Source organism: Actomonas aquatica, from assembly GCF_019679435.2.
Lineage (GTDB): Bacteria > Verrucomicrobiota > Verrucomicrobiia > Opitutales > Opitutaceae > Actomonas > Actomonas aquatica.
The window spans coordinates 3,458,837-3,516,507 of the sequence record NZ_CP139781.1; the positions used below are offsets into that span (position 1 = coordinate 3,458,837).

46 protein-coding genes (2 of these 46 running past the window's edge) are annotated in these 57,671 nt (G+C 64.6%); 22 read left to right on the plus strand and 24 right to left on the minus strand.

The features are described 5' to 3' along the window. From K1X11_RS13455 to K1X11_RS13480, 6 genes are all read right to left on the minus strand, one after another. Nucleotides 1-519: the 5' portion of an RNA polymerase sigma factor gene (locus K1X11_RS13455; protein WP_221032632.1), read on the minus strand. 72 nt of this gene lie to the left of the window's left edge; only the first 519 of its 591 coding nucleotides appear in the window; the start codon lies at nucleotides 517-519; its stop codon lies beyond the left edge, outside the window. Nucleotides 520-521: 2 nt separating this feature from the next. Further along, on the minus strand, nucleotides 522-1,964 hold the full coding sequence (locus K1X11_RS13460; RefSeq protein WP_221032633.1) for a hypothetical protein: 1,443 nt from the start codon (nucleotides 1,962-1,964) through the stop codon (nucleotides 522-524). Between the two features lie 76 nt (nucleotides 1,965-2,040). Continuing rightward, a complete protein-coding gene (locus K1X11_RS13465) occupies nucleotides 2,041-2,838 on the minus strand; it encodes a hypothetical protein (RefSeq protein ID WP_221032634.1) in 798 nt (265 codons plus the stop codon). Further along, the gene (locus tag K1X11_RS13470; protein ID WP_221032635.1) at nucleotides 2,835-3,842 is read right to left on the minus strand and encodes an ABC transporter ATP-binding protein; all 1,008 of its coding nucleotides are present in this window, start codon (nucleotides 3,840-3,842) and stop codon (nucleotides 2,835-2,837) included. Before K1X11_RS13470 ends, K1X11_RS13465 begins: the two co-directional genes overlap by 4 nt. Continuing rightward, on the minus strand, nucleotides 3,839-4,837 hold the full coding sequence (locus K1X11_RS13475) for an ABC transporter permease subunit (RefSeq protein WP_221032636.1): 999 nt from the start codon (nucleotides 4,835-4,837) through the stop codon (nucleotides 3,839-3,841). The genes K1X11_RS13470 and K1X11_RS13475 overlap by 4 nt, the downstream gene beginning before the upstream one ends. After that, a complete protein-coding gene (locus tag K1X11_RS13480; protein WP_221032637.1) occupies nucleotides 4,830-5,774 on the minus strand; it encodes an ABC transporter ATP-binding protein in 945 nt (314 codons plus the stop codon). The genes K1X11_RS13475 and K1X11_RS13480 overlap by 8 nt, the downstream gene beginning before the upstream one ends. 235 nt (nucleotides 5,775-6,009) lie before the next feature. Here K1X11_RS13480 and K1X11_RS13485 point away from each other — a divergent pair, with 235 nt between their 5' ends. The 4 genes from K1X11_RS13485 to K1X11_RS13500 all read left to right on the plus strand — a co-directional run bounded on the left by K1X11_RS13485 (nucleotide 6,010) and on the right by K1X11_RS13500 (nucleotide 10,769). Then, nucleotides 6,010-6,759, plus strand: coding sequence for an energy transducer TonB (locus K1X11_RS13485; RefSeq protein WP_221032638.1), 750 nt, complete (start codon nucleotides 6,010-6,012; stop codon nucleotides 6,757-6,759). A 91-nt stretch (nucleotides 6,760-6,850) separates the two neighbouring features. Then, a complete protein-coding gene (locus tag K1X11_RS13490; protein ID WP_221032639.1) occupies nucleotides 6,851-8,272 on the plus strand; it encodes a hypothetical protein in 1,422 nt (473 codons plus the stop codon). A gap of 128 nt (nucleotides 8,273-8,400) precedes the next feature. Next, a complete protein-coding gene (locus tag K1X11_RS13495) occupies nucleotides 8,401-9,789 on the plus strand; it encodes a hypothetical protein (protein ID WP_221032640.1) in 1,389 nt (462 codons plus the stop codon). A 203-nt stretch (nucleotides 9,790-9,992) separates the two neighbouring features. After that, nucleotides 9,993-10,769 (plus strand): ThuA domain-containing protein, encoded by a 777-nt coding sequence (locus K1X11_RS13500; protein WP_221032641.1) that lies wholly within the window; start codon nucleotides 9,993-9,995, stop codon nucleotides 10,767-10,769. 127 nt (nucleotides 10,770-10,896) lie between these two features. Here K1X11_RS13500 and K1X11_RS13505 read toward each other — a convergent pair whose 3' ends face one another. The 4 genes from K1X11_RS13505 to K1X11_RS13520 form a co-directional block, all read right to left on the minus strand. Continuing rightward, nucleotides 10,897-11,835 carry an aldo/keto reductase gene (locus tag K1X11_RS13505; protein WP_221032642.1) on the minus strand — a complete coding sequence of 313 codons (939 nt, stop codon included), beginning with the start codon at nucleotides 11,833-11,835 and terminating at the stop codon, nucleotides 10,897-10,899. Then, complete coding sequence (locus K1X11_RS13510) at nucleotides 11,835-13,430, minus strand: glycoside hydrolase family 43 protein (RefSeq protein WP_221032643.1); 1,596 nt, start codon at nucleotides 13,428-13,430, stop codon at nucleotides 11,835-11,837. The genes K1X11_RS13505 and K1X11_RS13510 overlap by 1 nt, the downstream gene beginning before the upstream one ends. Before the next feature lie 5 nt (nucleotides 13,431-13,435). Then, entirely contained in the window at nucleotides 13,436-14,782 is a 1,347-nt protein-coding gene (locus tag K1X11_RS13515) for an MFS transporter (RefSeq protein WP_324725980.1), read from the minus strand. Between the two features lie 135 nt (nucleotides 14,783-14,917). After that, nucleotides 14,918-17,917 carry a TonB-dependent siderophore receptor gene (locus K1X11_RS13520; RefSeq protein WP_221032645.1) on the minus strand — a complete coding sequence of 1,000 codons (3,000 nt, stop codon included), beginning with the start codon at nucleotides 17,915-17,917 and terminating at the stop codon, nucleotides 14,918-14,920. 308 nt (nucleotides 17,918-18,225) lie between these two features. On the opposite strand from K1X11_RS13520, the gene K1X11_RS13525 reads away from it, so the two are divergent. The 4 genes from K1X11_RS13525 to K1X11_RS13540 are packed head-to-tail and all read left to right on the plus strand — an operon-like array spanning nucleotide 18,226 to nucleotide 21,254. Beyond that, on the plus strand, nucleotides 18,226-19,332 hold the full coding sequence (locus K1X11_RS13525; RefSeq protein ID WP_221032646.1) for a LacI family DNA-binding transcriptional regulator: 1,107 nt from the start codon (nucleotides 18,226-18,228) through the stop codon (nucleotides 19,330-19,332). Further along, on the plus strand, nucleotides 19,329-20,117 hold the full coding sequence (locus tag K1X11_RS13530) for a glycoside hydrolase family 26 protein (protein WP_221032647.1): 789 nt from the start codon (nucleotides 19,329-19,331) through the stop codon (nucleotides 20,115-20,117). The genes K1X11_RS13525 and K1X11_RS13530 overlap by 4 nt, the downstream gene beginning before the upstream one ends. Continuing rightward, a complete protein-coding gene (locus tag K1X11_RS13535) occupies nucleotides 20,117-20,395 on the plus strand; it encodes a hypothetical protein (RefSeq protein WP_324725981.1) in 279 nt (92 codons plus the stop codon). Before K1X11_RS13530 ends, K1X11_RS13535 begins: the two co-directional genes overlap by 1 nt. A gap of 40 nt (nucleotides 20,396-20,435) precedes the next feature. Then, complete coding sequence (locus K1X11_RS13540; RefSeq protein WP_221032649.1) at nucleotides 20,436-21,254, plus strand: GNAT family N-acetyltransferase; 819 nt, start codon at nucleotides 20,436-20,438, stop codon at nucleotides 21,252-21,254. Nucleotides 21,255-21,509: 255 nt separating this feature from the next. On the opposite strand, the gene K1X11_RS13545 is transcribed toward K1X11_RS13540, so the two are convergent. The 8 genes from K1X11_RS13545 to K1X11_RS13580 form a co-directional block, all read right to left on the minus strand. Further along, a complete protein-coding gene (locus K1X11_RS13545; protein ID WP_221032650.1) occupies nucleotides 21,510-22,328 on the minus strand; it encodes a sugar phosphate isomerase/epimerase family protein in 819 nt (272 codons plus the stop codon). Nucleotides 22,329-22,752: 424 nt separating this feature from the next. Further along, nucleotides 22,753-23,130, minus strand: a complete 378-nt coding sequence (locus K1X11_RS13550; RefSeq protein WP_221032651.1) for a hypothetical protein — start codon at nucleotides 23,128-23,130, stop codon at nucleotides 22,753-22,755. Between the two features lie 789 nt (nucleotides 23,131-23,919). Further along, entirely contained in the window at nucleotides 23,920-24,318 is a 399-nt protein-coding gene (locus tag K1X11_RS13555; RefSeq protein ID WP_221032652.1) for a hypothetical protein, read from the minus strand. 249 nt (nucleotides 24,319-24,567) lie between these two features. Further along, nucleotides 24,568-27,954, minus strand: coding sequence for a matrixin family metalloprotease (locus K1X11_RS13560; protein ID WP_221032653.1), 3,387 nt, complete (start codon nucleotides 27,952-27,954; stop codon nucleotides 24,568-24,570). Between the two features lie 14 nt (nucleotides 27,955-27,968). Beyond that, nucleotides 27,969-28,598, minus strand: coding sequence for a hypothetical protein (locus K1X11_RS13565; RefSeq protein ID WP_221032654.1), 630 nt, complete (start codon nucleotides 28,596-28,598; stop codon nucleotides 27,969-27,971). Nucleotides 28,599-28,739: 141 nt separating this feature from the next. Continuing rightward, complete coding sequence (locus K1X11_RS13570) at nucleotides 28,740-29,429, minus strand: 3'-5' exonuclease (RefSeq protein WP_221032655.1); 690 nt, start codon at nucleotides 29,427-29,429, stop codon at nucleotides 28,740-28,742. Then, the gene (locus tag K1X11_RS13575; RefSeq protein ID WP_221032656.1) at nucleotides 29,422-31,368 is read right to left on the minus strand and encodes a DUF294 nucleotidyltransferase-like domain-containing protein; all 1,947 of its coding nucleotides are present in this window, start codon (nucleotides 31,366-31,368) and stop codon (nucleotides 29,422-29,424) included. Before K1X11_RS13575 ends, K1X11_RS13570 begins: the two co-directional genes overlap by 8 nt. Before the next feature lie 84 nt (nucleotides 31,369-31,452). Then, complete coding sequence (locus tag K1X11_RS13580) at nucleotides 31,453-32,091, minus strand: hypothetical protein (RefSeq protein ID WP_221032657.1); 639 nt, start codon at nucleotides 32,089-32,091, stop codon at nucleotides 31,453-31,455. A gap of 103 nt (nucleotides 32,092-32,194) precedes the next feature. Here K1X11_RS13580 and K1X11_RS13585 point away from each other — a divergent pair, with 103 nt between their 5' ends. After that, nucleotides 32,195-33,055: an MYG1 family protein gene (locus tag K1X11_RS13585; protein WP_221032658.1), complete on the plus strand. Its 861-nt coding sequence runs from the start codon at nucleotides 32,195-32,197 to the stop codon at nucleotides 33,053-33,055. Between the two features lie 108 nt (nucleotides 33,056-33,163). On the opposite strand, the gene K1X11_RS13590 is transcribed toward K1X11_RS13585, so the two are convergent. Continuing rightward, nucleotides 33,164-33,427 (minus strand): hypothetical protein, encoded by a 264-nt coding sequence (locus K1X11_RS13590; protein ID WP_221032659.1) that lies wholly within the window; start codon nucleotides 33,425-33,427, stop codon nucleotides 33,164-33,166. Nucleotides 33,428-33,573: 146 nt separating this feature from the next. Between K1X11_RS13590 and pyk the strand changes: the two genes are divergently transcribed. Continuing rightward, nucleotides 33,574-35,001: a pyruvate kinase gene (pyk, locus tag K1X11_RS13595; protein WP_221032660.1), complete on the plus strand. Its 1,428-nt coding sequence runs from the start codon at nucleotides 33,574-33,576 to the stop codon at nucleotides 34,999-35,001. 67 nt (nucleotides 35,002-35,068) lie between these two features. On the opposite strand, the gene K1X11_RS13600 is transcribed toward pyk, so the two are convergent. Both K1X11_RS13600 and K1X11_RS13605 read right to left on the minus strand, forming a co-directional pair. Continuing rightward, complete coding sequence (locus tag K1X11_RS13600; protein ID WP_221032661.1) at nucleotides 35,069-35,506, minus strand: PIN domain-containing protein; 438 nt, start codon at nucleotides 35,504-35,506, stop codon at nucleotides 35,069-35,071. Continuing rightward, entirely contained in the window at nucleotides 35,499-35,759 is a 261-nt protein-coding gene (locus K1X11_RS13605) for a type II toxin-antitoxin system Phd/YefM family antitoxin (RefSeq protein ID WP_221032662.1), read from the minus strand. Before K1X11_RS13605 ends, K1X11_RS13600 begins: the two co-directional genes overlap by 8 nt. A 318-nt stretch (nucleotides 35,760-36,077) precedes the next feature. Here K1X11_RS13605 and K1X11_RS13610 point away from each other — a divergent pair, with 318 nt between their 5' ends. The 3 genes from K1X11_RS13610 to K1X11_RS13620 are packed head-to-tail and all read left to right on the plus strand — an operon-like array spanning nucleotide 36,078 to nucleotide 38,079. Further along, nucleotides 36,078-37,070 carry a glycoside hydrolase family 5 protein gene (locus tag K1X11_RS13610; RefSeq protein WP_221032663.1) on the plus strand — a complete coding sequence of 331 codons (993 nt, stop codon included), beginning with the start codon at nucleotides 36,078-36,080 and terminating at the stop codon, nucleotides 37,068-37,070. Between the two features lie 49 nt (nucleotides 37,071-37,119). Then, nucleotides 37,120-37,479, plus strand: a complete 360-nt coding sequence (locus K1X11_RS13615; protein ID WP_221032664.1) for a putative quinol monooxygenase — start codon at nucleotides 37,120-37,122, stop codon at nucleotides 37,477-37,479. 54 nt (nucleotides 37,480-37,533) lie between these two features. After that, complete coding sequence (locus tag K1X11_RS13620; protein ID WP_221032665.1) at nucleotides 37,534-38,079, plus strand: HD domain-containing protein; 546 nt, start codon at nucleotides 37,534-37,536, stop codon at nucleotides 38,077-38,079. A 136-nt stretch (nucleotides 38,080-38,215) separates the two neighbouring features. Here K1X11_RS13620 and K1X11_RS13625 read toward each other — a convergent pair whose 3' ends face one another. Further along, nucleotides 38,216-39,751 carry an RtcB family protein gene (locus tag K1X11_RS13625; RefSeq protein WP_221032666.1) on the minus strand — a complete coding sequence of 512 codons (1,536 nt, stop codon included), beginning with the start codon at nucleotides 39,749-39,751 and terminating at the stop codon, nucleotides 38,216-38,218. Between the two features lie 295 nt (nucleotides 39,752-40,046). Between K1X11_RS13625 and K1X11_RS13630 the strand changes: the two genes are divergently transcribed. Both K1X11_RS13630 and K1X11_RS13635 read left to right on the plus strand, forming a co-directional pair. Further along, nucleotides 40,047-42,158 (plus strand): glycoside hydrolase family 3 N-terminal domain-containing protein, encoded by a 2,112-nt coding sequence (locus K1X11_RS13630; RefSeq protein WP_221032667.1) that lies wholly within the window; start codon nucleotides 40,047-40,049, stop codon nucleotides 42,156-42,158. A gap of 202 nt (nucleotides 42,159-42,360) precedes the next feature. After that, complete coding sequence (locus K1X11_RS13635) at nucleotides 42,361-45,243, plus strand: glycosyl hydrolase 115 family protein (protein ID WP_221032668.1); 2,883 nt, start codon at nucleotides 42,361-42,363, stop codon at nucleotides 45,241-45,243. A gap of 392 nt (nucleotides 45,244-45,635) precedes the next feature. Here K1X11_RS13635 and K1X11_RS13640 read toward each other — a convergent pair whose 3' ends face one another. Further along, nucleotides 45,636-47,186, minus strand: a complete 1,551-nt coding sequence (locus tag K1X11_RS13640) for a sulfatase family protein (protein ID WP_221032669.1) — start codon at nucleotides 47,184-47,186, stop codon at nucleotides 45,636-45,638. Between the two features lie 154 nt (nucleotides 47,187-47,340). Here K1X11_RS13640 and K1X11_RS13645 point away from each other — a divergent pair, with 154 nt between their 5' ends. The 6 genes from K1X11_RS13645 to K1X11_RS13670 all read left to right on the plus strand — a co-directional run bounded on the left by K1X11_RS13645 (nucleotide 47,341) and on the right by K1X11_RS13670 (nucleotide 55,815). Next, on the plus strand, nucleotides 47,341-48,372 hold the full coding sequence (locus K1X11_RS13645; protein WP_221032670.1) for a LacI family DNA-binding transcriptional regulator: 1,032 nt from the start codon (nucleotides 47,341-47,343) through the stop codon (nucleotides 48,370-48,372). A 194-nt stretch (nucleotides 48,373-48,566) separates the two neighbouring features. Next, the gene (locus K1X11_RS13650; protein WP_221032671.1) at nucleotides 48,567-50,693 is read left to right on the plus strand and encodes a glycoside hydrolase family 3 C-terminal domain-containing protein; all 2,127 of its coding nucleotides are present in this window, start codon (nucleotides 48,567-48,569) and stop codon (nucleotides 50,691-50,693) included. A 310-nt stretch (nucleotides 50,694-51,003) separates the two neighbouring features. Then, nucleotides 51,004-51,414, plus strand: coding sequence for a PadR family transcriptional regulator (locus tag K1X11_RS13655; RefSeq protein ID WP_221032672.1), 411 nt, complete (start codon nucleotides 51,004-51,006; stop codon nucleotides 51,412-51,414). Further along, entirely contained in the window at nucleotides 51,411-54,065 is a 2,655-nt protein-coding gene (locus K1X11_RS13660) for an ABC transporter permease (RefSeq protein ID WP_221032673.1), read from the plus strand. The genes K1X11_RS13655 and K1X11_RS13660 overlap by 4 nt, the downstream gene beginning before the upstream one ends. 56 nt (nucleotides 54,066-54,121) lie before the next feature. Then, nucleotides 54,122-54,871 (plus strand): SIMPL domain-containing protein, encoded by a 750-nt coding sequence (locus K1X11_RS13665; protein WP_221032674.1) that lies wholly within the window; start codon nucleotides 54,122-54,124, stop codon nucleotides 54,869-54,871. Nucleotides 54,872-55,044: 173 nt separating this feature from the next. Further along, nucleotides 55,045-55,815, plus strand: a complete 771-nt coding sequence (locus K1X11_RS13670; RefSeq protein ID WP_221032675.1) for a DUF3667 domain-containing protein — start codon at nucleotides 55,045-55,047, stop codon at nucleotides 55,813-55,815. On the opposite strand, the gene K1X11_RS13675 is transcribed toward K1X11_RS13670, so the two are convergent. Further along, nucleotides 55,812-57,203 carry a Gfo/Idh/MocA family protein gene (locus tag K1X11_RS13675; RefSeq protein WP_221032676.1) on the minus strand — a complete coding sequence of 464 codons (1,392 nt, stop codon included), beginning with the start codon at nucleotides 57,201-57,203 and terminating at the stop codon, nucleotides 55,812-55,814. The genes K1X11_RS13670 and K1X11_RS13675 overlap by 4 nt on opposite strands. A 139-nt stretch (nucleotides 57,204-57,342) precedes the next feature. Here K1X11_RS13675 and K1X11_RS13680 point away from each other — a divergent pair, with 139 nt between their 5' ends. Continuing rightward, on the plus strand, nucleotides 57,343-57,671 hold the start of the coding sequence (locus tag K1X11_RS13680) for an MASE1 domain-containing protein (RefSeq protein ID WP_221032677.1). 2,182 nt of this gene lie beyond the right edge of the window; only the first 329 of its 2,511 coding nucleotides appear in the window; the start codon lies at nucleotides 57,343-57,345; the stop codon falls past the right edge of the window.

Sequence of the window (57,671 nt, forward strand, 5' to 3'; positions counted from 1 at the left end):
CGTCTGGCCGGTGGCGGCCGCCGTTTCGGCGGTGGAGAGTTCTTCACCGAAGCGCAGCCAGAGCGCTTCGTATTCGCGGCCATTGAGGACGCGGCGGGCTTTCGCCCACAGGTTGTCGACCCGCTCGTGCAGATCGGCCTCGCGACGCGGTCCATCAGCGCCGTCGCCGAGGGTTTCCTCGGGCAACTCCACCCATTGTTTCTGACCGCGGAAGTGATTGAGCGCCGTGCGGCGCGCGATGGTAAAGAGCCAGTTGATCAGCGGGCGATCCGGATCAACTTTGTGCAGGGCGCGAAACGCTTTCACGAACGTGTCCTGGGTGATGTCCTCGGCGTCCTGGACCTGACCGGTCATGCGGACGACGTAGTTGTAAATCGGGCGGTTGAAGAGGCGCACCAGCTCACGCGCGGCCGACTCGCTGCCCGCTTGGGCTTCACGCACGAGTTCCGCTTCGGGAGGAGGGGCTGTATCGGTGTCTTGCATACCGCGGGCGGCCGGACTGGACGCGGCGGAGAACATGGTCAGGAGGTCGGCGCCACCACGCTGAGGGCGAAGGGCGAGATGCCGTCGATTTCGTCGATGTAGCAGACCCGCACGCGGTAGGAGCCGGCCGGACCGTGGAACATGAGCTGGGCGGTGCCGCGACCACCTTCGAGGCGAACGAGCTCGCCACCGGAGGCGCTGTCGCGCTCCTCGATGCGGTAGCGGCGCAGGCGCATGAACTCGGCCTCGTAGCGGATGGCGTCACCACCGTCGACCGGCAGGAGCTCGATGTAATCCACCCGGGCGAGCTCGCCCTCGTGCTGCTCACCGGTGACGATCAAGCGGGCGCCGGCAGCGAGGTCCACCGGATCGGAGGTGATGAAGGCGTATTCCGTTTCCGCTTCACCCTCGCTGTTGCGCAGACCAGAGCCGGTCCAGTGGAGCAGGGCTTCGCCTTCGACTTCGAGTTTCACTTCAGAGGGCGCGGGCTCGCCGGCGGCGACCTGCTCCTTATTTTCCTCGTAGACCTGCGGACGCATCACGGTCTCTTCGAACATCTGCACCAGGCGGGCCGTCGGGTAGGCCAGGCGGAGCGAGACGCGGGTATCATCACGCTGGATACGCACGGAGTTGAGGAAGGCAGTCAGGTCTGCATCGTCCGACTCGGCGAGGGACAACATGGCGGTGAGACCGTTGAGAATTTTGACCAGGCGCTCGGCCACGGAGTTGTCGGCCGCCTGCAGCGTCGCCTGGGCGACCAGGTCCTCGCCGCTTTCGCCGAGCGTGACCGCGGCGGATTTGGTCATCTGCAAGACGCGGGCCTGCGGGGTGTTCTCGCCGCCGCCGATGGCCTCGGACGGCACCAGAGACGCCGCATAGATGTAGAAGGGTTGGTTGCCCGGCAGCAGCTCGGTGAGGGCATGCTTGCCGCTGGCGATCGACTTGCCCTGGCCGCGATAGAGCGAAAGCGCTTCGGTGAGTTTATCGGGGGAACGCCCCACCAGGATGATGGGCTCTTCCGGGAAACCGACGACGATCTCGCCGTGCATCTGGTAAGCTTCGATCGGCAGGCCGGTGAGCTCCACCGCCTCGTCCGGATTGGAGAGTGTGGCGTGAGCCATCAGGCCTTCCGCGATCTTGCGCAGATCGGCGGTGCCTTCGATGACCAGCGCGCCGGTCATGTCGGCTTCCTGACCAGGGACAATTTGCAGGCTGCCGAAGCCCGTGATGGAGCCGATGGCGTCGATGATTTTGCCGATGTCCGGCCGCACCGGGCTCTCGGCGGCAAACTCTTCAGCCATGGGCACGCGGGCGATAAGTTGCTGGCCCAGCTCGGTTTCACGCAACGCGGCAAAGTCGGCATAGACGACCCATTTGGAGTCGGCCGGGACGCGGCTCGGATCGAACTCCGCCTTCGCCACGGGAGCCAGAGTGGCACCAACAGCGAGGGTGGCCAGGGTAAGGAGGTGACGGTGTTTCATGATCGTTTGGAAAGGGTTGATTGAGTGATCTACCCCTTATTCACCCTGATACGGGCGGGGGTTTCAAAAATGTGCGTCAGGCGTCTTTTTCTTTCGCCCCGAGGAATTCCATGCGGGCGTAAACCGCCATCGCCAGCCCCACCAGACCCATGGTCACGAGGGCCAACAGCCCCAGTGCGGCAAGGCTATCTGCATCCAGCGCAAAGGGTTCCAGACCGGAGCCATCCACCACCACGCGCAGATGGCGCAGGAGGGAGAGTTTGTTGATCTGAATCGGAATGCTGCCCAGTGCCGCCTCGATGAGGCCGGCGTAAACCAGCCCTAGAATCATGTAGCGGTTGGTCAGCGAACCCATGCCGAAACCGAGCGCGGTGAACGCGATCACCGCCGCTGGTCCCACGATCAATTGCCGCGGCAGCTCGGCCATCACGGTGGGGTTGCCGCCCGCCAGGCCGATGGCGGCGAGGAAGCCGATGAAGAACAGAACGCCGATAAGCCCGCAGGCAGTTTGCGCGAGGTAGCAGAACAGCACGTAGGCCGAGCGTGGCACCGGGCGGGTGCTCAGGTAGTCGACCGCGCCGGGTTTGAGTCCTTCGCGAATCGCGCCCGCGCCGCCGAGAAAGGCCAACACCGGCACCACCACAATGAGCAGGAATTGGTTCACCCACTCCACCCACGCCAGCGGATCCGCGTGGCTGGCAAAACGGTAGGTCACCAGGCCGATGAGCGCCAGCATGACGGCCGGTGTGATCGCCCGCCCCGGCGCAAAGACGCGCCGCCAGGTGAGACGCCACACGCCGCCCAGAGCGGGCGCGAGGCGCGGCGTCACGCGCGGTGCGAATGGATCGGAAGAGGAAGTCGTCGAGGCACTCATGGCAGGGGCGGCGGTTCGATGGCGCGTTCGAGGGCGGAGCCCTTCGCGTTGATTTCGTGCAGGGTCACGCCGCTCTCCAGCAGGATCCCGTGGAAGTTTTCATAAAAGGCCGCCGGATCGCGCCAACGCGCCACCAGTGTCTGGCCTTCGTCGTCGAGATCGCAGCCGCGCAGGAGGTCCTGCGCAAAGAGGAAGCGCGCCAGCTTCGGCGCATCGTCGCAACGGATCGTCGTCTCGCTCGGCCAACGGCGCGGCGGGGTCGCGGGCATCGGTGGCGGCGTGACGTCTGTCCCCGTCTCGACCGCGACGGGAGTCGCCGCCGCCGTGGCCTCCGTTCGCGCATTGGCGAGTTTGTTGCTCGAGCTCGGCATGCGACCCCAGCGCAACAGGATGAACGAGCGGCACAGCGCTTCGAGGTCCTGCAGGATGTGACTGGAAATCACCACGCTGGTGCCATCGGCCGCGAGTTCGCGCAGCACGTTGCCCAACTCTTCGCGGCCCATCGGATCGAGTCCGTTCATCGGCTCGTCGAGGATGATCAGGCGTGGCTCGTGCAGGAGACATTGCGCGAGTTTTACGCGCTGCTTCATGCCCTTCGAGTAGGCCGTGACGTTCTTGTTCCAGTGCACCGACGGGAGTCGCACGCGCTCCAGCGCCGCGGTCGCGCGGACCTTCGCTTCGCGGCTCGAGAGACCGGAGATCATGCCCAACGCGATGAGCCAATCGCGCGGTTTGATGTTGGGCGGCACGGCTTCGTCTTCCGGGCAGTAGGCGAGCTGCGCCCGCACCGCCGGATCGCGCCAGGGCAGGCCGCCCAGCACGCGCAGTTCGCCCGAGCTGGGTTTGATCTGTCCAGTGAGCAGGCGGAAGAGCGTCGTCTTGCCCGCGCCGTTGGGTCCCACCACGCCGGTGATGCCGGTGCCGATGGTGAAGGACACGTTGTTGAGTCCGAGCACGATGCCGTAGAACCGGCTCAGGTGAGTGGCTTCGACGATGAGGCTCATTCCGGTTTCACCCTCCGCATGAAGAATAACAGCGAGCCGCCCACCAACAGCGCGAGGCCGATCAAGGCACCGTGCAACTCGTCGCGGGCCAAGGCTTGCGAGACTTTGTTCATTTCCGTGGCGAGTTCCGCGCTGAGCATCGGCACGACACCCGCCGCGTCCCCCAGCACACCGCTGATGTTAAAAACCTCATCCCGCATGATGCCCAGGTCGTAGGTGAAACTCGCATGCCGCACCCACGCCGGCATGAACGGATTGCCCGCGACCGTGCCGAGCACGATCCACAATCCGATCCACCACAGCCGCGCAGCCGCCGCCGTTTTCGCGAAGGCCGAGACCGCAAAGGCCACGGCCGAAACCACCACGAGACCGATCAGGTTGAACAGGAGCGCGTTGCCCAGCGCCCCAAACGAATGCCGCGCAAACACCATGTCGGGCGCGAACAACACACTGAGCAACCAGCCCGCCACCAGCGGACCCGTCCACAGCATGAGCATCACGCCGATGATGATGACAAACTTGCCCAGCAAATAATCGCGCGAGGTGAGCGGTCGCGACAGGTAGATCGTGAGCGCCGAACTCGCCCGATCGCGCGTGATGAGGCTCGGCACCAGAATCGCCAGCGCGACCATGCACAACATCATGCCCACGTAGGAGTGCAGCCAGAAGATCCACTTAAACATGCCCGCCACCAGGATGTCGGGATAGATCAACAACAGCGCACTCACGGCCGACATGATGGCCTGCGGCCGCGGACCGCCCTTGGCCGCCAGCGTCGCCAGCCAGCCGGTCTCCGACAGCGTCTGGGTGAACACAAACCCCGCCAGCGCCACCGCCACGCCCGCCGTCCACGCGACGAAGAGCAGCAGTTTGAAGAAGCGCAGTTTCGTGAGCTGCCGCAGACCCGTTGACGTGATGACCCAACGCCGCGAGCCGACCCCGCGCCGCGGTCCGTCCCAGTGGTTGAAGTCCAGTTTCGGTTCGAGTTCAGACATCGGCAGCCTCCACCGGTTGATTCGATTTCGCCAGTGCCTGCAGGAACAGGCCGTGCAGGGAATCCGGGCTGGCAAAGATGTCCGCCGGGGGCAGGCCGTGCTGCGACATGATCTGCAACAGCCAGCCCACGTCCTCCTCCTGCGTTTCGACGCGCAGTCGGCCGTTGGAGAGATGCTCCACCGCATGACCACTCGCGCGCAGCGCCGCTTCGTAGCGGGTCACCTCGCCGGCGGGCGACAGCTCCACGACGCGCTTTCGGCGCTTCTGCAGCTCGGCCATCGAGGCGTGCTCGACGATGCGACCGTTGGCGATGATGAGCACCCGATCACAGATGCGCTCCACGTCGTGTAACAAGTGAGAGGATACGATCACCGAGATGCCGTGCTCCTTCCACAGCGAACCGATGAGCCGCAGGATGTGTTCGCGACCACTCGGATCGAGGCCGTTGGTCGGCTCGTCCAGGATGATGAGCTTCGGATCGTGCACCAGCGCCTGCGCGAGCTTCGCCCGTTGGCGCATGCCGGTGGAGTAGGTGTCGATGGAGCGATAACGCTCCTGCCCCATGCCCACCAGATCGAGCATCTCATGCGCCCGCTGGCGCGCGGCGTGGAAGGACATGCCGGAGAGTTGCCCGCAATAGGTCACGTATTCGCAACCGGCCATACCGGGGATGTGACAGTCACGCTCCGGCCCGTAGCCGACACGCTCGCGCGACTCGCGGTTCTGCGCCGTGATGCTCACGCCCAGCACCTGCGCGGTGCCGGTGGTGGGCATCTCCAGATTGAGCAGGCACTTCAGGAAGGTCGTTTTGCCCGCACCATTGGGCCCCAGCAAACCGATGGTGCCCGGCGGCACGCTCACCGTCACGTTGTCCAACGCGCGCTGCGTGCCGTAGGTTTTGCCGAGGCCCTGCGTTTGAATGATCGGCTCGCTCACGGATTAACCCATGGCTGCGCCCGCAGTGCGCGACAAGCACGCACCGGGACCGGTGAAGGAGGAAAAGAAGCTGGCATGCATCCTCCCTCACCCGCGGCGAACGACCGAGGTTTCAACTTTCCGCAAAATCTTTGAGCGCCCGCCTGCTCCCGGCGGCGCCCCAAATCGCGAAGGGATGCGCGCCAGCGCGGGGTCTTATCCTTCGTCTGCCCCCAACCCCAACCCCCTACTCCTCATGAAAACGCTCCGCCTCGGACTGTTCCTCGTTGCGCTGGGCACCGCGACATCGCTCATCGCCGCGCCCCAACCTTCCACTGATCTCCAGATCACCGCCACCCGTCAGATCTTCCCCCGCGAAGCCACCCAACGCGGCCTCACCGAAGGCTGGGCGCGCGTGGCCCTCGCCGTCGACGCCGAGGGTAAGCTCCTCGACTACCTCGTGATCGCCGCGTCCGACACCACCTTCGCCGACGAAGCCAAGTTCCTCATTCGCACCGCCAAGTTTTCGCCGCCCCGCGAGGACGGCAAACCCCTCGCCGTGCGCACCGAGGTTGCCATCCAGTTTCGCAACGAGGGCCTCTACGTCGTCTCCGACTTTCAAGCCATCGCCGACCTCTACCTGCACGGTCGCTTCGACCGCGCACGCCCGGTGCGCGCCCCGCTGCCCAGTGAACTCGATCGCCTCCCGCAGCCCCGCCAGGTGTTGAAACCCGCCTACGTCCCCGCACACGCCGCCGCCGGTTTGGCGGGCCGCGTCGTGGTCGATTTCTACATCGATGAAACCGGACGCGTCCGACTCCCCTCGGTCGTTTCGTCCGATCACGACGAACTGGCCACCCTCGCCCTACAGGCCCTCAGCCAGTGGTCCTTCGACCCACCCACCGTCGACGGCGCCCCCACCCACACCCGCGTTCGTCTGCCCTTCGAGTTCACCACCAACCAGTCCGGGGCGGGTGTGGTGCCGGCACCACGTTTCGATTCCTGAATCCCGTTCGCCCACCACCGCCCGCTGTTCCCACCGAGCAGCGGGCGATGCCATCTGCGCCCCCCTCCCCAAACCTGCGACTACCCTTCCGATGCGACTGCTCCTCTTGGCTCTCACGCTCACCTCCATGCCTTGGCAGGCCTTGGCGGCTGAACCCGACCCGACCAAACCCTACCGCCTCTTCGTCGGCGTCGACCTCAAGCTTAAGCCCGAGGACGACACGCAGGACTACCGTCCGATCGACAGCCTGAAAGCCCGCGAAGTCATCCTCGCCGAACCCGGCCGCCCCACCGTGCCGATGCGTGAGGTCAGCGCGTTCAGCTGGGAGCATAAACCCAAAGTCGGTCGCGCCGCCGTCACCATCGATGATTTCGAACAACACCGCGCTTTCTCCCTCCGCAACGACAAGAAACTCCAATACATGGCCACGCAGAACAACATGGCCATCTACCAACAGGAGAAGGCCGACGCCGCTCGCCTGCAGGCCAGCGACGCCCGATTCAGTCAGGAGATCGCCCGCGGTATCTACGTTTACGCCGAGAATGATGCGGCGTCACGAGCCGGTTTGGAACGCGGCCCGGAGCCGGGTTACACCCCCGGAGGGCGCGGGGGACTCAATTTCGACGATCCGCAAGGCATCTACGGCGACGGTCAAATCGGAGCCAACCTGCGCACGGCCAATGCCGAAGCCATCGAGGCCAACGACAACATGGCCGACCAGCTCTTCGACACTCTCCAACGCACCTCCGATCCCACCATGCTCGATCGCATGCAGGGCACCGACGGCGACGACGGCGCCGATGTCCTGGAGCTCACCTTTACCCTCTCCGCTCCCTACCCGATCGCCGAAGCTTATGTCGTGGTCCTCGGCGCGATCAAACAGGGCGACGACGCCGGCGTGATCACCTTCCACGAAATGGTCGGCAAGATCGGCCCGCAGCCCCGCAAAATCCGCATTCGTAAAACCGGCTTCAAACCCGGCTTCGTCATCGAAGACGTGAAGCTCCACCTCTACGCCCGCGGCAAAGAACTCGGCACCAACCTCTCCGAGCGCGCCGTCGACATGACCCGCGACCAAGCTCGCGAGTTCTTGCTGCTCGCGCATCTCGCCGATCACGCCATCGAATCGGTCCCCGCCACGCCCGTCTGGAACCTCGCTCCGCCTTCGCTGCTCGGCGCCGCCGACGCCTCCCGCTTCGACTACCCGGTGATTGTCACGCTCGATGCCGATGGTTCCGTCATGAGTATCCACGATAGCGAAACCGAAGCCCGCGCCTTTCTCGCCAGCATCCACGACGCCGCCGAGCTCCGCACCAAATCCAACCCTGGCCGATCCCTCGCCTCGTCGCTGCGCACCACCGATGCCGATGCTCGCCTCACCGTCGACCAGACTGGCCGTCTCCCCGCCCATGTCGTCGCCGCCATCAACGAATTGATCTTTCTCCCCGCGCTCGACGTGGGCTCTCCCACCCCCGGCACCGCCGCAGTCAACCTCGCTGAATTCTTCCGCTGAGCCCCCAATGTAGCAGCGACCGTCTAGGCCGCTACCCCCTGCCCCTCGCCCCGCCCCACCTGGCGTGGCCCCACCCCGACCGCATATAATCCTCGCCGCCTTCTCGCCCGGATTCCATCTCTGAACCCATGCCCCTTTACCCCGCGCGCCGCTTTTGGTCGACCGCCTGCGCCTGCCTCCTTTTTGCCCCATCCGCATGGAGCGCCTCACCGCCCGATTCTGACTCCACCAAACCCTACCGGCTCTACATCGGCGTGGATCTGCTGGTGCCCGATCCGGCCGACGACGATGGCAACAACCGCCTGCCCGTCGCCACCCTGCATCCCCGCGAGGTGGTGATCGATGACACCGCCGGCACGCGCCTGCCCCTGCGCGATGTGCCCGCCTTCAGCTGGGCCCGCAAACCCAAGGTCAGCCGCTCCCCCGTGACCATCAGCGACTTTGCCCAATACAAGGTCTTCTCCATCCAACGGGACAAGGCCATGCAGGCCCTCGCCACCCAGAACAACATGAACATCTACGCGCAGGAGCGCGCCGCCTACGAGCAGATGAAAGTAGGCGAAGCCCAACGCATGGTCGGCCACGCCGCCGCCAACCTCAACGGCGTCAGAGTCGCTCAGCGTAACGGTATGATCGTCGACGCCCGCAGCATCGAAGCCGCCGAAGCCTGGGTGGAACGGGCCCAGGATGACGCTGCCGAAGCCCTCGATACCTTTGCCGATCAAACCATCGACTCCGCCGGCATGATCAGCGACCCCACGTTCATCGATCAGGCGCAGGAGAGCTCCAACGACGAAGGCGGAGACGTGCTCGAACTCACCTTCAAACTCTCGTCACCCGAACCCATTGCCGACGCCTACGTGGTTGTCCTCGGCGCCGTCGTCATGGGCGAGCAAGAGGGCATCGTCACCTTCCATCAATCCGTCGGCGCGATCGGCCCGGAACCGCGCAAAATCAAGATTCGCAAACTGGGCTTCACCCCGGGCTTCGATATCACCGACGTGAAACTCCACGTTTACTCCCACGGTCGCGAACTCGCCACCAACCTTTCCGAGCGCGCCGTGCCCATGTCCCGCGACGAAGCCCGCGAGTTCCTGCTGCTCTCCCACATCGCCGACCACGCCATCGAAACCGTCACCCCGACCCCGGTCTGGAACCTGCCCCCCACCGCCCTGCTCGCCGCCGACCGCCCGGCCGACTTTGATTACCCGGTGGTGGTCAACATCGATGCCGACGGCAGCATCATCAGTATCCACAATTCCGAGACAGAAGCCCGTGCCTACCTCGCCGAGATTCACGATGCCAGCGAACTGCGCACCAAAACCACCCCGGGCAAATCCCTCTCCGCCTCGGTGCGTGTCACCAGCGAGGACGCTGGAGTCACCCTCGACCAAACCGGCCGCCTGCCCAGCCGTGTCGTCGCCGCCATGCGCGACATGTTTTTCCTCCCCGCCCTCGACCTCGGCAGCCCCGTCCCCGGCACCACCAAAGTCAACCTAGCCGACTTCTTCCGGTAAACCCCGAGCCTTGATGTAGCAGCGGCCGTCTCGGCCGCTCCTCCGCACCACCCCGTAGCTGCGTTTGAGCAAAGCGAAAACGTGGCCCGCCCTGCCTCTCAGCCCTGCCTCTCCGCCCTCCGCCCCACGCTTATCGAAGAGCACCGCCCTAACGCTTTTTATTCGGATTCCTCGGCCACCTCGCCGACCCTCCCCTCTCTCCCATGAAACTCCGCACGCTGCTTTCCACCCTTACCCTCTCCACTGCGTTGGCGGCCTCCGCCGGCGCCGCCCAGTTTAAGGCCCTGCTCATCACCAAGACCGACGGCTGGCATCACGACTCCATCGCCGCCGCCGTGCCCGCCATGCAGGACCTGGCCAAACTCCACGACTTCGAACTCGTGTGGCCCAACTCCCTCGGCATGGTCCTCAACGACAACTACCTCGCCGACGTCGACGTCATCATCTTCGCCCTCACCACCGGCGACATCCTCGATGACGCCCAACAGGCCGCCGTGGAAAAGTTCGTCCAAAACGGCGGTGGCCTCGTCGGCGTGCATGCCGGCGGCGCCGACACCGAATACGACTGGGACTGGTGGACGAAGGCCTTCGGTCACATGTTCCACATCCACCCCGCCGTGCAGACCGCCACCGTTGAAGTGCTCGAGCCCAACTTCCCCGGCATGGACCGCTTTGCCCCGCGCTTCCTCTTCACCGAAGAGTGGTATGAGTTCGACGCTCCGCGCACCGATGGCCTGAACTACCTGCTCGCGGTCGACGAAGACACCTACGACATCCGCGCCAACTGGGGCTCCAAACAATCCCAAGGCATGGGCGATCTGCACCCGCTGTCATGGTTCCATGAATACGACGGCGGCCGCGTCTTCTACAGCGCCTTCGGCCACCTGCCCGCCACCTGGAACGAGGACCGCTTCCTCCACCACGTTTACGGCGGCATCTACTGGGCCGCCACCGGCAAAGGCTTCCGTGCCGCCAAGTAAAGGACCACTGTCTCGCCCCCATCTCCCCACGCCAGCCCTCCCCGGGCTGGCGTTTTTCATTCCCCCGTAGCTGCGCTTGAGCAAAGCGAAAGCGTGGCCCGCCCTGCCCCCCGGTCTCCAGCGCCCCCTACCAAGGCCCGTCGCCCCAGACAGCGGCGGGGACGAGGCGGGCCGCGAGCAACGCCTCCAGCTGGTCCGGATGTCGCGCACCGATGATCGCCGCGGTTACGGCTGGCTGACGTAACACCCACGCCACCGCCAAGGACGCCGGCGATAGCCCTCGCGACGCTCCCGCCGACCGCAGGCGGTCCACCAGTTCAAGGTGACGACTGAACGCCGGCTCCTGGAAAAAGGGATGCGTTCGACGCCAGTCATCCCAGGGCATTCGCATCAGCCGCTCGCGGGTCATCGCGCCGGTTAGGAGGCCACTTTCCAACGGGGAATACACCAGCGTGCCAATGTTGTGCAGCGCGCAATACGGCAGAATCTCGGCCTCAATCCCTCGCCGCACCAACGAATAGGGCGGCTGCAGCGACACCACCGGCATGATCCGCTGCAAGCGCTCCAACAACGGCACTTCAAAATTAGAAACCCCCGCCCAGCGGATTTTGCCCGCCTCGCGCAAACGCGCCAGCTCTCCCCACGCCGCCTCCGCCTCTGTCGGGTCCTCGGTCGGCCAGTGGATCTGATAAAGATCGATGCAATCAACCCGCAACCGCCGCAGACTCGCCTCACATTCGACCCGCAGGCGGGCCGGGGACAGATCGCGCCCGAGCTCGCGCCGCTCGTTCCAGGTCAAACCACACTTCGTAAACAGCAACGGACGCTCGCCGCTCCACGATCGGACCGCCTGCCCCACCACCTCCTCGCTGTGACCGGTGCCATACGCGGGAGCCGTATCAATCCAGTTGATACCGCGATCCCAGGCGGCATGCAGCATGCCGACGGAATCGCCGTCATCCTGCGCCCCCCACGCATACTGCCAACCGCCGCCGCCGATCGCCCACGTGCCGCAACCCAGCCGCGAAATCTGTAGATCCGACTCACCCAACTTGCGCCGTTCCATCACCCGGATGTCTCCGTGCGGCGAAAGTTCGTGAACGCCGCCCACGGACCCGCCGCCGTGGCGTCCTGAGCACAAAGGCCCACAAAACAACCGGTGAATCCCCACGAGCCAGTTTCGATCACCCGATCATCCGATAACACGGTGGCATCCAAAACCGGCCCCACCGTGCTGACCTCCCGACCGGGTTCGGCTCGGGACCATCCAAATTGCAACTGCCCATCCGCCAGGCTCGCCTCCAGCCGAAGCGGCCCGTCCACCGGCCGCACCGCGCCCAGCGGCACGACCTCGCGCACCTCCATCGCATCTGCACTCAACACGCGCAGCACCCGTCCGACGCCCGGCAGCCAACCCAGCAACAACGCATGGTAGGCGCGGCTGTTGTAATAAAAAACCAAGCCGGCGGTCTGCTGGAAATCCGTCGGAGCGAAGTCGAGCGTGACCCCCACCGTGCAACGCAGCGCTGTCAATCGCACCGCGATCAACGAGTTCTCAAAGGTGCTCTGCAACGAGAACCGCCCGCGCATCCGCACCCAACCGGGACGGCTATCCAGATCCAGCCAGGAACCATCCGGCGGCTCCCGCAGCGTGTTCCACTCGACCCCCAATCCGCCGGTCGGAAGAGCCACCGCCGCGTCCGACGCCGCTTCGCCCACCGCCTCAACGCCGGGCAGCTCCACCGTATCCGCCGGGACCGAATCACCGCTCGCCAGACGGGGCCACTCGCCCTCGGGCCAGACCACTGCCTGCAGCGCGGTCTCACGTCCAAGAATGCAACGCCGCTGCACGCCCACTGGACGACTGCACAAATGGGCCAGAAACCAGCGACCATCCGGAGCCTCCACCAGCGAACCATGACCCGCCTTTTGCAAGCGGCACTCCGGCCGTGCGTTCGCCGTGAGCAGCGGATGATACGGACTCACTTCATATGGACCGGCAATATCCCGCGCCCGCGCTACGGTCACCGCATGCTCCCAGCCGGTGCCGCCTTCCGCCGTCACAAGATAGTGGTATCCATCACGGAAATACAGATGTGGCCCCTCCGTGCAGCCGAGGCTCGAACCACGGAAAATCAACCGCGGCTCGCCGACCAGACACTGCCCCCCTGGGTCGTATTCCTGCAGCACGATACCGGCAAAACAGTTGCCGTCGGGACGCACTTCCCAGCGTTGGTTAAGCCACCATTTGCGTCCGTCCGGGGCGTGGAACAGCGATGGATCAAAACCGGATTGATTTAGTCGCACCGGCTCCGACCACGGCCCCTCGATGGAGGGCGCGGTGACGAGATGGTTGCACACATCCTTGTAGGGCCCGGTCAACGACTTCACTTCCGAATAACACAGCCAGAACCGACCGTCGGCATGCGTGATCGCCGGGGCCCACACGCCACCCGAATCGGGGGTGCCACGCAGGTCGAGCTGACTCCGCCGCGTGAGCGCATAACCGATCGGTTGCCAGTTTGCGAGATCACGCGAGTGAAAGAGCCGCACCCCCGGCCACCATTCAAAGGTCGAGGTCGCGAGGTAATAGTCCTCGCCGACCCGGCAAATGCACGGATCCGGATGAAAACCCGGGAGCAATGGATTGGGCACGAGCATGGCGGTCAGGCGGTGCGACGGGCGGCGAGATCGGATTCGATCTCCCGCATCCGGTCCTCGGTGAGGGGATAGAACAAGAGAGCCACCGCCGTGAGCAGCGCGAAGGCCGCCGGCAGCAGGGAAAACAACAAAGTGATGCCATGGCGTGCGCTGGCCGTCTGCTCGACGTTGGCCACAAAACCACAGGCATCGAGGAACCAACCCGCCAGCCCACCTCCGACCGCAATGCCCATCTTGGTGGCGAACAGTGAAGCCGCAAAGATCAGCCCGGTGGTGCGCCGCCCGAACTTCCACTCACCGTAGTCCGCCGTGTCAGCATAGAAGGAAAAAAGCAGCACGGGCGTCGCGCCGCCCAGAAAGGCCGCCATCAGGTTAAGCCCGTGCAACATCAAGCGCGCGTCACTCCAATCCAAATACATCGCCGCCAACGCCAGCGCATTGCCCACGGTCAGGCCGATCATGAGTCGACGACGATCGAAACGACGGGCCAGCCCATGGCAACTCGCCGCACCGAGAATCATGCCAACCGACCCCAGACTGAGAAACAGGGTCGCGGCCGATTCCGCGCCCAGACAATACTTGAAGTAGTAAACCACCGCACCATTGCGCATCGCCACGTTGGTGAGGGTGAAAAGAGCGACCAGAAACAGCACCAGCCAAGGCCGGTTGCGCCACAATAGCCCCAGATCGCGTCGCCACGACACCTCCTCAGCCGCCGCCGGCGCGACCCGCTCGCGGGTGCCGGCAAAGGTCCACCAAAACAACGCGACCGAAGCGACCGCAAACAACGCCATGGTCGCACGGAAGCCCGCCGCCTCATCTCCGGCTCCGAGCCAGTCCTTCAGCGGCAGCGTGAGACTGGCGATGAGAAACCCGCCGCCAAATGCGCACACAAAGCGCACCGAAGAGAGCGCGGTCCGCACTTTGGTCGAGGGCGACATCACCCCCATGAGCGCGGAGTAGGGAATGTTAATCGCCGTATAGGCCAACATCGTCAGCGAATAGGTGATGTAAGCGTAAACCAACTTTCCAGTGTCGCTGGCCTGTGGCCCCAAAAACATTAGATAACCCAAGAGACCATAAGGTAGTGCAACCCAGAGCAGGTAGGGGCGAAAGCGACCCCAACGCGAACGCGTGCGATCGGCGAGCAACCCCATCAACGGGTCGTTGACCGCGTCAAAAATCCGTGTGACCAAAAACATCGTGCCCACGGCAGTCGCCGACAACCCGAACACATCCGTGTAATAGTAGAGCAGAAACAGGTTGAAGGCCTGGAAGTAGAAATTCGAAGCCGTGTCGCCCAAACCATAGGCGAGCTTCTCCCGCAAACGCAGAGGCGGATGTGCGGACACAGACGGAGGGATGGGGTTGAGTGAAGACATCGGGGCGGGGTCGCCCGAGGCGACTCCCGCCGTCCGGCCGTGTCCCTGCACCATCGTAGGGAAACGGTGAATACAGCGGGAGTCGGTGATGGCGAAGTTGGTGGCTCAGAACCGAAGACCGTAGGTGAGGCGCGCGTTAAGCGGCGCCGAGTAGATCAGCCCGTAAAGGTCGCGATCATCGAGCACGTTGGCGACATTGAGCTGGAGGGAGTGGCTGCGCTCGCGGCTGTCCCGCCAGTCGTAGCGCACCATCGCATCGATGTTGTAACGCTCCGGCGTGTAGAGGACGAGCAGCTCGCCGGCACCATCCAGAATGAGCTGACCGGAGCCATGGCTCACCCCCGACATGTATTGCCGCTTCGACTCCCAGTAAGCGCCGAGCCCCACCGTGAGGCCCTTGAGAAAGCCCTCGTCGAAGCGGTAGTTGGCCCAGAAGTCGTAGTGGTATTTGGGCGTGTCATCACCCGCGGCCTGGCCGGCGCTGGTGCGCGTCTCGGTCGCCGGGCCGAGCGTGCCGCTGCCGGGGTCGCCATACACTTCGCTGCACGGCAGTCCCAGTGTGCCCCAGGAACCGTTGTTGAAATTCCACACTGCCCAACGGTCCTCGCGGTAGGGGTATGCCATCCACTGGCCAAAGTTCAGGCGCTGCACTTCGGTGACAGCGGCATTGACCACAAACTCGAGGCTGTCCGTCGCCTTGATGAGGATCTGTGAGTCCCAACCTTCCGATTCATCGGTAAGCAACAATGCCGCCCGGTCGGACCCGTTGCCGTGGAAGGCCATGGTGTCCATGGTGGCGTTATTAACCAGGGAGTCGCCGGATTCGCCTTGATAGAGGAAGCCGGGCCAGGCTGCGCCATTGTCGGCGTCGTTGGCCGCAAAGGCCGCGTCGAGGTAGGCCGCGCCATCAGACTGGGACGCATTTACATACCAAGTCTGCGTGCCATTGCCTTGATCGGACTGGAAGATCGCGCCGGAATACACGCCGGCCTGCCAAGCCGCCCAGGCGGCCCCGGTGTCGAGCTTGTCTGAACCGCCATTGGAACCGCCCGGCGCCTGCGTCGGCGTGAAATTCGATACATTGTAAACGATGTCGCGAGTGGGATCGAAACGCGGGTTTCCCAGGGTCACGGTTGAATACCACGGGGCGCCGACGAAGCCGGTCTTGGTGATCTTGTAGCGGCTGATCGTGCCGGAAACCCGGCCTTCGAAGAAATCGAATTTGAGACCAAATTCTTCACTTTCGGCTTTGCTCGCGCCGGCGGGAGCACCGGTGTCGGGCAGCAACTGACCGGAGAAGTTGGGTTGCAGACCTTCGGACTTGAGGGCGTAGAGGGAGAGCTCCGGCGTAACGCGGAAACTCAGGCCGGTTTGATAGGTGGTCTCTTTCTGGGTCTCACCTTCGGTCTCGGAGGTGGTCGGGGTGGCCCCGGGAGAGAGCCAGCCAGTCGTGCGATCCAACGCGTCGTTGGTATCGCGTCGCACCCCCAGCAGCACCAGCAGACGATTGTCGAGGAACTTGCCCTGGTAACTCGCGTAGAAGGCTTTGTTCTGAGCTTCCGAATACCCCTCTCCGGTTTGGAACAAGTCCTGGTCCGGACTGCCGTCTCCCTGGGTGCCGAAGCGCAGCGGCGACAGATCGTTGGGGGCCCGATAGTTGAAGGCATTGGGCACGGTGCCGAAGTTGCGCGAATCGAGCTCGTGGGTGAGGTCCGAGTAGCCCGCGAGAATGGAGTTCTCGATGCGGAACCACTTGCTGCCCTCAAAGAGGTTCTTCTGCGCCGTCAGCTCCACTCGGAATTGATGGCGGGTGTTTTCGTTGATCGCGTTGAACCACGTGTATTGCAGGATCGAATTGGGCACGAGGCCGTCTTGGATGTTGAGGCTGCCGGCACCCCGATCGGGCGCGAGGGGACGCAGGTCGATCGTCTGCCACAGGGACGAGGGACCGACGTTGGTGAAGAGTTGCGCCGACACGTCGCGCAGATCCGCGTCGTAGGTCGAGAAGTTGTAGCCCGCCAGCAGCGTCACGCCTTCGAGCAGGCGTTGGGTGAGCTTGACCTGAAAGTTGCTCGCCTCCGAGTTCAGGTGCGTATCCGGTCCGGTAAGACGGTAGGCCCGCGGGTCCGCGCCGGGTGGCGTGTAGAGACCACCCTGCTCGTTTTGGTCGTTGTTGACCCCCACATCGGCCACCGAGCGCACCTGCCGGGCACCGATGCCATTCAGATCCTGTTCGCCATATTCACCGTCGATGAGCAGCTCCGTGCCTTCGAAGGGTTTCCACAGGAAAGAGGGCGACACGAACGTGTGGTCCTCGCTGAAGTGGTCGGTATGGTCCTCCATGCTCTGCACCGCGCCGGTGACGCGGTAGGCGAGCTGACCATCGGCGGTTAGCGGACCGGTCGCATCAAACTGCCCGCGCAGAAAGTTGTGGGAGCCAACCGAAACATCGAAGCCATAGCCCACCTCGGCCTGCGGACGCTTCACCAGATAGTTCACCACGCCGCCGAAGTTGCCGATGCCGTAAAACAGCGCCGCCGGACCCCGCACCACTTCAACTCGCTCGATGTTCACGGCATCGGTCGAGTTCTGGCGAATGAAACCCTCGCGCAGGGCGTTGTCGGTCACGAAACCACGTAGCTTCACCTGCACCGCGTTCGGGTTGGCGGTGGCCCCCTCGGGGTTGTTCACCCCGCCCGGCCCTTGGTAGGCATTGGCCCCGGAATTGGAGAGATCGTTCTGCGACTGGAGCACCACACCTGCGCTGTATTTCAACGCACTGCGCAGATCGGTCGCGCCGGTGTCTTCGAGGAAGCGACGGGTGATCACCTCGATCGGCATCGGCGTGTCCTTGATCGGGGTGTTCAGACGGGTGCCGGAGACGGAGTTGGTTGCCCTATAACCCTTATCTTGGTCGGTAACGACCTCGAAGGGGTTGAGCACAATCACGTCATCGTCCGCGGCGCTAGCGGAATCAGAATCATCCACGGCGACCTCCTGCGCGTGCAGAACGGACACCAAGACCATCAAACCGGAGCACCACAGCGTCGAAGAACGCCGCCACTGCGGACGAAACGGGAGGGGAATACGAGTCAGGGACTTCATGGGAGGAATGGGGAGGGGTGAATGCGCCGGATCTTCGCGAGATGTCCTGTATCGAGCCTGAGGTCCGAAACAGGGCGTCGAATCGAAAGTCCACGCGCTGGGGGTGACGGGTAGGCCTCGGTTGAACCACTGCATTTTAGTAAATGTCAACGATTATGTGCGCAGTTTTTATGCTGCCTTGTAACCATATTTTAAAAAGCCTTGAACCTCTTTTTTTACCTGTCTTTCAGTGTGTTACGTAGTTTTTCTCAAAAAACTGGATATGCCAATTGTGCACAATAATCCTGTTTATGTGCACAAGTTTTTTCTTGAATTTTTGTTCCAAATTGATCGGCATCACCACCATGGCTTCGATCAACCAAGAGGCATTGGCTCAGGCGCTGAACCTCTCCCGCACGACCGTCTCGCGCAGTTTGTCCAACCACCCCGCCATCTCCGCCGAAACACGGGAACGCGTGCAGGCCAAGGCCGAGGAAATGGGCTATCGGACCTCCACCGGCGGACCCATTCGCCGCCGTCGCTCGAATAAACCACTGAACATCGGCGTCTTGATCGGCATGCCTCGCAACAACCTGGGCATGGCCACCTTTCCCGCCGTGCTGCAAGGGATCCGCGAACGCGCCGCCGTCGACCAAATCACCGTCGATGTGGTTTCACAGGATCCGGAAACCTTCCAACCCAACAGCGGCCACCAGCCGCTGTTTCGCCACATTCGCAGCGGAGACTGGCGCGGACTCATTCTCATCTACCCGTTCGCGCCCGACGCCGTCGAAACCCTCGCCCGCAAGATCTCCACGGTGTCGGTCCTCACCGAATACGACCACCTGCCCGTCGACACCGTCGACACCGACCATTCCGACATCATCAACCTCATCGGCCGCCTCGCCCGCCGGGGACACCGTCGCATCGGTTTCATCACGTGGGACTACACCGTGTGCGGTCGCTGGGCGTCGCGCCGCTTCGCCGCCTACGCCGAGGGCATCTTCCAATACGGTCTGGAGTTCAACCCGGCCTGGACTGCCAACGTGCACACCGACCGGGAGCGACTGACCACCGCCGAAGCTGTGGCCGATTTCGCCGCCCACCAAACCCGCGAAGCCGGCGTGACCGCGTGGGCGTGTGCCGCCGACCACCAAGCCTACCAACTCATCAGTGACCTGCACGCGCGCGGCCTCGAAGTCCCACGCGATTGCTCGGTCACCGGTTTTGATGGCATCGAGCCTCCTCCCGGCCTGCCTCAACTCACCACCCTGCGTGTCGCCCATGCCGATGTCGGCGGGTCCGCCGCCGCCCGCCTGCTCAATCGCGTGCTCCACCCCACCGCCCCGCGTCGCAAGATTCTCGTCGAAACCAGTCTGGTGGTCGGCACCACCGTGGCCGCCCCGCCTGCTCGCGCCGCCTCCCCTGCCCCATGATTCCGTCCCCTCCCCGCCCCCGCCGCCTCAGTCGGCACCTCCGCCTGCTTCCCTTGCTCGTCTTTTTGGCCCACGCCGAATCCTCCCCCGCCCCCACCACACCCGCCTATGCGCCTCGTGTGGAATTTGGTGCCCGCCTGGAACCCCACGGCACAATCCTTCACGGTGCCGGTCAGGACCCCGGCGCCGGATTCACTCCGTCCGGGTTTATTGAATACGCCGAAGCCATCGGTCCCGAACGTGCCCCCGCATTGTTCATGACCTACATCGGCCTCGGTCAAACCGCCGCCGAGATTCGTGCATGGGGTCGCGACCTACGCCAAAAACTCGCCGCGGTGGGTGGTCTCGACCTGCGCCCCCAAATCGGCCTCGCCCTCACCTCCGGCCGGGAAGGAGGCACTGGCATCGACGACGAGGTGGCCGCCGGCCACCATGATGATCGCATCGCCGCGTTTGTCGCCGCCCTTGCCGCCCTTGATCGGCCCGCCTACGTGCGAATCGGATATGAATGTGAAGGCAGCTGGAACGGCTATCGCCCCGACACCTACCGCACCGCATTCGTCCGCATCACCTCCGCCATCCGCCACGTCGAACTCCCCGTGGCAACCGTGTGGTGCGTAGCCGGCGGCTCCTCCGGCGCCACCACCATCGACGATCTTCTGCCCTACTACCCCGGCGACGACTGGGTCGACTGGTGGAGCATCGACCTTTTTCCGCCGGTGAAATCGACGCGCCCCTCACAGCCGCTTTCTGCACCGCGGCCGGTGCCCGCCAAAAGCCCGTGATGATCGGCGAGGCCACCCCGCGCTACATCGGCGTGACCGACGGCGAGAGCGATTGGGCGGCATGGTTCGCACCCTACTTCGCCCTCCTCCATCGCCAGCCCGAAATTAAAGCCAGCAGCTACATCAACTGGGACTGGTCCCACTGGTCCCAAACACTTGGATTCGACTGGCATGATTGGGGCGATGCCCGGGTGCAAAAAAACCCACTCATCCTCGAGCGCATGCGCGCGGAAATGAGCTCCCCGCTTTACCAGCACGGCACCTCAGCCGCGCCTTAAGCTTTGAAGCCAGCTCCTGGACCAACACGATGGAGAGACCGTGAACCTCCGACCGCTCTCCACCATCGCCGTCGAAGTCATCGCCGCGCTGCTCAACCGCGGCTTCGCCGACTACCTCGTCCCGCTACGCTTCGACGCCGCCGCAGTGCAGGCAATGGAGCGACAGGACCAGGTCGACCTCGACGCCAGTTGGTTGCTGCACGACGGACGCGAACACCTCGGCGTTCTGCTGATCGCGCGCCGCGGTTTTCACAGCCGCGTTGCCGGCATGTGCCTGGTGCCTGAGGCCCGCGGACGCGGACTCGGCCGCCACCTGCTCGACACCGCCATCCACTCCGCTCGCGAGCGCGGCGACACCCACCTCCATCTTGAGGTCATCGACCAAAACAAAACCGCCCTGCGCCTCTACCAACGCAGCGGTTTTAAACGCGTGCGCCAACTCCTCGGCTACAGCGCCGCGCCCGTCGACGCCACGGCACCAGAAGCCGATGACATCTCCGTCCATCCCCTCACCACCTACATCGAAACCGCCCGCCAACATGAGTGGAGCAACCTGCCTTGGCAGATCAGCGCCCCTACACTCGCCGCCCTCGACGTCAACCAACACACCACCCTCCGCGTCGGTTCATTGCTGGCGCTCGTGCGCAACCTACCAAACCAAATCAAAATCCTCCGCGCCCTGCTTCCCCTGAACACATCGGAACCATCCGCCGCCGATCTCCGCGCCCTGCGCGATCGTCACCCCGCAGCCACCTGGCGCGCCCCCGCGCTCTTCCCAGTCGAGTGGCAACCCGCCTTCACCGCCGCCGGCCTCACCCCCGACGACCTCACCCAATCCCAGCTCACCCTGGAACTGTAGGTAGGGACGGACCGCCGGGCCGTCCGCCCCCCCCCTAGCCGCGCTTGAGCAAAGCGAAAGCGTGGCCCGCCCTGCCCCTCGGCTCTCCCCAGCAAACCGCGGCACGGCGCCAGCGCCGGCCCTACACCCGGCCACCGCACCGGGCTCAACGAGCCCGGCTACAGCCCCCTGCCTTTTCCTCTGTGACCTCTGTGCCCCCCCTCCGCGCCCTCTGTGTCAAAAAACCTCCTGCCCCTCAGCCGCCACCCGGCCGACTCACTCCGCGTCCGGAAAATGCGCGTCAAAAAACGTCTTCGCCGCGCGCACAAATTCCGTCGGGTCGGCATGAAACTCCGCACTATCGGTTTCGATCGCGAGCACGCCCGACCAATCCGTCTCTTTGATCGCGGCGAAAAGACCGGCATAGTTCGCATTGCCGAGTCCGATAAACGTATCCAGTGGACGGTTACGCGCGTCCTGCATATCGAGGCGCTTGTCCTTCAGGTGCATGTCATAAACGCGATCGCCGTAGTTGCGAAACACCTCCTCGGCATCGAAGCCCGCCGCCGTCACCCAGCCGATATCCATGCACACGCCGATGCGGTGATCGCGCTCGGCCAACACGTGTTTCACCGTCGCCGGATTCCCGTAAACCGTGCCCGTGCCGTGGTTGTGCACCGCCAGCTTGATGTCGTATTCCCGCACCAACTCCTCGAGCACATCCCACTGCGCCGGTTCGCGTGGCTCGACCACGATGACTTTCATGCCGAAGAGCTTGGCCAGCTCGAACAGCTGACGGTTCTCCTCCTTGTCCATCGAGGTGCCGCTCACCCCGATCGAATACGCCGTCACGCCGTGCTCCTCCAAAAACGCCTTCTGCTCGAGCAACTTCTCTCGCGGTGCCGCCGGATCCAAATGCGCCCGGAACAGCTCCAACTGCGTGATCCCGTGCTCCGCCGCAAAAACGACCGCCTCCTCAAAACTCATGTGCCGACACGTCCACGTCTGCAGCCCCAACTTGGGCCCGGCAACGGACGACAACGACACGGCCACAAAGGCCACCACAGCAAACAAACGACGGCATGGGATAATCATGCCCCCACCGTGCTACCCCGACCCCACCCGCGCGAGCCCGATAATCGTCAACCTTGGCACCTGCCTGCCCTTTCAAAGTCCAGAGATCGATGGAACGCCCACCCGGTTCGCATCACCCGAGCAGGAGGCCATCAACCCGCGAAGGCCAGTTATCGCAGGACAAGGCACCACCACTCCGCCCGTTCAGCTTCAGAGGGTCAAGCCACCACGGCCAGCAATCGCCCAACTTAAGATTGGAAGGTGGACGTCGACCTCCGGGCGACGTTTTCGTCGGATCGGCGCCACACCGCACCCGCACGGCGTCCTTCAACTAACCTCGGAGAGCCTCTTATCTGACATCTTCCAGACGCCTGACCGCATTTCGATTTGAGATGACGCGTTTCCATTTAGCATCCCACGACCGTTGCACTTCATCGTAAACCGATTAGTAGTCTTCAAAATCACCACCCAGCTCTCCAAGGGCCAGCAACTCTTTCATAGCCGAGTCATAATAAAAAACCTGCGGTTGGCCCGCAACGACACTCAACCCGTCGATATTAATATTGGTGGCAACACGCCAACTCCCGTCTTCTTCACGCAGCCAATGCCGCTCCAAACTCAGGCTGACATTTTCTGGAAACGGCCCCTTAACCAACAGAACAGAACTGACTCGAGTTTGGCCACCTTGGCTAAAAACCAGCGCTTGAACGTGTATTCCAGCATCACCAACTCGCCCAATTTCGAAATTAATCGGCGAAATCGGGTAATTCTGAGCGAAACACCCACACGCAAAAGCGACTAACAAAACTATATACTTAGCCATTCGATCTAAAAAGGACAACTATACAATTATACTGCAATAGCCCAAAGGGCTATCGCAACCCGAAAATACCCTCGATCACGATCATTTTGAGGCAAGTCCTTTCCGGCAGAGCGGAACCCTATATTCAGGACGTAACCCACAGACTATAAAAACAGCGTCGCCAACACCCCCAGCAACCCCACCACCACTAACAGCAACCCTACTGGCCATTTCACACGTTTGTTCATGTTCTTATCAGAAAAAACAAAGCACCCCGATACGATCGCTAGAATAAAACCTATAAGTCCCATACTAAAAATTATTATCAGGTTGAAAATCTGTCACATCGGGCAGGCTTGGGCTTACGGATCGATCTCGCAAGATAGAAAGCAGACGGATGACGTCAGGATTTAGCCGGACAGAATAGGCAAGCGGCCCGAAGATGTCCGGCTTTATGCTAGGCCGCCCCTAAAACTAAAATTTATCATAGTAATCTTTTAGCTTCTTCTCCTCCTTATTACTTCCGCGATATAACACCTTCCAGAAAAAGACATAAATCATGGTGCCCATACACATAATATTCATAAAATATCTCAAAACGGGCACTCTCCCCCAGCTTGTTACGGCATAAAAAAGAAGCGTAACCCAAAGCCCCAATGACACTGTAAAATAGACAAACCTCATTACTCCCCAATAGAATCGCCCAAAATCTAATGAATTAAACCGCCGTGTATACTCATTAATTTCCCCGCCGATTCTCGATCTCCGCCTTCTGGTTGTTTCTTATGTCTTCTAGCGGCTTCGAAGGTCTCATTCCTCTTTCGTTGCCATAAAGTAATAACGCGAACGCCTTCCATTCACTACCACTTTGGCCGTGTAGAGCGAGGGAAGCGAAAAAAGGGAAAGCATGACACAGTCTATCTCCTCAACCTCATTTAGTGCAAATTTCCTAAAAATAATCAGATTTTTCAAAACCATCCCACTGGCACTCAGCTCCACTAGAAGACAATACCTTAGCATCATCATTACTCCAAACACCGAGAAGAACAACGCCATAAACCCAAGAAAATACTCTTGCCCTGTAATCATGCACCAAAGACACACCGCCACCACGGCAGGCGTCACCACATAAAGAGCAACAATATTGATATAATAGAGCCTTGAGCCCACCAGATTTAAGTCTATATTTTGGCTTGCTTCGCGGGTCATAACACTACCTTGCTCAACTTTTCTATTGCTAACGCTACTGGCGTCAACGCTGAGACAACAAAGCACCTTTATTGAAATTTCACCATGCCAATCTTTAGCCGACTACTAAAGCAATTCAGGAAAAGACGGCCCCTTCGACGCGGCGAAAATGTAGTGCCATGAAGTTAGGTCGCAAAAGTTCCCCTGTCGCTATCTCGACGCCTTGCCCCTTCAAAAAACACGACCAATTGCGGCCAAATCTGGCGCGACTCATTGTCCGGGACCGAACCCGTCTTCGCCGGATTCGTCGACCTGATAGGCGCCCGTGCGCTCCGTGCCGACGCGGACGTTGTAGAGTTCGATCACGCGCAGTAGCTCCGAGAGGCTTAGGGTGCCGTCGCGGTTGATATCCGCGCTGTGGAACCATGCCGGTCGTTCCTCTTCATCCAGCGGACGCGTGTCGGTCACAAAGCCATCCTCCGTGCCTTCCGCCGGGGTGTAGCGCCCCGTGCGTTCCGTGCCCGCGCGGGCGTTGTAGAGCTCGATCACTCGCAACAGCTCCGAGAGGTCGAGCTGCTGATCGGCATTGGTGTCCGCCGAATGTATCCAGCTTCTCAGCACAATGGGTTCCGGCATCGCCAGCACTTCGGCCGAACCCTCCGGCCGCGTGACCTGCACCAACCCGCTCAGCTCGGCCACGCCGCGATGGTCGTCGGCCAATGTCATTTCGCCCGCCAAGGTTACGGTTGGCTCCGTCGGATTCCCCCAGGTCCACTCAGCCAATAAAGCCTCTCCAGCATCCGGTTGCGCCGTAGCCACCGGCTCGGCGTTGATCCCGCCGCTGAGCGTCCAGCCACTCGGCACCAGCCACTGCCACGCGACCGAGGTTGCTGTGCCGATCCACTCGGCTCGCCCTTGCAGCTGCACGGTGCTCGCTGTCGTTCGTGTCATCGCCTGACTCGCCCGCTCCATCTCGCCCTCCGGCAAGACGCCCACCCACGCCGCCTCCGACGTGACCGAGCCTTCACTGTTGCTCACCACGACCGCGTAACTGCCGGAGTTGGCCACCACTGCGACCACGTTCAGCGTCGCCGACTGGGCTCCGGCGATGGGTTCACCATCCCGATACCATTGATACGCCAGTGGCGCTGAACCGTCTGCCATGACCGAGAGCGTCACCGCGCCGGCTTCATCTGTGACCACGCTGACCGGATCCGTTGTCACCGTCGGCGCGACCGGCAGAACCGTTACGACGATCGTCGCACTGTCGACCGCTGCCTCGCCCGCCGTCACGCGCACCCAATAGCTTGCCGTCGCTACCGGCTGCACCGTCGTGCTGGCCGCGGTGGCACCGTCAATCGGTGCCGTCGTATCGCCGCTCTCGCCGCGATACCATTGATACGACAACTCGATTCCCTCCGCCTCCACCGCGAGCGTGGCGGTTTCACCGTAAGCGATGTCGGCCACCTCCGCCGTCGCCACAATCACCGGCGCAGACAAGTCACGCAGCGCCACGATCGTGGTGAGCGCGCTGTCGACTTGCACGACGCGGTCGAGGCCGTCCGGCACCGTGGTCTCTCCGTTGGTCGAGCGTCCCCAGGCCGCCACGGTGTGATCGGCCAACACGGCCAGCGAATAATCGTAACCGGCCTCCACGCCGATCGCTGGCGCGAGTCCACTCGGCACATCCGTCGCGCCATTGGTATTGCGTCCCCATGCGAGCACCGCGCCTGCCTCCGTCACGGCCAGTCCGTGTCCCACGCCTGCGCTGAAATCCACCACCCCGCTCATGTCCGGCAACGCCAACACCCCGTCGTTGCTGCTGCCCCATGCCACCACCGCGCCGTCCTCCCGCTGCGCGATCAGGAAATAGGGTCCGGCCGACAGCCGCACAACGTCATACACCTCAGCCGGCACCGCCAGATCACCGGTCACGCCGGTGCCCCACAGCACGACGCTGCCATCCGCTCGCACCGCCGCCGAATAATACGCTCCCGCGCCGATCGCGACCACGTCCGCCAAATCCCATGGCACCACACTCTGGCCGTATTCATTGGAGCCCCACGTCACCACCGTGCCATCCGCCCGCAGGGCCAGCGAATGCATCTCGCCCGCCGCGATCGCCACCACGTTGTTCAACCCACTCGGCGGCGTTTCCTGACCATGCGCCTGCAAGCCCGTCGGCGTGCCCCAACCCACCACGGTGCCGTCCCGCCGCAACGCCACGCCGTGCACCGCGCCCAGCGCCACCTGCAACACCGCCGTCTCGCCAAAGTCCGGCAACTGCCGCGTGCTGTTGCTCTCACTGCCACCCCACGCCTCCAACGCCGTGACGTCGTAGTCGGGCAAAACATACACGAGCCCATAGCTCGTCTCGCCCCCCGCCTCGCTCACTTCCACCGCGTAGGCGCCGGCATCCGCATTGGTGAACGACGCCACCTCCAAGGTCGCCGCGGTTTCGCCCGCCAACAAACGGTTGTCCTTCCGCCACTCATAACTCAGCGCCCCGCCCGCTTCCGCCACCGCCTCCACCGCGAGCGTCAACGGCTGCCCCCGCTCACCCACCACCCGCGGCGCGGCCACCGTCACCTGAGGACCACTCTCCGCGAGCAGGTTCAAGTTCACCTGCACCACCCCTTCATAACCGTCCCAGCCGTCGACCATCACATGATAGGTCGTGCCCGCCGTAGCCTCGAAGGTGAGTGTGCTGGTGCGAATCACGCCGGGGTCCACGTCGTCGTTGGTGCCCACCACAGCCAACGCATCGACCGCCTCGCCCGTAAACACGCCTATAAACGTATCAAAGACACTGCCCAACGTCGTGACGTTCGCGCGGCCGCTCGCCGGCGCCGTCCAGCGCCACCAACTCGTCCGCCCGCTCGGATAATCCGGATCCAACAACGGCTCCCCCGCTTCGCTGCCGGCGCGCACCGTCGTGCCCGTCACCGACACCGTCGCACCCGCGCCCAGCGTGAGCTCCACCGCGTTGGAAAAGTCATCATTGATCGGCCGCGCCAGCGGCGCGCCGTAGAGCGACTGCGCGCCATTGATGTCATCCGTGCGCAACGCATCGGTGCTACTCACCGTGCTGTTCATGATCGCATCCACCACCTGCGGCGGCTGCGCCTGATCCGGATGCCCCAACCCCAGCACATGGCCCAGCTCATGCAACGCCACCCGTCGCACGTCGTAAGCTCCGCCCGCAAAACCGCCCCGATACGAGTCCCACGAAAACGCCGGATTAAACACCACGTCCGACTCCGTCCTGTAGTTACCATCTCGATACGACAGGGTGATCGCCAGCGTGCTCGTCCCGAAACTGAACTCACCCTGCGGCTCGCTCAGCACGATCTCGTTCACCCCGTTGCCCGACTCGTAAGTCCCCACCGTGCCATAACTCCCGCTGAACTGCACATTGCCCAACTCCTTGTTCCACCGCGTGAGCGCCGCATCAGCACTGCCGCGAAAGGTCGTGCCATCGGTGAGCGTCACATCGTCGGGCAGATTGTTCACCATCGGCACCTCGCCGCGCGGCCAGACCACCACGTAGATACCGCTCTGGTCGGTCAAGGTATCGTAGGCAACCAACGCGCCCGTCCCCGCCAACAGCAGCCCCGCGAACCAGCCCCGACGGCCCCATGAATGCAGCAAGGTCATGACGCTCGATTCAGTCAGTTCGCCGCGGGTTTCACCGCGCGGATACGTTGGACAAATTCCGCCGGACTCAGCGCGCGCTCCACCCGCACGGCCAACGGCACCTCCCCCGTCGCCGTAGCCGCCGCGCCCTCTTCGGTGTGCAGCGGCTGCGCCACCTCGGTCGTGTCGGTGAGCGGTTCGCCATTGTCCCGCGCCACAAACTCCCGACCGCTCGCCACATCCTTCGCCACCCGATAGCGACCGTGCATGATCCGCGTCAGCGGCGACACCTGCCGGCCGTTGCCTTGCACAAACAGGATATCCTCGTCCCCCACCTCAAACTGCGGTGCCCCCTCCAGCACCATGCTCTGCTCGCCCACGGTGCCGCCCAGCATCGTGAGCACCAGCGGCGACGGCGGCTCGCCCGCGATCACTTCCAGCACCTCCACCCGCACCTGCGTCACGATCACCCGCGACCCGCCCCGCTCCTGCCAGAAACTCTCCACCGCCGTCACCCGCCCATGCACCACGTAGTCCGATTCCAAGACCAATTCCTCAAACGCCGGCGGCACCACCGTCGTCGACCGCGCCACGGCCGCGCCGGCACCAAGCAGCACCAGCACCAGAGCACACCAACGGGAAAGGTAGCGGAAACGGTCAGTCACGGGACAAACGATGGGTGACCAAACCTCCATCGACAATCCTCGGCTCAACTTGATCCCTTCGTTCGCGAGGGCACCGCTCGCCCCCCCCTTAGCCTTTAACTTCCCCCTTAAACTGCGTCGGGGCGCATGGCGCCTCGACGCCTATTCAGCCTGCCACCGTTCCGCCACCGCACCGAGCGTCTCCCGGCCGTGGTGCTTGGCAAGGCTCAGCAGCTTCAAAAAAATCTGCGCCGTCAGAAAGGCGTCGCCCGAGGCCGTATGCCGATCATGCGGCAACACGCCAAAACGCCGGCACAACCCATCCAGTGAAAAATCCCGAAACGGCGGCGCCGAACTGCTCGCCTCCAGCAAGGGCCCAAACGCCCCCGCATCCTCCAGGTGCAGCGTCAGTCCCATCGTATCCAGCCAGCGGTTACGCAGCCCGAAACCCAGGCAGCGCTCGCAGGCCCGGCTGATCACCTCCACGTCAAAACCGATGTGGTGGCCGACGATCACCGCGCCTTGCAGATAGCCCAGCAGGTCCACCATCGCCTCCGCCTCACTCTGCCCCCACTCGGCGGCCTGTTCCGCGGTCACGCCGTGCACCAGCACGGCCGACGTGTTGTGGCTCACCTGCAGCAGGGCCTCGAACTGCTCCTCGAGCAGGATCTCACCGTCACTCACCGTCACGGCGCCGATCGTCACAATGCGATCGTGCTTCGCGTCCGTGCCCGTCGTTTCGCAGTCCAGCGCCACAAAGCGCACCGCCTCCACCGGCGTGCCGTCACTCGGAGCCGCCGCCATGGCCGCTTCGTGGGCGGCCCGCACCGCCGCGGCATCAATCTCAGCCATCGGTCCGTCCCACTGGTTTGAGGTCAAAGTGTTTGGTCGTCACTTCGATGAGACGGCCGACCGTGCGGAAGATCGATTTGAGGCGCTGCGTCTCGATGGGCGTGAGCTCATCCGGCCGCACCAGCCGCGCATTGTCGCCGCGCTTCAACCCCACCCGGGTCTGCAGTTTGAGCGCGTGATCAAACGCCTTCACCGCGTCCTCAAACACCCCCGCGTATTCCGGCAGCAACTCCGCCGCCTTGCGGAACCGGTCCGGCGTGAACGTCGCATCCGAAAGGCCCAGACTGAGTGCAAACACCCGACCGATATCGACCAGCGGCAGCAGCGCGTTCGTCTTGGTATTAAACGTGTCGGTCACTTCGCCCGAGGCATCCAAAACCGAGTCGCGAAACACCGTCACCGGCGGCAGGTGTGCGATCGCATCCTCGACCAGCCGCGGCACAAACGACGAACTCCGCGTGATCTGCACCTCGATCGCTTCGCGCAACTCATCGACCAGCGACCGATCGCCTGTCACCGCCCGCAGATCGAAGAACGCCGTGCGGTTGTGAATGTTGTTTTCGCGCGGCCGTTGCACCCAATCGGCAAAGGTCTCCGACCAGCGTTTGATCGAGGCGCACCATTGCGGGTTGCTGGCCATGCGGCCCCACGGATCCAGCGGGAAACGACACATCGAGAGCATCGCGCCCACTTCGTTGCCCAGTTCGCTGAACCACAGCACCAGATCGAGCCGCTCCTTCTCCGCCGCCGGATCATCGTAAATGATGCCCGTTCGCTGCGCCGAACGCAGCAAACGCTCCTTGCGGCCCTCCGAGTGCAGCGCCACCCACGCCCAGCGCACGGTCGGTTCGCGCAGACCTTTCTCGCGCAACTTCGCGCGCGCCAACTCGATCGCCTGCTCCGTCAGCATGCGGTCCACCTGCGCGATGAAATTGGTCATCCACTCAATCGGCGCCTCACCCTCAATAAAGCGCAGCAACAAGTCGTCCGCCCGGTCGCGCAGCCGTTGCAGTTCCCACACATCGGTCGCCAGCGTGAACTCCTTCGACAAAAACACCGGCACGCTGCCGTGCACCGCCTGCACCGTCTTCTCGCCGATGATGCCAACCACCCGCCCATCGGTTTCCCCGTTGTCGGTCACGATCACGTGATGACGACGCTCGCGCATCATCACCATCACCACGTCGCCAGCCGTCGTGCCCGGCGCCACCGTCACCACCGGTGAGGTCATGATCGCAGTCACCGGCGCATCCGGCGACACTTCGCCCGTAGCCACCCGCGACGACAAGTCGGCCTCGGTCAACACACCGATCGGTCGCGCCTCCTCGTCGATGACCACCACGCCTTCCTGCATGCCCGGCGCGATGCGCGCCGCGACTTGGCGAATCGGTTCCTCCGGCGCCGCCAGCAGCAACCGGTTGCTCGCTCGCTGGGCCAACGCATCGGAGTGAGTCAGCCAACTCGCCGCACTCTCATCGAGCGTGAGGGTTTCGGTGCGTGTCACCGCCCGCTGCGCTTCGTCCTTGATGGTGAAATACGACGAGAGGAAAGCGCTCGCTTCGGCATTGCCCCGGCACAGCTCCATAAACGTGTCCGCCGGCAGCGCATACAGGATACTCTCCTGCGCCACCCGCGCCGTCGCCCGGTAGGCCACGTCGGGCGATTCCCATTCCAAGCCCACCAGGTCCCCCTCCACGCGCACATCGATCAGTTCCTCGCCCGCATCGTTTGGGCTGTAGAGGTTGACCGTGCCCCGCTGGATCACCCGCACGTAGCGACCCCGCTCTTCGCCCGCCGAAAAGATGATCTCATCGGCCTCGTGAAACTTCACCCGACCGCCCTGCGCCAGCCGCAGCAGCTCCGCCTGACTCAGGTATTGAAACGGCGGATACTTTTGCAGGAAGTCGGCGACGCGAAGAGAGATACTGGAGGTCTTCAAGACAAACGGGGCAATGGAGGGTAAAACAAAAGTGGCACGCGGCCCCGGCTCGACCGGCGGCCCGCACCACGCAGACCTAAAACCTTAGAACATGTTCTTTAGTTTATCGATCGCCTGATCGACTTTGGCATCCACGCCGTAGGCCTCGAGCACGCCGTTGACCAAAGCCTTCTGCTCGGCACTCAGCCCACCGCGGCCCGCCAACACCGCCGCCTGCGATGCGAGGCTGGCGTAGTCGCGCGTCTGCAAAGCCTGCAGGACCGGCGTGATTTGCGCGGTATCGAAGCCCTGCTTGAGCGCCCAGGCACTCACCATCTGCTTGGTCGATTCGATCAACACGTCCGCCCCCGGCACCTGCTGGGCGTAATCGGAAAGCTGCTTCAGCTTGCCGAGCGCGCCCACCGCATCGTCGTCGGCCAGCGCCGCCTGCAGCGCGGCCACGTTCACCGCCAGTTCCGGCCGCTGCTCCTCCGCCAGGGCCGCGATCTGCGCCAGCGCGGCGTCGCTCACGCGGGCGAGTTGGGCCGGCGCCGCCTCCGCGAGATCCGGCACCTTCACCTCCGTGGCCTGCGCCACCGCGGCTTCGGTCTCCTCGGCCACCGGCACCGCCGCCGTCGAAGCGGCTGTCGGCTCAGTCGCCGTCGTATCGGTTTTGCCACAGCCGGCCAGCGCGACACCCGCACCCACCCAAAGCAGCGCCCGCAAAGTAGAGGTAAACGTCATGCCCCCACCCTTTTGCAAATTGCCCGCCCGACGCAACGCTGCATCGCCCGTATCCAATCCCAGACTCGCCCCGCCCGCCCGATCCCCCCAGCTTCCGCCGCTCATGTTGAACGCCTCCGCCATCCTCACCCACCCCGGCAGCTCCCACAAAGACGAGTTTCTCGCCTGCGCCGTGCTCCTCGCCGCCGCCAGCACGCCCCTGCCCATCGCCCGCCGGGAGCCCAACCCGGCCGATCTCGATGATGCTTCGCTGATCGTCGTCGACGTCGGCGACAGCCACGACCCGACCCGGCTCAACTTCGATCACCACCAGTTCCCCGCCGACCATCCGCCAACCTGCGCGCTCTCCCTCGTGCTCCAACACCTCGGCCTCTACGAGGACGCCAAGGCCTTCTGCGACTGGCTCGAGCCCGCCGAATGGTTCGATTGCCGCGGCCCCAACGCCACCGCCCGCCACCTCGGCATCGAGCGCGACATCCTCAACCGCCTCTACTCCCCCATCGACGGCACCCTGCTGCGCCGTTTCGCCAGCGTCCGCGATCTCTCCCCCGGCGATCCGCTCTGGGAGGTGATGCGCTGGATCGGCACCGACTTGCTCGACTACGTGCGCAACCTCCGCGACCGCCTCGCCTTCATCGCGGACCACGCCGAGGTCTGGGACGTGGCCGACACCCACGTGCTTTTCCTCCCTCGCACCGAGCCGCTGCCCGAGGCTCCCTCCGACGGCATCGACCGCTACATCGAAACCGCCCTGGCCGACCGCGGCATCACCGCCATCGTGTCGCCCGATCGCCGCAGCAGTGGCTACGGCCTCTCGCGCCATCGCGACGCGACGCACTTCGACTTCACCCGCATCGGCGGGGAAACCGACGTGCACTTCGCCCACGCCCGCGGCTTCGTGGCCAAATCCAGCGCCACCACCCCGGAGCGCCTCCGCGAGCTGCTTTCGCTCGCCCAGAAATAACTGTAGCCGGGCTCGATGAGCCCGGTCCACATGAACGGCAACACGCTCAACCGGGCTCACCGAGCCCGGCTACAGCGACCACGCGCCGCGATCGGCGCCAGCCGGGCCTCAGGCCCAGCCGCGCTCGCTCAACATCGCGTTGAGCGCCGCTTCGTCGACCTCGCCCTTCACCGCGTGCAGGTGGTGCACCACACCCATGCGGTCGTCCGCACCGGCCGTCGAAAGGTCGATCATCCAGTCCTGCGTGTCGGGATCGTTGCAGAGCAGATCATCCGCCCAAGCAATGACTTCGGCGGGATCGATGTGACCGCCGGTGAGGCCTTTGATGTAGAGTTCCGCCATGGTGCGGTAGTTGGAAGATGCCTGAGACATGGTTTTGATAGGGTGAGTGAAGGTTAGAAAACGGGCAGGAATTCGGGTTGGAGCGGCACCCAGAACATAGAAACTCGCTAATGCCAGCTAAAAGCGAATGCGGCCTTCCATGGCCCTGTTCGTGCTAAATTCCAAGCCCTTCGACCATGACCACTCAGGTTCGACCCTTCCGTCACACCAAGATCATCGCTACCCTCGGACCCGCCACCGAGTCCAAGGAGATGTTGACCAAGCTCATCCTGGCCGGCGTCGACATCATGCGCCTCAACATGGCCCACGCCACCCACCAATGGGTCGACGACGCCATGTGGTTCATCCGCGAGGCCTCCAACGAGGTCGGCCGCCACGTCTGCGTCATGATGGACGTCAAGGGCCCCGAGATCCGCACCGGCAAGGTCGACGCCCCCATCGAGCTGGAGGTCGGCGACCTCTTCGAAATCCACACCGAAGACACCAGCCCCACCGGCGATATCCCCGCCGTCACCACCAACTACCCCGGCCTCCCGGCCGACGTCGATGTCGGCACTGTCATGCTCATCGACAGCGGCCTCATCCGCATGAAGGTCGTCGCCAAGGACGACCAACGCATCCGCCTCGAGACCCTCACCCCCGGCACCATCGGCTCCAAACGCCACATCAACCTTCCCGGCGTCTTCGTCAACCTGCCCTGCCTCACCGCCAAGGACCAGGACGACCTCCGCGCCGGCGTGCGCGCCGGCATCGATTACGTGGCTCTTTCCTTCGTCCGCCAGGCCTCCGACATCCGCGAGCTCCGCGCCTTCCTCGATAGCCTCGGCTCCAGCGCCAAGATCATCGCCAAAATCGAAGACCAGGCCGGCGTGCGCAACATGCACGAGATCATCGCCGAAACCAACGCCGTCATGATCGCCCGCGGCGACCTCGGCATCGAGATCGACTACCACCGCCTGCCGCTCGTGCAGACCGAGCTCGTCGCCGCCTGCCGCGCCGCCGGCAAACCCGTCATCGTCGCCACCCACTTGCTGGAGACGATGATCAGCGCCCCCATGCCCACCCGGGCCGAGATTTCCGACGTCTCCAACGCCGTCCGCGAACAAGCCGATGCCGTGATGCTCTCCGGCGAAACCACCGTCGGCCAATACCCGCTCGAAGCGGTGCAGGTGATGAAAAACGTCATCAACTCCATCGAGCCGTCGATCGACTCCGACCTCAACCGCGGCCTGCAGCTGGTGGAGCCCAAACACTGGATGCTGCTCTCCGCCGCCAAACTCGCGCAAAACCTCGGCGAATCCGCCATCGTCGTCTTCACCCGCCGCGCCCGTCTCGCCAAAACCCTCGCCGCCCTGCGCCCGCGCGGCGTGCCCATCTTCGCCTTCGCCCCCACCGAAGACATCTTTCGCCAGATGCTCATGCTCTGGGGCGTGGAGCCGTTCCTGATGAATTTCTACGACGATCCCGAGGAGACCATCCTGCAGGCCCTGCAAACCTTGCGGGACAAAAACTGGATCCGCCCTGGCCGCCCCGTCGTCGTCGTCACCAACGTCCTCGCCCGCGGCAAAGTCGTCGAAACCCTCCAGCTGCGCACCATCGAGTAAGCCCCCGCAGCAGCCGGGCGCCCCCGCCCAACCTCCGTGCCTGCCTCTCCGCTCCGACCGCGACGCTTTAAACCCGCGGCACCACCACCGCATATCCCATCTCACGTGCCGCCGCCTCCTGCCGGCGGTCGTGCGTGAGGATGCGCGTCACCCCCAGCTCCGCCATCGCCGCCAAGTGCAGGCGATCGAGCGTGCGGCAGGGCTCCTTGGCTCGCGCGATTTGCTCCAACGCAAGGGGCCACAACACCCCGCCCAACTCACGCGCTTGAAACGGCTCCATCCCCAATAAGTCGTTCATCGCTCGCTGCACCTTCTTATGCTTCGCGGCGGTCAACAACCCTCCCGCCCTCCGCGAAGCGATCTGTTGCTCCGCCTCCACCCGGACCAAACTGGAAACCACCACCAGCGACTCCGCGCCCATCAAAGCGGCCACCGCCGCCGACTCCGGTTCCGGAAACAACAGCTTCAGCCAACAACTGGTATCGATGTAAAGGGCCTCACTCATCGCCACGATCCGCCGCCAGCGCCGCGTCGACCCACGCACGACTCTCCGCCCCGGCGCCCCACGTCTTTTTCAACCACTGCGCATGTGCCTTCGCCTCGAACCGAGGCCGGGCCGCCGCCGCCGGATCCTCCAGCGGCAACAATCGCGCCACCGGCTTCGAGTCGCGCGTCACCAGCAACCCCTCCGAACCTTTCAAACCACGCTCAATGGCCGGCCACTTCTGCCGCAGATCGCGAATCGAAACCGTCTTCATGACTCCACCGTGAAACCTGTTTCACGCCCACCGCAAGATCGAAACAACCACCACCAAGCGCCTACCCTACCTCCCTGCCCGCCTCTCCACTTCGCCCCCGTAGCTGCGCTTGAGCTCCGCGAAAGCGTGGCCCCCTGCCTCTCCGCCGTCCCCGTAGCTGCGCTTGAGCAAAGCGAAAGCGTGGCCCCACTGCCTCTCCGCCGCCCCCTCCAAACTGCGGCCCGGCCAAAGCACCGCCCCACTCGGCCCACCCTTGCTTAATATGCACCGACTCCCGGGTTGGCGGCCGCGCGATACCGCCCCAACCTGCGCCCCAGCATGTTTCCCCGCCTCCGCCTCCCCGACCTCCCGGCGCTGCTGCTACTGACGTCGCTCGCCGCGCCCACCTCCCCCGCCATCGCCGCCGACCCCACCGCTCCCAACGTCGCCCACCACGGCCGCCTCCAAGTCGACGGCAACCGCATCGTGGGCGCCTCCACCGGCGAACCCGTCAGCCTCGCCGGCCTGAGCCTGTTCTGGAGCCAGTGGGAGGGTGAGTTCTACAATCCCGAGACCGTCGCCTGGCTCAAACAAGACTGGCACGTCACCGTCATCCGCTCCGCCCTCGGCATCGCCCACGACGGTTACCTCGAAAACCCCGCCCCCGAGCTCGCCAAGATCAAGACCGTCATCGATGCCGCCCTCGCCCAGGACCTCTACGTCATCATCGACTGGCACGACCACAAAGCCGAGGAACACACCGCCGCCGCCGTCGCCTTTTTCACCGACATGGCCCGCACCTACGGCGACCACCCCAACATCATCTACGAGATCTACAACGAGCCCCTGCGCGTCTCCTGGTCCAAAGTCGTCAAACCCTACGCCGAGGAGGTCATCGCCGCCATCCGCGCCCACGACCCCGACAACCTCATCATCGTCGGCACCCCCTACTGGTCGCAACGCGTCGACGAAGCCACCGCCGACCCCATCGACGACCCCAACCTCGCCTACACCCTCCACTTCTACGCCGGCACCCACAAAGCGGAGCTGCGCAAACGCGCCCAGACCGCCCTCGACCGCGGCTTCGCCCTCTTCGTCTCCGAATGGGGCACCGTCGACGCCAACGGCGACGGCGAGGTCGACCGCAAATCCGTCGCCGCCTGGATGGCCTTCATCCGCACCCACCAGCTCAGCCACCTCAACTGGTCCGTCGCCAACAAGGACGAAGGCTCCGCCATCCTCCGCCCCGAAGTCGACACCCTCAGCGGCTGGACCGAAGCCGACCTCACCCCCTCCGGCCAATTCATCCGCTACCTCGTCCGCGGCTGGTAGTCCACGCGTCAACCCAATCCAAAATCGAGAATCAAAAATCGAAAATCCAATGACCTCCGACACCTGCGTCACCATCGTGCCCTACTTCAAAATCAAGCCCGGCCAGGCCGACGCCTTCCGCGCCCACTGCCAGAAGTTTGTCGCCCGCACCGAAACCGAACCCAAGGCGCTCTTCTACGGTTTTAGTTTCGACGGTGACAACGCGCACTGCCGCGAAGGTTACGTCGACGCCGAAGGCCTGCTCCACCACCTCGAGCACGTGCAGGACCTCATCGCCGAATCCGGCAACTACGCCGACACCGTGCGCCTCGAACTCCACGGCCCCGCCCCCGAACTCGCCAAACTTCGCGAGCCCCTCAAAGACATGCCCGCCCAGTGGTTCACCCTTGAATACGGCTTCCGCAAATAGCCCCACGCGTCGGCTTCACGATTCACCACTCACTATTCAGAATTCACCATTCCCATGCCGCTCCCCGACCGCGCCGCCGCCCAGTCCCTCCTCGAACGCCACGTGCAGGACGACTACCAGCGCCACCACGCGCTCATGGTCGCAACGGCCCTGGAGGGTTACGCCCAGCACTTCGGCGAGGATCCCGAGCTCTGGTATCTCACCGGCCTCCTGCACGACCTCGACTACGAGCTGCACCCCGACGCCCACCCCGGCCCCTCCCTCGCCTGGTTCGCCGAGTGGGATTACCCGGAAGAATTGATTCACGCCGTCGAAGCCCACGCGTATGGATATAACGGATACAGCACCGAGCCGCGCACCCGCCTCGCCGCCGCGTTGCTCGCCTGCGACGAACTCTGCGGCATCTTCTACGCTTACCGGAAACTGAACCCGGTGCCCTACGGCGAAATGAAGCCCAAGTCCCTGCGCAAAAAGTTCAAAGAGCCCAGCTTCGCCGCCAAAGTCGACCGCACCGTCATCGAACGCGGCTGTGAGGCCCTGGGCATCCCCGTCCCCGACCACATCGCCCACACCGTCACCTTCCTCGCCCCCCTGGGTTGAGCCAAAACGGTCTGCGGTGCGTAGCCGGTAGGCGACTTGTGCGCCGAAGCCTTGGCGAAGGAGTAAGCCATTCGTGTCCACTTGTGCGCCTCTGGCGCATCCGTGGTTAAAAAAACAGCAGGCTGACGGCCCAGCCTCATGACTCGCCTAGTTCCTGAGCCGCATCCTGACGCTCGGCCTTGTGGCGGGCGCGCTTTAAACGACGCGCCCGCTGCCACGGTTGCTCGCCGGCTTCACCAGCCATGATGCAGCCGCGCGGTTGGATCTCGCCGACCACCGTCGCCAGCCCAAACCGATCGATCTGCGCCTTCACTTTGGTCGCGTCTTTGTAGCCCAAGGGCGACTCCGACAGGTCTGGGTCACCGCAGAACCAACGCACGTCCAGCCCCGCCGTGGTTTCGTCCAACGAAGCCTTCACCCGCGCCGGATCGAGCTCACCGTCCTCATTCTTAAACGGAGCCAGCGTCGCCGTGCGCGAGCGGTTGCGCCCCGCCCCGTGCGGGCAGAACGACAGGTAGTCATCGTTGTCGGCGCCGAGCACCAGCAGGATTTCGCGCGCCATGTTGAGCGGGATCAGTCCCAGCAGCGGCCGGCCCTCGGCGTCTTTCCATGCCGGCGTCGCGCCCTTGCCATGCAGGAACATGTCCCCGCGCTTCCACACGAAGTTGTGCTCATTGCCGAGCTGCACCAGCGCCCTCTGACCCAACCGGCGCAGCAGCGCGTCGTGAATCAAGGCATGGTTCTCGCGCGTCCACCGGCCGACGTATTGCAACGCCTCCCAGTAGCTCGCGCCTTCCGGCGAATCATAAGGCAGCCACTGCGCCGCCGTCGGAATATCCTTGGCGTTCTCACGGCACCACCGCTCGGCCGCCTTCAGGCCCCGCTTGTAAACATCGGCTCCCAGGCCGCGCGAACCGTGATGCGTCACCAGCACGTTGAACGCGCCGTCGCGACGCTCGATCCACTTGGCGAGGTCGTCGTATCCGGCCGCCTCCAACGCGACGCGCTGCGTCTCCGTAAAGTCGATACGGCCGATGTAAGCGAAGTGATTGCCGTCGCCCTGCGTCCCCAGGAAATCCTGGGCCCGGCTGCGCAGGCCGCCGAGGAACGGGTTGTCCCAGACCGGCTCTTCCAGCACGGCCGAGCTCCACTGATTGCCCCGCGGACGTCCGCCCGGGCCGAAGTGGGTCACCTTTTGCAGGTGATCCATCATCTCACCCACCGGGTGATTGGCCGGGAAAAACGAGGCCATCATCGAGCAGCAGATGTCCGCCGAATGCGCGCCCGGGATGATGGCATTCTCCACCGCCACCGCTCCGCCCACCGGAATCGTGGCCGGCCCGCCACCCGTCGGACAGGCATCAGGCATGACCGCGCCACGCTGCACCACCGGCATGCGCAGCAACTCGAGCATCTTGCGCCGCACGACGGCAACGTTGGCGATCTCTTCGTCCGTATCGGCTTCGATCGCCTCCGCCAGCGGCGCCGGTTCATGGCGCGGCAAAGCTACGATCAACTGCTTCGGGAACTCCTGTTCCAACTGCGCCAGCAGGGCCGCGCGCTCCACGCCGCCAGACTCAAGTTCACGTGCACGGCGCAGCGCCGCCCCCAGGCGTTTTCCTTCGTGCCAACCCTCCGCGATCAAGTCGCGGGCTTTGATCTCCATGTTCATTGTGCAAAACGGTTCGGTCTCCGATCACGCGCCGCGCGCGGACCAGAGACTACTACACACGGACACCACTCTTCTCGGCGCAACCCGCCACCCTCAACTGTTAGACCTTCGGTTCCATGGCGACGGAGCGAGGCATGCGCATTTAACTTCCGCACTCTTCCGCGCGAAACCCTTCCCCTCCTTAGCGCGTTTCCTTGCTTCTCTCCGCCACCCCTGCGCCGCCCCCCACGGCCATTCCGACTCGGTCTCGCTTTGTCGTCGGCTTCCGACACAGTGACCCTCCAGCCCCCGCCTTATGCACCCCTTCCAAGACCCCGCCGTCCCCACCTCCGAGCGCGTCGAGGACCTCCTCTCCCGCCTCACTCTCGAGGAAAAGGTCAACCAGCTCCTCCACGAAAACCGCGCCGTCGAGCGCCTCGATGTCCCGGAATACAATTGGTGGAACGAGGCCTGCCACGGCATCGGCCGCAACGGTCGCGCCACCATCTTCCCCCAACCCATCGCCCTCGGCGCCACCTTCAACCGCGACCTCGTCCGCCACGTGGCTGCCGTCATCTCCGACGAAGCCCAGGCCAAACACCACGCCGCCCTCCGCGCCGGCCGCCGCGGCCAATACCAGGGCCTCACCTTCTGGACGCCCAACATCAATATCTTCCGCGATCCGCGCTGGGGCCGCGGCATGGAAACCTACGGCGAAGACCCCTACCTCATGGGCGAACTCGGCACCGCCACCGTCGAGGGCCTCCAGGGCAACCCCGCCGACAACAACGACTACCTCAAAGCCGCCGCCTGCGCCAAACACTACGCCGTCCACAGCGGCCCCGAGCAGGACCGCCATCACTTCGACGCCCGCCCTTCCCGCAAGGACCTGCGCGAGACCTACCTGCCCGCCTTTAAAAAACTCGTCGAAGCCTCCGTCGAAACCGTCATGGGCGCCTACAACCGCGTCGACGGCGAACCCGCCTGCGGCTCCTCCCAACTGCTCGTCGACATCCTTCGCGACGAGTGGGGCTTCCAAGGCCACGTCGTTTCCGACTGCTGGGCCATCCGCGATTTTCACGAGCACCACCAAGTCACCAAAACCGCCTCCGAGTCCGCCGCTCTCGCCCTCAAACAGGGCTGCGACCTCAACTGCGGCTGCACCTACAACGACCTGCTCGCCGCCGTCGCCGAAGGTCTCATCACCGAGGCACACATCGATGTCTCCGTGCGCCGCCTCCTCTCCACCAAGTTCCGCCTCGGCCTGCTCGATCCCGTCGGTTCCACCCCGTGGGCCGGCACACCCATCGACATCGTCGACAGCCCGCAACACCGCGACCTCTCCCGTCGCGCTGCCATCGACTCGATGGTGCTGCTCAAGAACGATAACCAACTCCTCCCGCTGCGCGACAACCCCGACGGTCTCATGGTCTGCGGTCCCCTCGCCGGCGGCATCGGCTCCGTCCTGGGCAACTACTACGGCGTGAGCGGCCGCCTCGTCACCCTCGCCGAAGGCATCATCGGTCGCGTCGCCGAAGGCGTGCGCGTCGAATACCGTCACGGCTGCCCGCTCCAGGGCGACAAGGCCCCCGGCGTGAACTACACCTTCGACACCGCCAAGGCCTGCGAAGTCGTCATCGCCGTGCTCGGCATCGACCACACCCTCGAAGGCGAGGAAGGCGACGCCGTCGCCTCAGCTTCCGGCGGTGACCGCGCCTACATCGAACTGCCGCCGGCCCAACTCGACTTCATCAAAGAGCTCCGCGCCTCCGCGCCCAAACTCGTCGTCGTGCTCGTTGGTGGCGGTGCGCTCGCCATCCCCGAGGTGCACGAACTGGCCGACGCCGTTCTCCAAATCTGGTATCCCGGCTGCGAAGGTGGCACCGCCCTCGCCAACGTGCTCTTCGGCGACGCCGCCCCCGGCGGCAAACTCCCCATCACCGTGCCCCGCGCCACCGCCGACCTGCCGCCCTTCGCCGACTACGCCATGGCCGGCCGCACCTACCGTTTCGCCACCACCGAACCGCTCTACCCTTTCGGCTTCGGCCTCTCGTATTCATCGCTCAACTACGGCAAACTCTCCCTCACCCCGGCCGCCGACGGCACCGTCACCGCCACCACCACCGTGACCAACACCGGCAACCGCGACGTCGCCGAAGCCGTGCAGTGTTATATCCAACCGCCCCGCAGCTGGCCCGACGCCCCCCTCGCCACCTTGGTTGATTTCCGCAAGATCGAGCTCCCCGCCGGCGCCTCCCGCGAGGTCACCTTCCACCTGCCGCCCTCCGCCTTCCGCCAAGTCGACGCCACCGGCCAGCACGTGGACGTCCCCGGCAACTACGGCATCGTCATCAGCTCCGCCAGCCCCGGCGACCGCGCCCAAACCCTCGGCGCCCCCCAACCCGCCACCAGCACCCTCACCCGCTGACAACGAGAATGTAGCAGCGGCCGTCTCGGCCGCTCTCCCTTCCCCGAGCATCCGTAGCTCAGCGCGTAAGCTGGGAGCCCGCCCGACAATTAGACCGGCGGACCCTTTTGACTCCGTAGCCTCGCTGCGATTGTGTGGAACCTCACTGCGGGCTTCGCGTCTCTTCGCGTCCTTCGTGGTTTCTCACTCAACCCCTTTCCCCATGCGCAAGCTCCTCCCTGTTCTCGCCGCCTTGGGCGCGCTGTGCCTCGCTTCCGTGGCCTCCGCGCTCAATCACGACAACATCGTTTCGCCCTCTGCCGGCGAAGCCACCTTCCCCCTCGTCGCCAAGGGCAAGGCCGCCACGCTCATCGTCGACGCCGATGACTTCAAGGGCGTGCACCACGCGGTCGACAACTTCCGCGCCGACATCGAACGCGTCACCGGCCTCGCTCCGCGCATCTCCGACAATCCGCTCGCCGGTGGCTGGCGCGTCGTTATCGGCACCCTCGGCCAGAGCAAGATGATCACCCACCTCATCGAGTCCAAACAGCTCGACGCTTCCGCCATCCAAGGCCTCTGGGAGGGCTACATGATCACGCGCGTGGGCAACGACCTCGTCGTCGTCGGCTCCGACATGCGCGGCACCATCTACGGCATCTACGAACTCTCCGAGCAGATCGGCGTCTCCCCCTGGTATTGGTGGGCGGATGTCCCGGTCAAAACCTCCGCGGAACTTCACGTCGCCGCCACCCCCGGCATCACCGACGAAGGCCCCGGCGTCCAATACCGCGGCATCTTCATCAACGACGAGGCCCCGGCCCTCACCGGCTGGGTCTACGAAAAATTCGGCGACTTCGATCACACGTTCTACACCCACGTTTTCGAACTGCTCCTCCGCCTCCGCGCCAACTACATCTGGCCCGCCATGTGGCAGCCCCGCGCCTTCTCGGCCGACGATCCCCTCAATCCGCAACTCGCCCACGAATACGGCATCGTCGTCGGCACCACTCACCACGAGCCCATGATGCGCTACCACGACGAGTGGGGCCGCGAGGACCGGGGTCCGTGGGACTACACCAAGAACGAGGCCGCCCTGCAGGAATTCTGGCGCGGCGGCGTCGCCCGCGCCAAACCCTACGAGTCCATCTACTCCCTCGGCATGCGCGGCGACGGCGACCACGCCATGAGCGCCGAGACCAACACCGCCCTGCTTGAACGCATCGTCGCCGATCAGCGCTCCATCCTCGAGGGGGTGCTCGAACGCCCCGCCAACCAGGTCCCGCAACTCTGGGCCCTCTACAAGGAGGTGCAGGATTATTACGAGGCCGGCATGCGCGTGCCCGACGACGTCATCCTGCTCTGGTGTGACGACAACTGGGGCAACATTCGCCGCCTGCCCACGCCCGACGAGATGGGCCGCAGCGGCGGCGCCGGCGTGTATTACCATTTCGACTACGTCGGCGGTCCCCGCAACTACAAGTGGCTCAACGTCCAGCCCATCTCCAAGGTCTGGGAACAGATGCACCTCGCCTGGCAGCACCAAGCCAACCGCATCTGGATCGTCAACGTCGGCGACCTCAAGCCGATGGAGTTCCCCATCGAGTTCTTCCTCACCATGGCCTGGGACCCGGCCGGCATGACCTACGAGGCCATGCGCGACTACACCACCAAGTGGGCCACCCGCGAGTTCGGCGCCGAGCACGCCGCCGCCATCACCACCCTCGTCGACGGCTACACCAAGCTCAACCGCCACCGCACGCCCGAGATGATGTCGCCCGACATCTACAGCCTCACGAACTACGACGAAGCCGAGCGCATCCTCACCCAGTGGCGCGACCTCGTCGCCCTCGCCGAAGAGGTCAACGCCGCCCTCCCCGAGTCCGCCCGCGCCGCCTTCTTCCAGCTCGTGCTCTACCCGGTCAAGGCCAGCGCCACCGTGCGCGAGGTCCACATCGCCGCCGCCAAAAACAAGCTCTACGCCGAGCAGGGCCGCGCCCTTGCCGCCAACGCCGCCGCCGCCCACGCCCATGCCATGTTTGAGCAGGACGCCGCCCTCGCCGCGGAATACCACAGCCTGCTCGACGGCAAATGGAACCACATGATGGCCGAGACCAACTTCGGCTACACCTACTGGCAGACCCCGCCCATCGAAGTCATGCCCGCCGTCGCCCAAACCCGTCCGCAGTCCGGCGCCCAACCCGCCCTCGCCTGGGACGGTTCACCCTTCGCCACCGGCCGCTGGGGCGTGCCGCCGCCCACCACCTCGGCCCTCGATATCTACCGCGCCAACACCTCCTGGGTGGAGGTCTTCAACCGCGGCGACACGACCTTCAACTTCACCGTGAAACCGGCCGACACCTGGCTGCAGGTCACCCCGGCCAGCGGCGCCGTCGAAGCCATGCAACGCCTCACCGTCGACGTCGATTGGACGCAGGTCCCGGTCGACACCACGACGACCTCCTTCGTCGTCGAGACCGACGCCGGGCGCAACTTCACCGTCACCGTGCCCATCGTGAATCCGGCCGAGCTGCGTCCCGGTGAGTTCGACGGTCACATCGAGACCAACGGCCACATCGCCATCGAAGCCCCGCACTACAGCCGCGCCGTCGGCAACGGTCCGATCTATTGGCAGGTCCTCGAAGACTACGGCCGCACCCTCGGTGCCGTAGCCGCCTACCCGGTGCGCGCCGCCCACTCCACCCCCGGCGGCGAAGGTGCCCGCCTCGAATACGACATCTTTGCCCGCAGCACCGGTGAGTTGAACCTCGAGCTGCACTTCGCCCCGTCCCTCGACTACCAGAGCGGCGACGGCCTGCAGTTCGCCGTGTCGATCGACGACGGTGAACCGCAGCTGCTCAACCTCGACACCTGGAAGACCCTGCAGACCTGGGAAAAAGCCGTCGGCGAAGGCGTCACCAAAGTCACCACCACCGTGACGATCAACGACCCCGGCGTGCACACCATCAAGTTCTGGCGCGTCACTCCGGGCGTGGTGCTGCAACGCCTCATCCTCGGCAACGAAGCCAGCTTCCGCAACAAGGGCCAAGGCGTGCTCCCCAGCTACCTCGGCCCCCCCGAAAGCCCCCGCGGCGCGACGGAGTAAGCCTCTTCCTTTTACAGGAGGAAACAGAGCACAACAGAGCCGTCCAACGCACCGAGCTCAGCGAGCCCGGCTACAGTTCAAACCGCTGTAGCCGGGGTCGGTGACCCCGGTTTTCCACGCCTCCTCCAGCAAACACGGGCGACACACCCGTTGCTACACCACCAAAATGTAGCAGCGGCCGTCTCGGCCGCTCCCTCTGCCCCTCAGTCTCCCGCCAGGGCACCCCACTCCACCGCTAGCGCGAGCAAGCTCGCGGCCTACATTTCACGTTCGCCCCCGCACTGTAGGCTGCGAGCTTGCTCGCGCTACGTTGCCCCTCCGCCCACGCTCTGTGCCCTCTGTGCACCCTCTGCGAACTCTGTGTCCAAAACAGCGTCTGCCTCTCGGCCCCCTCAATGCGCATTCACATTGATTGGCTCATCGACCACCAGCGCGCGTGGGAAATCCGCCGCCTCTTCGCCACTCCGCGAGCGGTAACGCTTGTTTTGTGAATTGCCGCGCGGCGCGTTGATCGGGATCTCCATGCCGCCCTTTTCCTCCATCATGGCGTAGAGCTGCGTCTCCATCTCCTGCGCCAGCTCCGCATACTCGGGCTCATAACGCAGGTTGTGCATCTCGTCCGGATCGGCCTGCAAGTCGTAGAGTTCATCAGCATCCCACAGCCCGTAATAGCTGATGAATTTATAACGCTCGCCGCGCAGCGCGAAGACCGTCGGCGACTGCGGAAAGTTACGCTCCCAATAATACACATACAGGAACCAGTCCCGCCACGCCGTCGCCTCGCCGCGCAACAACGGCGCCATGCTCGACCCGTCAAAATGCGCCGGCGGCTTCACGCCCATCAACTCCATCACCGTCGGCGCGATGTCGATGTTGGCGACGACTTCGTCGATCACGGTGCCGGGCTCGATCAACGACGGACACCGCATCAACATCGGCACCCGAATCGAGGCTTCGTAAGCCACCCGTTTGTCGATGAGCCCGTGCTCGCCAAACATGAAACCATTGTCGCCCATGTAGATCACCAACGTGTTGTCGGCGACACCCATGGCCTCGAGCTGATCCATCACACGGCCGATGCTATCGTCGACCGACGTCAACGTCTCGCCGTAAGCGCGGTAATATTGATCGATGTCGAGTTCGCTGTGGTAGGGAAAGTCGACGCCGTGCCAGGAGTTGCGCTGATCCCGCAACCACCGCGGCCGCTCCCGCGCCATTTCCTCGCTCAACCGCATCGACGCCGGCCGCGCCCAATCCCGGTCCGCCATCGAGCCGGCGTATTTTTCCTCCGGCGTGAAGTTCGCATGCACCGCCTTGTGCGAGAGGTAGAGGAAGAACGGCTTCTCCGCCGCGTTCTGCTGCTTCAGCCAATCGATCGCGTAGTCGGTCAACTCGCCCGTGATGTAGCCCTTCTGCGGCACGTGCTCGCCATCGACATTCAGCGTGTTGCCCGTCGGAAGATACTGACCCTGCCCGCGGAAACTCACCCAACGGTCAAACCCCGGCTGCGGCTGATCCCCCTCGCTGCCCATGTGCCACTTGCCAAAGAAACCCGTCGCATACCCCGCCGCCTGCAAATACTGCGGGAAGTAGAGCGTGCCTTCCGGAATCGCCCGCTGGTTGTCGATCACCCGATGCCGGAAGGTGTAAAGGCCCGTCAAGATCGACGCCCGACTCGGCGAACACAGCGACGTGGTCACCAGAGCATTCCGCAAATGCGCCCCCTCCGCCGCCAGTCGGTCCATGTTCGGCGTATCCGCCAGCGGATGCCCCATAAAACTCATCGCATCCCAGCGGTGGTCGTCCGACAGGATGAAGACGACGTTCAGCGGTTTCGCTCCAGGCACCATTTCAGGTTCAACCGTTGCCGGCACCGGCACCGGACGGGCCGCCAGCGACAACGCGCTCAACAGCCCACACATCATCAGGGATCGAGTCTTCATAAGCAGGGTAAGGGGTCCGCCCACCCTGCGTGACCCACCCCCGCACGTCGAGCCTCTCGCCACGTTCAACAGTTTACTTCCGTGTCTTCCGTGTCTTCCGTGGGCCACCCACCTTTCAGTTTTTCAGTTTTTAGCTTTTCAGCGTTTCTCCTCCGTGACCCTGCGCGACCTCGCCAAACTCGCCGACCTCTCCCCTTCCGCCATCTCGCTGGCGCTGCGGGACAGCCCGCGCATCTCCGCCGCGACCAAGGAACGCGTGCGCGCCCTCGCCGCCGAACACGGTTACACGCCCGATGCCCGCATCGTCGACATGATGCGCCACCTGCGCAAACCCCGCACCCAGCGCGAGCGCGCCTGTTTCGGCATCATCTCCCTCTACGACCACCAACGCCCCTGGGAGCAGTCCACCCACCTCACCCGTATCCACGAGGGCATGACACGACGCGCGTCCGAGATCGGCTACCGCCTCGAACCGCTGTGGCTGCGCGCCCCCGGTCTCACCCTGCGCCGTTTCGACGAGATCCTGCGCACCCGCGGCATCGAGGGTTTGCTCTGCTTTGGCAGTCCGCGCGTCGACGATGACTTCCCCGCCACCCTCGACCGCTACGCCGTCGTCACCGTTGGCTTTTCCATCAAAACCAAACTTCACCGCGTCACCAGCCGCCCCTACCGCGACACCTTCCACGCCTGCGAACGGCTCCACGCCCTCGGCTACCGCCGCATTGGGCTGGTGCTCAGCGACTACGAGGACAGCCGCACCGAGCATTCCCACTCCGCCGCCTACCTCGGCTGGTGCGACGCCATGCTCGGCAGCAGCCAACACGCCCTGCCCATCCTGCGCCTCAACGAAATCGAAGCCGGCCCCTTCCTGCGTTGGCGCTCCGACCATTCTCCCGACGCCATCGTGCTGGTGCACTCCCCCGCGGCCATCGCGCAGCTCAAACTCATCCTTGATGTGCACCAAATCCGCCGCCCGGCCGACCTCGGCGTCGCCGTGCTCAGTCACATGGTGGAAGGCAGCGGTTTCGCCGGCCTGCAACAGAACCAAACCCTCATGGGCGCCTGGGCCGTGGAACTGCTTGCCGCCCGCATCGCCAACCGCGACTTCGGCATCCCCGCCATCCCCCGCGTCGAAATGGTCGAGTCCCAATGGATCGACGGCCCGTCCCTCCGCCCGTCGGCCTAGGGGAGTCGGGCATAAAGCCCGACCCACATCTTTAAGGAGCAACTCATTTGTGGGTCGGGCTTTACGCCCGACATCCGCCCCGCGGGGCCCACCGCGGCCAACTTCCCGCACAACTTCCGCAATATCGGAACGCACTTTTCGCTGCGCCCACCGCCTCCACAGCGGTAGAAAACCTCCCGCCCTCCTTTTCCGCCATGGCCACCGACACCGCACCGTTCCGCAATCCCGACCTGCCCACCGAGCAACGTATCGACGATCTCATTACTCGCCTCACCTCCGCCGAGAAGATCGATATCATTGGCTTCGCCCCGGGCAACGCACGTCTCGGCCTTACCTACACGCCCATCGCCGAGGGTTACCACGGCGTCGCCCAGGGCGGCCCGTCCAACTGGGGCAAAATCAAACCCACCCCCACCACCCAGTTTCCCCAGGCCTACGGTCTCGCCTCCACCTGGGACCCGGCCCTCCTCCAACGCGTTGCCGCCAACCAGGCCGAGGAAGCCCGCTACCTGTTCCAGAGCCCCAAATACCAACGCTCCGGCCTGCTGGTCATGGCTCCCAACGCCGACCTCGCCCGCGACCCTCGCTGGGGCCGCACCGAAGAGGTCTACGGCGAAGACCCCTACCTCGCCGGCACCCTCGCCGCCGCCTTTGCCCGCGGCCTCCGCGGCGACGACCCGCGCTACCTGAAGGCCACCTGTCTGCTCAAACACTTCCTCGCCAACAGCAACGAGAACGGCCGCTTCCACACCTCCTCGGACTTCGACGAACGCCTCTGGCGCGAATACTACGCCAAGGCCTTCCACCTCGCCATCCGCGACGGCGGCGCCCGCTCCATGATGCTGGCCTACAACGCCCACAACGGCACGCCCTGCCACCTCCACCCCATGGTGCGCGACATCGTCATCGGCGAGTGGGGCCTCGACGGCACCATCTGCTCCGACGGCGGCGCCGTCACCCACCTCGTCAACTCGCACCAAGCCTTCCCGTCGCTCACCGAAGCTTCCGCCGCCGTCATCAAGGCCGGGGTCAACCACTTCCTCGATCGCACCGACGGCATCCTCCCCGCCCTCGAGCAAGGTCTGCTCACCGAAGCTGACCTCGATGCCGCCATCCGCGGCCGCCTTCGCCTCTGCCTCGACCTCGGCTTCTTCGATCCGCCCGAGCGCGTGCCGTATTCAGTTATTGGACACGAGACCGACGGCACGCCCGAGCCGTGGGATCGCCCCGCCACCCGCGCCCTCGTGCGCGAAGTCACCGCCAAGTCCATCGTGCTCCTGCGCAACGAGGACCACCTGCTCCCGCTCGACCCCGCCACCGTCGGCTCGGTCGCCGTCGTCGGACCCTGGGCCAACCTCACCCTGCTCGATTGGTATTCCGGCACTCCTCCCTACCAGGTCACCCCGCGCGACGGCATCGAGGCCTACTCGGCCGCCCCGTCCATGTTTGAGCCGTCCAAGTTCGGCGTCATGTGGGCCGGCGATATGAGCGACACCGCCGTGAAAATCGCGAGCGAAGCCGACGTCGCCATCGTCTGTCTCGGCAACCACCCCGAAGGCAACGCCGGCTGGGGTCGTGTCACTTCGCCCAGCGAGGGCAAAGAGGAAGTCGATCGCGCCTCCCTCGATCTCGACCCCGCCCAACTCGCCTTCCTCCAACGCGTGCGCGCCGTTAATCCGCGCACCGTCCTCGCCCTCATCGCCAACTTCCCCTACACCATGCCGTGGGCCGTGCAAAACGTGCCCGCCATCCTGCAGCTCACCCACGCCTCGCAGGAACAGGGTAACGGCCTCGCGGACGTGCTTTTCGGCACCGTCAACCCCGGCGGCAAAACCATCCAAACTTGGCCCAAGTCGATCAACGACCTGCCGCCCATGTTGGACTACAACATCCGCCACGGCCGCACCTACATGTATGCCGAAGCCGAGCCCCAGTTCCCCTTCGGCTACGGCCTCAGCTACACCACCTTCACCCTCGCCGACGCCTCCGCCCAACTCTCGACCGACGGCGCCACCACCACCGTGACGGTGCAGCTCACCAACACCGGCGACCGCCCCGGCGACGAAGTGGTGCAAGTCTACGCCCGCTACCCGCAGTCGGCCGTCGACCGCCCCCGCCAACAACTCGTCGGCTACGCCCGCACTCCCGTCGAACCCGGCGCGACCGTCCCCGTCGAGATCACCATCCCCACCCGCGAGTTCGCCTACTGGAACATCGAGGCCCAAGCCTGGACCCTCGAATCGCTCCCCATCGAACTCCACCTCGGCACCTCCTCCGCCGAGCTCCCCCTGGCCCTCACCCTCACCCCGCCCACCCCGTAGGGTCCGGCTTCAGCCGACCCTCCTCGCCCCCAGCGCGATAGCCTTCCCACGAATGTTCGTATTACGAACATTCGAGAGATCGCCCCGCCCTAGTATCCCTTTTCATGCTGTTTACCAGCATCTTACCTTACCGCACTAAACCACATGTTCGTATTACGAACATTGGTGAGGGACGGTTCGTTGGGCGTGTCCGGACTGCTTTCGCTCGGCTTTAGCTGCGCATCGCCTGCCTCACGAGACAGGGGTTCCTACTTTCCTGTGGACATCCCACATGAAATAAAACACCTCCTGTGGCAATCCCACAGGAAACATGTCTCGCGCCGCTCCTACCTCCCCGTCTTCACCCTCTCCCGCCGACAAGCTCGACCTGCTCCAGGGCACCCTCGATTTGATGGTGCTGCAGTCGCTCGCCGCGCTTGGGCCGCTCCACGGTTACGGCATCGCCCGCCGCATTGAACAGGTGGGCGGGGGCGAGATCCTGCTCAACCAGGGCACCATCTACGCCGCGCTCGTTCGCCTCCAGCAAGGCGGCTGGATCTCCGCCGATTGGGGCACGTCGGACAACAACCGCCGCGCCAAGTTCTACACCCTCACCCCGCGCGGCGAGAAACGCCTTGCCGCCGATGCCGCCAACTGGCGCCGCGTGGCCAACATCATGGACCGCTTCCTCGACGCGTCCACCACCCCACCCCTCAACCCGAACCCGGAGGCCGCATCATGAGCCTCGCCGCCTTTTTCCAACGGCTGACCGCCCGCCTCCGCGCCGTCTTCCAGAAGCCGACCCTCGATGCTGATCTCGACGAGGAGCTGCGCCATCACCTCGAGTGCCTCACCGAGGACAACCTCGCCCGCGGCATGTCGCCCGCCGCCGCCCGCCGCGCCGCTCACCTTTCCCTCGGCAGCATCGACGCCGCCACCGAACTCCACCGCGACACCCGCAGCCTGCCGTGGCTGGAGCACCTCGCCCAGGACCTGCGCCACACCTTCCGCCAACTTCGCCGCGAGCGCACCTTCGCCGTCATCGCCGTGCTCGTGCTCGCCATCGGCGTGGGCCTCAACACTGCCGTCTTCAGCCTCATCAATACCGTCCTCCTGCGCCCACTCCCGGCCCCGGCCGCCGAGCGCCTCGTCGAGATTTCCAACGGCGATCCCGCCAACGCCGACCGCGACCTCTCCTCGCGCACCCACCGAGTCGACAGCTGGGAGGGCATGCTCAACCAAAGCCGCTCCTTCGATGCCATCGAGGCCTACGATCCGTTTTCCCTCCGCCAAACTTACCCGGTCGAGATCGACGCCGCCACCACCCAGACCAGCAACCTCGTCTTCGTCACCCAAGGTCTCTTCCCCCTGCTCGGCATCCACCCCGAGCTCGGCCGCCTCTTCTCCACCGCCGACGCCATCGACGACGGCGCACCCGTCATCATTATCACGCATCAGATGTGGCAACAGCGCTTCGGCGGCGACCCCGCCATCATCGGCCGCAGCGTGCGCATCGGCGGACGGCCCATCACCGTCATCGGCGTCCTGCCCGCCACCGATACCTTTGCCCAACTTTTCTACCCGGCCGTGCGCGTCGACGCCTACGCCATCCTCACCCCCGAGAACCGCCGCAACTACGGCAACACCCTGCAACTGATCGGCCGCCTCGCGCCCGACGTCACGCCCGCCGCCGCCGACGCCGAACTCGATCTCGTCATGCAGCGCCTGCTCACCGAGATCCCCAACCGCAGCGATTTCCACCGTGCAAATGTCGCCCCGCTGCACGACGTGCTCACGGATCGTCTGCGCCAGCCCTTGCTCTTCCTCGGCACCGCCGCCGCGCTCGTGCTCGCCATCGTTGCCTTCAACTTCGGTGGACTCCTCCTCGCCCGCGGTGCCAGTCGCGGCCGAGAACTCGCCGTGCGCGCCGCCCTCGGGGCCGGGCGCGGTCGCCTCCTGCGCCAACTCCTCACCGAAAGCGCCGTGCTCGTCTCCTTTGGTGCCCTCGGCGGCACGCTGCTGGCCAGCGGTGCGATCACCTTTCTCGCCCGCCGCTCGTCGATCGAAATCCCCCTTCTCCAAGGTCTCCAACTCGACGGCACCGCGCTCGCCTTCATGGTCGTGATCAGCGCCCTCACCGCCGTCGTCTGCGGACTCGGTCCGGCCTGGCGACTCAGCCGCGCCGACGACGACGCCTGCGGCGCTCTGCACCAACAGGCCCGCGGCGGCACCGCCGGTCGCAGCCTCACCCACGCCCGTTCGCTGCTCGTCGTGCTCGAAGTCGCCCTCGCCTCCGCTCTCGCCATTTCCGCCGGTCTCGCCACCCGCAGCCTGCAAAACGTCCTCGCCGTCGACCTCGGTTACGAAGCCCGCGACCTCTATGCCCTGCGCGTCGACATGTTGCGCCCGCCCGAGGAACACGCGCCCTACCTCACGCCCTTGCTCGATCGCACCCTCGCCTTGCCCGGCGTCAGCGCCGCCGGCTTCACCGATGCCCTGCCCATCGAACGCGACCGCACCTGGGGCATCGGCGCGTTTAAGAGTCCGACCGACCGCTCCCAACCCGACGAGTTTCTGGGCGCCCGGGTGAAGATCGTCAGCCCCGGTCTCTTCGACGCCATGAACATCGCCCTCCTGCGCGGCCGCGACTTCACCCGCCTCGACGACAGCGAACACCCCGAGGTCGTCATCCTCAACCAACGTCTCGCCCAACGCCTCTTCCCCGACCGCGATCCCATCGGCCAAGCCACCACCCAAGGCGAAGTGATCGGCATCGTCGCCGACACCCGTCACGCCGGTCCCGAGTCGCCGCTCAGCTTCGAGATGTATCTGCCCTACCGCCAACAACCCAGCGGCTCCTTCGATCTGATGGTGCGCTCATCGCTGCCACTCGCGGCCCTGCGCCAGGACTTGGCCAGCGCCTTGGGCGCGCTCGATCCCTCGCTGCCCTTCAGCCAAATGCGCCCGCTGAGCGAACTCGTTGATCGCGCCAACTCCTCCCGTCGCATGCTCACCGGCCTCATCGGCGGCTTCGCCGGTATCTCCCTCGCCCTGGCCGCCCTCGGCCTCTACGGCGTCATCGCCTACACGGTCACCCAACGCACCAAAGAGATCGGCATTCGCATGGCCCTCGGCGCGACCACCAGCGCCGTCCGCGCCGACGTCGTCGGTCGCACCTTGCGCCTCGCGATCCTCGGCCTCGCCGGCGGACTCCTCCTCGCTCTCGCGGCCAACCAACTCATGAGCAGCCTGCTCTACGGCGTCGCCGCCTTCGACCTCGCCATCTACGCCACCGCCGCCGTCGCCGTGCTGGTTTGCGCGACCTTCGCGGGCCTCCTCCCCGCCGCCCGCGCCGCCCGCGTCGATCCCATGGTCGCTCTGCGCGCGGACTGAGCACACGAAACCATTCGCCAATCGTGCTGTCGATGGGAGGACCAAACCCTCCCATCATGAACTCCATTTTCCGCCGTTTCACCGCCGCCGCCCTCCTGCTCACTGCCGCCAGCCTGCCGCTGGCGTCCACCGTCCGCGCCGACGAACACAGCATGGAGGCCGAGCGCCGCATCCTCACCGTCACAGGTGAGGACACCGTGCGCATCCCGGCCACCCTTGCCCAGATTTCCATCATCATCGAGGCCCGCGAAAAGACCTCGGCCGAGGCCAACCGCGCCGTCGTTGACCCCTCCCGCGCCGTCCTCGATTTTCTCGAGAGCGAAGGCGCCGAGCGTATCCAAGCCGGTGCCCTCACGCTCAATCCGATCTACAGCCGCATGAAGGCGAGCTCCATGGCCGACGAAGGCCCGCAGATCACCGGCTACCAAGCCCAGTGGAACGCTTCGTTCGTGGTGCCCGCCGAGCGCGCCGGTGAGTTTGCCTCCGGTGTCGTCGAAGCCGGCGCCAACCGCGTGACCCAGTTCGCCTTCCTTGCCGCCGACGACGCGATCGCGGCCGCCCGCACCGAGGCCCTGCAATCCGCCACCCGCGAAGCCCGCGCCACCGCCGAGGCCGTGCTCGCCACCCTCGACTACGAACTGGCCGAGGTCGTGCGTATCCACGTCAACACTACCGGCCCCGTGCGCCCGCTCCAGCGCGGTGTCATGCACAGCATGGCCATGGAGTCCTCGGCCGGCTCCTCCGCCGCCGTCGAGCCCGGCTTCATCGACATCAACGGCAACGTCACCCTCGAAGTGCGTTACTGAGCGCCCTGCACTGAGGCAACGCAGCGCGAGCGAGCTCGCGGCCTACAGTGAGATTTCGTAAAGGCAATGTAGGCTGCGAGCTCGCTCGCGCTACGCTGCCCCTCGGCTCCATCACAACCGCCGCCGCCACCCCACGCTCGCCATGACGCCGCGACTCCGCTTGCGTTCGTGTCATGGCCACCGAACCGCCAGCGCCCGGATCCTGTCTGAACTGCGGCACGCCGCTCACCGATCGCTTTTGCCCGCACTGCGGCCAAAAAGCGCAGCCCACCCGCCTCCCCCTGCGTGACGTGCTGGGTGAGGCCACCTCCACGTTTCTCAACGTCGATGGTCTTTTCTGGCGCACCCTGCGCACGCTTTTCCTCCACCCCGGCCAGGTCACGGCCGACTACAACGCCGGCCGCCGTGCCGCTCAGCTTCCGCCCCTGCGCATTTATTTGGGCATCAGCGTCATCTACTTCGTGACCCTGTCGTTCCTCGGTCAGGACCGGGTCCTCTTCGTCAGCCTCACCACCACCAAAGAAAGTGGGGCTGCTGCGGAGATTATCGGCCCAGCGATGCAATACCTGCTCTTCTTCTTTGTCCCTGCCCTGGCCGGCCTGCTGAAATTGCTCCGCTGTCGGCCTGGCGGCTACTTCGTTGAGTATCTGGTTTTCGCCATCCACCTCCACTCAATCTGGTTCGCCTGGTTCTGGCTGCAGCTGGTGCTGGGCGGCCTGCTTGATCTGGCCCCGGCCAGCCTGTCCGGCATCACCCGCATGCTCGGTTACGGGGTGGATGCGATTCCGCAGGCGTTGCCCGTGATCTACCTGATTCTGAGCCTGCGGCGCGCCTTCGAACTGCGCTGGTGGACCGCCATCTGGAAGAGCTTCGCCGCCATTCTGGGTTACTCGTTCCTGCTCGCCGTCGCCATGGCGGTTTTCTTCGCCTTCAGCGGAATCTAATCCGGCAACTTGGCCAACACCGCCGCGAGTTCCCTGGTCGGTTGCCACGCGCCATCGCGCCGCTCCGGCCGCGCCATCGCGGTGGCCTTCGGTGAACCTATCGCGGTCATGCTGGCCGCATCCCAACGGATCTCTTCACCGGAACGCTCCGCCAGAGCGCCCAGCAACACCTGCTCGGTGAGCGCTGCGCCGTAAGCGAAGTCCGCCCCGCCGCTGCGGCCAGCGTGGATGGCGTTATACCAATCCTGGAAGTGCCCGCCCTTCACCCGCGGCAACCACTTGGCCGGACGGTTGGCCCGCACCTCCTGCTCGCGCGCCTCGGGGTAGATCTTCGGACTGCGACTCACCCGCATGTCCGGGATGAACATCGTCCCCTCCGGCCCGGCGAAGGCCATGCCGTTCTTCGTCTCGCGCACCACCTCGTCGGGCACGTGCGGGATGCCGCTCGGATGATTCTGCACGTCGCCCTTCCAGCCATTGCGCCAGTGCACCGTGAGCGGCGGATGCGAGCCGCGCGCAGGGAAACGGTAACGCAGGTTCGCCCACTGCGGGATGGTGTATTCAGAAACTCCCGACACTTCCGGAATCACGCTCTCCGGGAACCCCGTATCGAGCGCGAAACGCACCGCATCAAACATGTGCATGCCGATGTCGCAGATCGCCCCGCTGCCGAAGCCCCACCAATTGCGCCACACCTGCGGCGCATACTGCGAGCTGTAGGGACGGTAGGGGCGGTCCATCAACCAGGCCCGCCAATCGATCGTGTCGCGCTCCGGCTCCGCCTCGGCCAGCGTTTCGGACCAGATGGAAATGCGCTTCTGGGTGCGATCGGTCCACAGCCACACATCGGTCACCGGACCGACCACGCCGCTGGCAATCCACTCCCGCAGCAGCCGGGTGCCTTCCATCGCATGGCCCTGCGTGCCGAGCTGGGTCGACACGCCGTGAAACGCCGCCGCCGCCGCGATGCGCCGGCATTCCCACGGCGTCGTCGCCATGGGTTTTTCCAAATACACGTTCAGCCCGGCCTCCATCGCCATCATCGCCAGCGGGTAGTGCGCGTGGTCCGGTGTCGTGATGACCACGCCGTCCATCTCCGCCGCATGCCGGTCGAGAAATTTCCGCACGTCGCGGTAGTGCGGCACCTGTGGATGGTCCGCGTAAGTCTTCGCCGCACGCTCGTCGTCGACATCACAGAACGCCACGTAGTGCTGCTCCACCTGTCCGCTGATCGCCGCCTGGGCCCAACCGCCGGCACCGATGAAGCCGATCTTCAGCTGGTCCGATGGCGCGGCGCGCAGCGAGCGCGGGAGCAAGAGGGCGGCCGAGCCGGCCACACCGAGTGAAGTAAGAAAGTCGCGTCGACGAAGCGTGGGGTAGGACGACATGAGGCGCGATCATGCTCCCGCGTCCCGCGCTCGCAATCGCCAATCCCGCGCGCATCCGCTGGACGTTACGCTAACCGCTTGCGGCGCAGACCGGTTTACCCAAGATCCTCCACCAAACTCGCTTTCGGCTTTTCCTTCGGTGCCTCCGTCCGCTTCCCCTCCTCCAGCCAACTCGCCCGCGACGCCCACGCACTACCACCCTTGGCTCCTTTGTTTGGTGACCATGGTGGGCTATTGCGCCGGCGCCTCCTTCTCCGGCTATTTCTCCATCTGGGTGGACGGCGTGTCCTACTTCTGGCTGCCGAGCGGTTTGTATCTGGGCATCCTCTTGCTCACGTCTCCCCGCCAATGGTGGATCGTGGTGGTGGGCGCCGGTCTCGGCGACCTGTGCTTCAACCGGGTGTTGTTTCCGCAGTGGTCCTGGCCCCTCTCCATGCTGCTGACGGCCCATCTAGGCAACAGTGTCTC

Excerpts from the sequence above, each read along its gene's own strand:
- K1X11_RS13460 (WP_221032633.1), bottom strand. The coding sequence starts at position 1,964 with ATGAAACACCGTCACCTCCTTACCCTGGCCACCCTCGCTGTTGGTGCC.
- K1X11_RS13465 (WP_221032634.1), bottom strand. The coding sequence starts at position 2,838 with ATGAGTGCCTCGACGACTTCCTCTTCCGATCCATTCGCACCGCGCGTG.
- K1X11_RS13470 (WP_221032635.1), bottom strand. The coding sequence starts at position 3,842 with ATGAGCCTCATCGTCGAAGCCACTCACCTGAGCCGGTTCTACGGCATC.
- K1X11_RS13475 (WP_221032636.1), bottom strand. The coding sequence starts at position 4,837 with ATGTCTGAACTCGAACCGAAACTGGACTTCAACCACTGGGACGGACCG.
- K1X11_RS13485 (WP_221032638.1), top strand. The coding sequence starts at position 6,010 with ATGAAAACGCTCCGCCTCGGACTGTTCCTCGTTGCGCTGGGCACCGCG.
- K1X11_RS13490 (WP_221032639.1), top strand. The coding sequence starts at position 6,851 with ATGCGACTGCTCCTCTTGGCTCTCACGCTCACCTCCATGCCTTGGCAG.
- K1X11_RS13495 (WP_221032640.1), top strand. The coding sequence starts at position 8,401 with ATGCCCCTTTACCCCGCGCGCCGCTTTTGGTCGACCGCCTGCGCCTGC.
- K1X11_RS13500 (WP_221032641.1), top strand. The coding sequence starts at position 9,993 with ATGAAACTCCGCACGCTGCTTTCCACCCTTACCCTCTCCACTGCGTTG.
- K1X11_RS13505 (WP_221032642.1), bottom strand. The coding sequence starts at position 11,835 with ATGGAACGGCGCAAGTTGGGTGAGTCGGATCTACAGATTTCGCGGCTG.
- K1X11_RS13510 (WP_221032643.1), bottom strand. The coding sequence starts at position 13,430 with ATGCTCGTGCCCAATCCATTGCTCCCGGGTTTTCATCCGGATCCGTGC.
- K1X11_RS13520 (WP_221032645.1), bottom strand. The coding sequence starts at position 17,917 with ATGAAGTCCCTGACTCGTATTCCCCTCCCGTTTCGTCCGCAGTGGCGG.
- K1X11_RS13530 (WP_221032647.1), top strand. The coding sequence starts at position 19,329 with ATGATTCCGTCCCCTCCCCGCCCCCGCCGCCTCAGTCGGCACCTCCGC.
- K1X11_RS13535 (WP_324725981.1), top strand. The coding sequence starts at position 20,117 with ATGATCGGCGAGGCCACCCCGCGCTACATCGGCGTGACCGACGGCGAG.
- K1X11_RS13545 (WP_221032650.1), bottom strand. The coding sequence starts at position 22,328 with ATGATTATCCCATGCCGTCGTTTGTTTGCTGTGGTGGCCTTTGTGGCC.
- K1X11_RS13550 (WP_221032651.1), bottom strand. The coding sequence starts at position 23,130 with ATGGCTAAGTATATAGTTTTGTTAGTCGCTTTTGCGTGTGGGTGTTTC.
- K1X11_RS13555 (WP_221032652.1), bottom strand. The coding sequence starts at position 24,318 with ATGACCCGCGAAGCAAGCCAAAATATAGACTTAAATCTGGTGGGCTCA.
- K1X11_RS13560 (WP_221032653.1), bottom strand. The coding sequence starts at position 27,954 with ATGACCTTGCTGCATTCATGGGGCCGTCGGGGCTGGTTCGCGGGGCTG.
- K1X11_RS13570 (WP_221032655.1), bottom strand. The coding sequence starts at position 29,429 with ATGGCTGAGATTGATGCCGCGGCGGTGCGGGCCGCCCACGAAGCGGCC.
- K1X11_RS13580 (WP_221032657.1), bottom strand. The coding sequence starts at position 32,091 with ATGACGTTTACCTCTACTTTGCGGGCGCTGCTTTGGGTGGGTGCGGGT.
- K1X11_RS13585 (WP_221032658.1), top strand. The coding sequence starts at position 32,195 with ATGTTGAACGCCTCCGCCATCCTCACCCACCCCGGCAGCTCCCACAAA.
- K1X11_RS13590 (WP_221032659.1), bottom strand. The coding sequence starts at position 33,427 with ATGTCTCAGGCATCTTCCAACTACCGCACCATGGCGGAACTCTACATC.
- pyk (WP_221032660.1), top strand. The coding sequence starts at position 33,574 with ATGACCACTCAGGTTCGACCCTTCCGTCACACCAAGATCATCGCTACC.
- K1X11_RS13600 (WP_221032661.1), bottom strand. The coding sequence starts at position 35,506 with ATGAGTGAGGCCCTTTACATCGATACCAGTTGTTGGCTGAAGCTGTTG.
- K1X11_RS13605 (WP_221032662.1), bottom strand. The coding sequence starts at position 35,759 with ATGAAGACGGTTTCGATTCGCGATCTGCGGCAGAAGTGGCCGGCCATT.
- K1X11_RS13610 (WP_221032663.1), top strand. The coding sequence starts at position 36,078 with ATGTTTCCCCGCCTCCGCCTCCCCGACCTCCCGGCGCTGCTGCTACTG.
- K1X11_RS13615 (WP_221032664.1), top strand. The coding sequence starts at position 37,120 with ATGACCTCCGACACCTGCGTCACCATCGTGCCCTACTTCAAAATCAAG.
- K1X11_RS13620 (WP_221032665.1), top strand. The coding sequence starts at position 37,534 with ATGCCGCTCCCCGACCGCGCCGCCGCCCAGTCCCTCCTCGAACGCCAC.
- K1X11_RS13625 (WP_221032666.1), bottom strand. The coding sequence starts at position 39,751 with ATGAACATGGAGATCAAAGCCCGCGACTTGATCGCGGAGGGTTGGCAC.
- K1X11_RS13630 (WP_221032667.1), top strand. The coding sequence starts at position 40,047 with ATGCACCCCTTCCAAGACCCCGCCGTCCCCACCTCCGAGCGCGTCGAG.
- K1X11_RS13635 (WP_221032668.1), top strand. The coding sequence starts at position 42,361 with ATGCGCAAGCTCCTCCCTGTTCTCGCCGCCTTGGGCGCGCTGTGCCTC.
- K1X11_RS13640 (WP_221032669.1), bottom strand. The coding sequence starts at position 47,186 with ATGAAGACTCGATCCCTGATGATGTGTGGGCTGTTGAGCGCGTTGTCG.
- K1X11_RS13650 (WP_221032671.1), top strand. The coding sequence starts at position 48,567 with ATGGCCACCGACACCGCACCGTTCCGCAATCCCGACCTGCCCACCGAG.
- K1X11_RS13655 (WP_221032672.1), top strand. The coding sequence starts at position 51,004 with ATGTCTCGCGCCGCTCCTACCTCCCCGTCTTCACCCTCTCCCGCCGAC.
- K1X11_RS13660 (WP_221032673.1), top strand. The coding sequence starts at position 51,411 with ATGAGCCTCGCCGCCTTTTTCCAACGGCTGACCGCCCGCCTCCGCGCC.
- K1X11_RS13665 (WP_221032674.1), top strand. The coding sequence starts at position 54,122 with ATGAACTCCATTTTCCGCCGTTTCACCGCCGCCGCCCTCCTGCTCACT.
- K1X11_RS13670 (WP_221032675.1), top strand. The coding sequence starts at position 55,045 with ATGGCCACCGAACCGCCAGCGCCCGGATCCTGTCTGAACTGCGGCACG.
- K1X11_RS13675 (WP_221032676.1), bottom strand. The coding sequence starts at position 57,203 with ATGTCGTCCTACCCCACGCTTCGTCGACGCGACTTTCTTACTTCACTC.